The sequence below is a fragment of the Streptomyces sp. NPDC104106 genome (genome assembly GCF_055584345.1).
Genome location: NZ_JBVJMF010000002.1, coordinates 248,927 through 304,819, shown reverse-complemented (window position 1 = coordinate 304,819; position 55,893 = coordinate 248,927). Strand labels below are relative to the sequence as shown.

Annotated in this window: 53 protein-coding genes and 5 pseudogenes (1 of these 58 running past the window's edge); 30 read left to right on the top strand and 28 right to left on the bottom strand. The window is 72.9% G+C overall.

Annotated features, from left to right (window positions below; translation table 11 throughout):
* Positions 1 to 132 precede the first annotated feature (132 nt).
* Complete coding sequence (locus ACZ60X_RS05315) at positions 133 to 588, top strand: tellurite resistance TerB family protein (RefSeq protein ID WP_469593506.1); 456 nt, start codon at positions 133 to 135, stop codon at positions 586 to 588.
* 93 nt (positions 589 to 681) lie between these two features.
* On the opposite strand, the gene ACZ60X_RS05310 is transcribed toward ACZ60X_RS05315, so the two are convergent.
* Entirely contained in the window at positions 682 to 1,647 is a 966-nt protein-coding gene (locus tag ACZ60X_RS05310; RefSeq protein ID WP_469593504.1) for an ABC transporter substrate-binding protein, read from the bottom strand.
* Positions 1,648 to 1,879: 232 nt separating this feature from the next.
* Here ACZ60X_RS05310 and ACZ60X_RS05305 point away from each other — a divergent pair, with 232 nt between their 5' ends.
* The 4 genes from ACZ60X_RS05305 to ACZ60X_RS05290 are packed head-to-tail and all read left to right on the top strand — an operon-like array spanning position 1,880 to position 6,122.
* Positions 1,880 to 4,609 carry a sensor histidine kinase gene (locus tag ACZ60X_RS05305; RefSeq protein ID WP_469593501.1) on the top strand — a complete coding sequence of 910 codons (2,730 nt, stop codon included), beginning with the start codon at positions 1,880 to 1,882 and terminating at the stop codon, positions 4,607 to 4,609.
* Complete coding sequence (locus ACZ60X_RS05300) at positions 4,606 to 5,085, top strand: roadblock/LC7 domain-containing protein (RefSeq protein WP_469593499.1); 480 nt, start codon at positions 4,606 to 4,608, stop codon at positions 5,083 to 5,085. Before ACZ60X_RS05305 ends, ACZ60X_RS05300 begins: the two co-directional genes overlap by 4 nt.
* Before the next feature lie 31 nt (positions 5,086 to 5,116).
* Positions 5,117 to 5,536 carry a DUF742 domain-containing protein gene (locus ACZ60X_RS05295; RefSeq protein ID WP_469593497.1) on the top strand — a complete coding sequence of 140 codons (420 nt, stop codon included), beginning with the start codon at positions 5,117 to 5,119 and terminating at the stop codon, positions 5,534 to 5,536.
* Positions 5,523 to 6,122, top strand: coding sequence for a GTP-binding protein (locus ACZ60X_RS05290; RefSeq protein WP_469593495.1), 600 nt, complete (start codon positions 5,523 to 5,525; stop codon positions 6,120 to 6,122). Before ACZ60X_RS05295 ends, ACZ60X_RS05290 begins: the two co-directional genes overlap by 14 nt.
* Before the next feature lie 3 nt (positions 6,123 to 6,125).
* Here ACZ60X_RS05290 and ACZ60X_RS05285 read toward each other — a convergent pair whose 3' ends face one another.
* From ACZ60X_RS05285 to ACZ60X_RS05260, 6 genes are all read right to left on the bottom strand, one after another.
* The gene (locus tag ACZ60X_RS05285; protein ID WP_469593493.1) at positions 6,126 to 6,794 is read right to left on the bottom strand and encodes an ABC transporter permease; all 669 of its coding nucleotides are present in this window, start codon (positions 6,792 to 6,794) and stop codon (positions 6,126 to 6,128) included.
* The gene (locus ACZ60X_RS05280; RefSeq protein ID WP_469593491.1) at positions 6,791 to 7,444 is read right to left on the bottom strand and encodes an ABC transporter permease; all 654 of its coding nucleotides are present in this window, start codon (positions 7,442 to 7,444) and stop codon (positions 6,791 to 6,793) included. Before ACZ60X_RS05280 ends, ACZ60X_RS05285 begins: the two co-directional genes overlap by 4 nt.
* Positions 7,441 to 8,592, bottom strand: a complete 1,152-nt coding sequence (locus ACZ60X_RS05275) for an ABC transporter ATP-binding protein (RefSeq protein WP_469593489.1) — start codon at positions 8,590 to 8,592, stop codon at positions 7,441 to 7,443. The genes ACZ60X_RS05280 and ACZ60X_RS05275 overlap by 4 nt, the downstream gene beginning before the upstream one ends.
* 83 nt (positions 8,593 to 8,675) lie before the next feature.
* Positions 8,676 to 9,434 carry an FAD:protein FMN transferase gene (locus ACZ60X_RS05270; RefSeq protein ID WP_469593487.1) on the bottom strand — a complete coding sequence of 253 codons (759 nt, stop codon included), beginning with the start codon at positions 9,432 to 9,434 and terminating at the stop codon, positions 8,676 to 8,678.
* A gap of 1 nt (position 9,435) precedes the next feature.
* Positions 9,436 to 9,672, bottom strand: a complete 237-nt coding sequence (locus tag ACZ60X_RS05265) for an FMN-binding protein (RefSeq protein ID WP_469593485.1) — start codon at positions 9,670 to 9,672, stop codon at positions 9,436 to 9,438.
* A 204-nt stretch (positions 9,673 to 9,876) separates the two neighbouring features.
* The gene (locus ACZ60X_RS05260; RefSeq protein ID WP_469593483.1) at positions 9,877 to 11,214 is read right to left on the bottom strand and encodes a ferredoxin reductase family protein; all 1,338 of its coding nucleotides are present in this window, start codon (positions 11,212 to 11,214) and stop codon (positions 9,877 to 9,879) included.
* Between the two features lie 142 nt (positions 11,215 to 11,356).
* On the opposite strand from ACZ60X_RS05260, the gene ACZ60X_RS05255 reads away from it, so the two are divergent.
* Positions 11,357 to 12,229, top strand: coding sequence for a sensor histidine kinase (locus tag ACZ60X_RS05255; RefSeq protein WP_469593481.1), 873 nt, complete (start codon positions 11,357 to 11,359; stop codon positions 12,227 to 12,229).
* A gap of 46 nt (positions 12,230 to 12,275) precedes the next feature.
* On the opposite strand, the gene ACZ60X_RS05250 is transcribed toward ACZ60X_RS05255, so the two are convergent.
* The 5 genes from ACZ60X_RS05250 to ACZ60X_RS05230 form a co-directional block, all read right to left on the bottom strand.
* Positions 12,276 to 13,610: a PP2C family protein-serine/threonine phosphatase gene (locus ACZ60X_RS05250; protein WP_469593479.1), complete on the bottom strand. Its 1,335-nt coding sequence runs from the start codon at positions 13,608 to 13,610 to the stop codon at positions 12,276 to 12,278.
* Between the two features lie 248 nt (positions 13,611 to 13,858).
* Positions 13,859 to 14,266 (bottom strand): peptide-methionine (R)-S-oxide reductase MsrB, encoded by a 408-nt coding sequence (msrB, locus tag ACZ60X_RS05245; RefSeq protein WP_469593476.1) that lies wholly within the window; start codon positions 14,264 to 14,266, stop codon positions 13,859 to 13,861.
* A 14-nt stretch (positions 14,267 to 14,280) separates the two neighbouring features.
* Entirely contained in the window at positions 14,281 to 15,672 is a 1,392-nt protein-coding gene (gene murC, locus ACZ60X_RS05240; protein ID WP_469593474.1) for a UDP-N-acetylmuramate--L-alanine ligase, read from the bottom strand.
* A gap of 96 nt (positions 15,673 to 15,768) precedes the next feature.
* Positions 15,769 to 16,245 (bottom strand): indole-3-glycerol phosphate synthase, encoded by a 477-nt coding sequence (locus ACZ60X_RS05235; protein ID WP_469593472.1) that lies wholly within the window; start codon positions 16,243 to 16,245, stop codon positions 15,769 to 15,771.
* A gap of 132 nt (positions 16,246 to 16,377) precedes the next feature.
* Positions 16,378 to 17,229, bottom strand: a complete 852-nt coding sequence (locus ACZ60X_RS05230; RefSeq protein ID WP_469593470.1) for a pyrimidine reductase family protein — start codon at positions 17,227 to 17,229, stop codon at positions 16,378 to 16,380.
* 37 nt (positions 17,230 to 17,266) lie between these two features.
* Between ACZ60X_RS05230 and zapE the strand changes: the two genes are divergently transcribed.
* The 7 genes from zapE (at position 17,267) to ACZ60X_RS05195 (ending at position 23,480) form a co-directional block, all read left to right on the top strand.
* The gene (gene zapE, locus ACZ60X_RS05225; RefSeq protein ID WP_469593468.1) at positions 17,267 to 18,370 is read left to right on the top strand and encodes a cell division protein ZapE; all 1,104 of its coding nucleotides are present in this window, start codon (positions 17,267 to 17,269) and stop codon (positions 18,368 to 18,370) included.
* Positions 18,371 to 18,568: 198 nt separating this feature from the next.
* On the top strand, positions 18,569 to 18,967 hold the full coding sequence (locus tag ACZ60X_RS05220; protein WP_469593466.1) for a hypothetical protein: 399 nt from the start codon (positions 18,569 to 18,571) through the stop codon (positions 18,965 to 18,967).
* Between the two features lie 105 nt (positions 18,968 to 19,072).
* A complete protein-coding gene (locus ACZ60X_RS05215) occupies positions 19,073 to 19,651 on the top strand; it encodes a carbonic anhydrase (protein WP_469593464.1) in 579 nt (192 codons plus the stop codon).
* A gap of 8 nt (positions 19,652 to 19,659) precedes the next feature.
* Positions 19,660 to 21,144: a SulP family inorganic anion transporter gene (locus tag ACZ60X_RS05210; RefSeq protein ID WP_469593462.1), complete on the top strand. Its 1,485-nt coding sequence runs from the start codon at positions 19,660 to 19,662 to the stop codon at positions 21,142 to 21,144.
* Between the two features lie 200 nt (positions 21,145 to 21,344).
* Positions 21,345 to 22,454, top strand: coding sequence for a slipin family protein (locus ACZ60X_RS05205; protein ID WP_469593460.1), 1,110 nt, complete (start codon positions 21,345 to 21,347; stop codon positions 22,452 to 22,454).
* A 10-nt stretch (positions 22,455 to 22,464) separates the two neighbouring features.
* Positions 22,465 to 23,037 carry a YbhB/YbcL family Raf kinase inhibitor-like protein gene (locus ACZ60X_RS05200; RefSeq protein ID WP_469593458.1) on the top strand — a complete coding sequence of 191 codons (573 nt, stop codon included), beginning with the start codon at positions 22,465 to 22,467 and terminating at the stop codon, positions 23,035 to 23,037.
* A gap of 251 nt (positions 23,038 to 23,288) precedes the next feature.
* Positions 23,289 to 23,480 carry a hypothetical protein gene (locus ACZ60X_RS05195; protein ID WP_469593456.1) on the top strand — a complete coding sequence of 64 codons (192 nt, stop codon included), beginning with the start codon at positions 23,289 to 23,291 and terminating at the stop codon, positions 23,478 to 23,480.
* Between the two features lie 9 nt (positions 23,481 to 23,489).
* On the opposite strand, the gene ACZ60X_RS05190 is transcribed toward ACZ60X_RS05195, so the two are convergent.
* Positions 23,490 to 24,161 carry an ABC transporter gene (locus ACZ60X_RS05190; protein WP_469593454.1) on the bottom strand — a complete coding sequence of 224 codons (672 nt, stop codon included), beginning with the start codon at positions 24,159 to 24,161 and terminating at the stop codon, positions 23,490 to 23,492.
* A complete protein-coding gene (locus tag ACZ60X_RS05185; protein ID WP_469593452.1) occupies positions 24,158 to 25,063 on the bottom strand; it encodes an ATP-binding cassette domain-containing protein in 906 nt (301 codons plus the stop codon). The genes ACZ60X_RS05190 and ACZ60X_RS05185 overlap by 4 nt, the downstream gene beginning before the upstream one ends.
* Positions 25,064 to 25,106: 43 nt before the next feature.
* On the opposite strand from ACZ60X_RS05185, the gene ACZ60X_RS05180 reads away from it, so the two are divergent.
* From ACZ60X_RS05180 to ACZ60X_RS05150, 7 genes are all read left to right on the top strand, one after another.
* Positions 25,107 to 25,823, top strand: a complete 717-nt coding sequence (locus tag ACZ60X_RS05180) for a peptidyl-tRNA hydrolase (RefSeq protein WP_469593450.1) — start codon at positions 25,107 to 25,109, stop codon at positions 25,821 to 25,823.
* Between the two features lie 9 nt (positions 25,824 to 25,832).
* Positions 25,833 to 26,471, top strand: coding sequence for a TetR/AcrR family transcriptional regulator (locus ACZ60X_RS05175; RefSeq protein WP_469593448.1), 639 nt, complete (start codon positions 25,833 to 25,835; stop codon positions 26,469 to 26,471).
* A gap of 88 nt (positions 26,472 to 26,559) precedes the next feature.
* Entirely contained in the window at positions 26,560 to 27,168 is a 609-nt protein-coding gene (locus ACZ60X_RS05170; protein WP_469593446.1) for a TIGR03086 family metal-binding protein, read from the top strand.
* A 120-nt stretch (positions 27,169 to 27,288) separates the two neighbouring features.
* A complete protein-coding gene (locus ACZ60X_RS05165) occupies positions 27,289 to 28,626 on the top strand; it encodes an MbnB/TglH/ChrH family RiPP precursor modification enzyme (protein WP_469593443.1) in 1,338 nt (445 codons plus the stop codon).
* A gap of 228 nt (positions 28,627 to 28,854) precedes the next feature.
* Positions 28,855 to 29,565: a DUF4142 domain-containing protein gene (locus tag ACZ60X_RS05160; protein WP_469593441.1), complete on the top strand. Its 711-nt coding sequence runs from the start codon at positions 28,855 to 28,857 to the stop codon at positions 29,563 to 29,565.
* Positions 29,566 to 29,670: 105 nt separating this feature from the next.
* The gene (locus ACZ60X_RS05155) at positions 29,671 to 30,456 is read left to right on the top strand and encodes a TIGR04222 domain-containing membrane protein (protein ID WP_469593439.1); all 786 of its coding nucleotides are present in this window, start codon (positions 29,671 to 29,673) and stop codon (positions 30,454 to 30,456) included.
* Positions 30,457 to 30,615: 159 nt separating this feature from the next.
* Positions 30,616 to 32,259, top strand: coding sequence for an alpha/beta hydrolase (locus ACZ60X_RS05150; protein WP_469593436.1), 1,644 nt, complete (start codon positions 30,616 to 30,618; stop codon positions 32,257 to 32,259).
* 65 nt (positions 32,260 to 32,324) lie between these two features.
* Here the strand turns inward: ACZ60X_RS05150 and hemQ are convergent, their stop codons facing one another.
* Together hemQ and hemG are read right to left on the bottom strand one after the other, a co-directional pair.
* Positions 32,325 to 33,056, bottom strand: a complete 732-nt coding sequence (hemQ, locus tag ACZ60X_RS05145; protein ID WP_469593434.1) for a hydrogen peroxide-dependent heme synthase — start codon at positions 33,054 to 33,056, stop codon at positions 32,325 to 32,327.
* Positions 33,057 to 33,060: 4 nt separating this feature from the next.
* Positions 33,061 to 34,575: a protoporphyrinogen oxidase gene (gene hemG / locus ACZ60X_RS05140; protein WP_469593432.1), complete on the bottom strand. Its 1,515-nt coding sequence runs from the start codon at positions 34,573 to 34,575 to the stop codon at positions 33,061 to 33,063.
* 168 nt (positions 34,576 to 34,743) lie between these two features.
* Here hemG and ACZ60X_RS05135 point away from each other — a divergent pair, with 168 nt between their 5' ends.
* Positions 34,744 to 35,742: a DUF4349 domain-containing protein gene (locus ACZ60X_RS05135; protein WP_469593430.1), complete on the top strand. Its 999-nt coding sequence runs from the start codon at positions 34,744 to 34,746 to the stop codon at positions 35,740 to 35,742.
* A 15-nt stretch (positions 35,743 to 35,757) separates the two neighbouring features.
* Positions 35,758 to 36,524: pseudogene (locus ACZ60X_RS05130) on the top strand (NAD(P)/FAD-dependent oxidoreductase); the annotation flags it as partial.
* Positions 36,525 to 36,554: 30 nt separating this feature from the next.
* Here ACZ60X_RS05130 and ACZ60X_RS05125 read toward each other — a convergent pair.
* A pseudogene (locus ACZ60X_RS05125) lies at positions 36,555 to 36,682 on the bottom strand (IS481 family transposase); the annotation flags it as partial.
* Between the two features lie 110 nt (positions 36,683 to 36,792).
* Entirely contained in the window at positions 36,793 to 37,080 is a 288-nt protein-coding gene (locus ACZ60X_RS05120) for a hypothetical protein (protein ID WP_469593428.1), read from the bottom strand.
* 92 nt (positions 37,081 to 37,172) lie between these two features.
* Between ACZ60X_RS05120 and ACZ60X_RS05115 the strand changes: the two genes are divergently transcribed.
* Positions 37,173 to 37,997: a rhomboid family intramembrane serine protease gene (locus ACZ60X_RS05115; protein ID WP_469593426.1), complete on the top strand. Its 825-nt coding sequence runs from the start codon at positions 37,173 to 37,175 to the stop codon at positions 37,995 to 37,997.
* Between the two features lies 1 nt (position 37,998).
* Here ACZ60X_RS05115 and hemE read toward each other — a convergent pair whose 3' ends face one another.
* The gene (hemE, locus tag ACZ60X_RS05110) at positions 37,999 to 39,066 is read right to left on the bottom strand and encodes a uroporphyrinogen decarboxylase (RefSeq protein WP_469593424.1); all 1,068 of its coding nucleotides are present in this window, start codon (positions 39,064 to 39,066) and stop codon (positions 37,999 to 38,001) included.
* A 98-nt stretch (positions 39,067 to 39,164) separates the two neighbouring features.
* Between hemE and ACZ60X_RS05105 the strand changes: the two genes are divergently transcribed.
* From ACZ60X_RS05105 to ACZ60X_RS05095, 3 genes are all read left to right on the top strand, one after another.
* A complete protein-coding gene (locus ACZ60X_RS05105) occupies positions 39,165 to 39,842 on the top strand; it encodes a DUF3000 domain-containing protein (RefSeq protein ID WP_469593422.1) in 678 nt (225 codons plus the stop codon).
* A gap of 292 nt (positions 39,843 to 40,134) precedes the next feature.
* Positions 40,135 to 40,791, top strand: a complete 657-nt coding sequence (locus ACZ60X_RS05100; protein WP_069778144.1) for a response regulator transcription factor — start codon at positions 40,135 to 40,137, stop codon at positions 40,789 to 40,791.
* A gap of 134 nt (positions 40,792 to 40,925) precedes the next feature.
* Positions 40,926 to 42,212 carry an HRDC domain-containing protein gene (locus tag ACZ60X_RS05095; RefSeq protein ID WP_469593420.1) on the top strand — a complete coding sequence of 429 codons (1,287 nt, stop codon included), beginning with the start codon at positions 40,926 to 40,928 and terminating at the stop codon, positions 42,210 to 42,212.
* 2 nt (positions 42,213 to 42,214) lie between these two features.
* On the opposite strand, the pseudogene ACZ60X_RS05090 reads toward ACZ60X_RS05095, so the two are convergent.
* Positions 42,215 to 42,912, bottom strand: a pseudogene (locus ACZ60X_RS05090) (carbohydrate ABC transporter permease); the annotation flags it as partial.
* Position 42,913: 1 nt separating this feature from the next.
* Here ACZ60X_RS05090 and ACZ60X_RS05085 point away from each other — a divergent pair.
* From ACZ60X_RS05085 to ACZ60X_RS05075, 3 genes and pseudogenes are all read left to right on the top strand, one after another.
* Positions 42,914 to 43,069: pseudogene (locus tag ACZ60X_RS05085) on the top strand (LacI family transcriptional regulator); the annotation flags it as partial.
* A 101-nt stretch (positions 43,070 to 43,170) separates the two neighbouring features.
* Positions 43,171 to 44,388, top strand: a complete 1,218-nt coding sequence (locus ACZ60X_RS05080) for a thiolase family protein (protein ID WP_469593418.1) — start codon at positions 43,171 to 43,173, stop codon at positions 44,386 to 44,388.
* Positions 44,385 to 46,514, top strand: coding sequence for a 3-hydroxyacyl-CoA dehydrogenase NAD-binding domain-containing protein (locus ACZ60X_RS05075; protein WP_469593415.1), 2,130 nt, complete (start codon positions 44,385 to 44,387; stop codon positions 46,512 to 46,514). The genes ACZ60X_RS05080 and ACZ60X_RS05075 overlap by 4 nt, the downstream gene beginning before the upstream one ends.
* Positions 46,515 to 46,591: 77 nt before the next feature.
* Here ACZ60X_RS05075 and ACZ60X_RS05070 read toward each other — a convergent pair.
* Positions 46,592 to 46,819: pseudogene (locus ACZ60X_RS05070) on the bottom strand (hypothetical protein); the annotation flags it as partial.
* A gap of 35 nt (positions 46,820 to 46,854) precedes the next feature.
* A complete protein-coding gene (locus ACZ60X_RS05065) occupies positions 46,855 to 47,871 on the bottom strand; it encodes a DUF8189 domain-containing protein (protein WP_469593414.1) in 1,017 nt (338 codons plus the stop codon).
* 98 nt (positions 47,872 to 47,969) lie between these two features.
* On the opposite strand from ACZ60X_RS05065, the gene ACZ60X_RS05060 reads away from it, so the two are divergent.
* Positions 47,970 to 48,386, top strand: a complete 417-nt coding sequence (locus ACZ60X_RS05060) for an NTP pyrophosphohydrolase (protein ID WP_469593412.1) — start codon at positions 47,970 to 47,972, stop codon at positions 48,384 to 48,386.
* A gap of 27 nt (positions 48,387 to 48,413) precedes the next feature.
* Here ACZ60X_RS05060 and ACZ60X_RS05055 read toward each other — a convergent pair whose 3' ends face one another.
* From ACZ60X_RS05055 to ACZ60X_RS05030, 6 genes are all read right to left on the bottom strand, one after another.
* Positions 48,414 to 49,913 (bottom strand): amino acid permease, encoded by a 1,500-nt coding sequence (locus tag ACZ60X_RS05055; protein ID WP_469593409.1) that lies wholly within the window; start codon positions 49,911 to 49,913, stop codon positions 48,414 to 48,416.
* A 124-nt stretch (positions 49,914 to 50,037) separates the two neighbouring features.
* The gene (gene dxs / locus ACZ60X_RS05050; protein WP_469593407.1) at positions 50,038 to 51,966 is read right to left on the bottom strand and encodes a 1-deoxy-D-xylulose-5-phosphate synthase; all 1,929 of its coding nucleotides are present in this window, start codon (positions 51,964 to 51,966) and stop codon (positions 50,038 to 50,040) included.
* A gap of 162 nt (positions 51,967 to 52,128) precedes the next feature.
* Positions 52,129 to 53,439 (bottom strand): sugar ABC transporter permease, encoded by a 1,311-nt coding sequence (locus ACZ60X_RS05045; protein ID WP_469593405.1) that lies wholly within the window; start codon positions 53,437 to 53,439, stop codon positions 52,129 to 52,131.
* Positions 53,436 to 54,227 carry an ATP-binding cassette domain-containing protein gene (locus tag ACZ60X_RS05040; RefSeq protein ID WP_071374103.1) on the bottom strand — a complete coding sequence of 264 codons (792 nt, stop codon included), beginning with the start codon at positions 54,225 to 54,227 and terminating at the stop codon, positions 53,436 to 53,438. The genes ACZ60X_RS05045 and ACZ60X_RS05040 overlap by 4 nt, the downstream gene beginning before the upstream one ends.
* A gap of 213 nt (positions 54,228 to 54,440) precedes the next feature.
* Positions 54,441 to 55,556, bottom strand: coding sequence for a substrate-binding domain-containing protein (locus tag ACZ60X_RS05035; RefSeq protein ID WP_469593403.1), 1,116 nt, complete (start codon positions 55,554 to 55,556; stop codon positions 54,441 to 54,443).
* 121 nt (positions 55,557 to 55,677) lie between these two features.
* A protein-coding gene (locus tag ACZ60X_RS05030; RefSeq protein WP_469593401.1) for an ROK family transcriptional regulator crosses the window boundary here: on the bottom strand, positions 55,678 to 55,893 show its final stretch. It continues 996 nt past the right edge of the window; 216 of the gene's 1,212 nt are visible here — the last part of the coding sequence; the start codon falls outside the window, past its right edge; the stop codon is at positions 55,678 to 55,680.

The window sequence follows — 55,893 nt, the reverse complement described above, 5'->3', positions numbered from 1 at the left end:
CTGCCGTGCTTGTACGGGGATTCAGTCTAGGCGGGCAGGAACTTCCCGGCCGCCCCATGAGTTTCTACCGTGTTGTAGAAGTTGCCGCCGGGGGCCCGTGGGAGCGCCCGGCTGTTGACCTGAGGAGTGCGCATGGCCCTGTGGGACCGCGTCAAGGAGTCGGCGTCGCAGATGCAGACCCAGCTGGTGGCGAAGAAGAACGACCTGAAGAGCGGGGCGTTCCGGGACGCGAGCATGGCGATGTGCGCGCTCGTGGCCGCCGCCGACGGGACCGTCGACCCGTCGGAGCGGCAGCGGGTGGCCCAGCTCATCGCGACGAACGAGGTGTTGCAGAACTTCCCGGCGGACGACCTGCGCCGCCGTTTCGAGGAGAACCTGGCCAGGCTGACGACCGACTTCGCCTTCGGCAAGGTGAGCGTCCTGCAGGAGATCGCCAAGGCGAGGAAGAAGCCGGCCGAGGCGCGGGCCGTCATCCAGATCGGCATCGTGATCGGCGGCGCTGACGGCGACTTCGACAAGAGCGAGCAGGCCGTGGTGCGCGAGGCGTGCTTCACGCTCGACCTGCCGCCGCACGAGTTCGACCTCTGATCCGGCGGCGGCCGGCGCGGTGCGGGTGTCCCCGGCGCCCGGGCGCACCCGCACCGCGCCGTCACGGCCGCGGGCGTACGGCTCGGCCTGACGTCAGACGAGGCCCGCGGACTTCAGCCAGGCCTGGGCCACGTCCAGCGGGTCCTTGTTCCCGGCCTGCACCTGGGTGTCCAGGTCCAGCAGGGTCGCGGTGTCGAGCTTGGCCGAGACCGCGTCGAGCGCGTCCACGCCCTTCTGGGGCAGGGCGCTCTTGTGGACGAGCGGCTGGACGTTCTCGAAGCCGAAGAGGTTCTTCGGGTCCTGGAGGACGACGAACTTCTCCTTGGAGATGGTCGGGTCCGTGGTGAAGATGTCCGCGGCCTGCACGGCGTTCTTCTTCAGCGCCGCCTGGGTGAGCGGGCCGCCCGCGTCCAGCGCCCGGAAGGACTTGAACTCCAGGCCGTAGACGGACTTCAGGCCCACGAGGCCCTGCTGGCGGGTCTGGAACTCCGGGGAGGCGCCGAGGACCAGGTCCTTGGCGATGGCCTTCAGGTCGGCGATGGAGGACTTCCCGGTCAGGTTGTACTGCTTCGCGGTGGCCGCGTTGAGCGTCACGGAGTCCTTGGACTGCGCCGCCGCGGGCCTCAGCAGGGTCAGCTTGGAGTCCAGCTTGGCCTCGATGGCCGACGTGGTGGCGTCGGCCGTCGTCGGCTTCGCCTTCGGGTCCAGGTAGGCCAGCAGTGCGCCGTTGTACTCGGGCAGCACCGAGATGGAGCCGTTCTTGATCAGTCCGTAGGTGGTCTCGCGGCTGCCGATGTTCGGCTTGTACGTGACCTTGATGCCCTTGGCCTTGAGCGCCTCGCCGTAGATGTCGGCGATCAGGGTGCTCTCCGGGAAGTTGTTGGAGCCGACGACCACGGTGCCGCCGCTCGCCTTGCTGTCGTCCGTCAGGGGGTTGCCGCCCGACGAGTCGCTCTTGGAGGAACAGCCCGTCAGCAGAGCCGCCGCCGCCATGAGGGCGACGGCCGCCGCTCCTCGGTTCCCCCGGATGGACCTGCTGATGCGCTGGGTGGAAGTCACCCACTGATCCAATCCAGCCCGTTCTCGGTCAGTCAAGGGCAACAGATCACCGATTGGCCTCGATCTGCGGTCGGTTGTGCACGGAGAGCGCTGTCTTCGTCATGGATTCGTGATGCGGCCTGCGCTGATTGATCGTTCAAGAAGACGGTGATCTCTGCGGCGGTTGAGATCCGGCCACGGCAGCGCACGGTGCCCGTTTCGGTGTCGGAGACCACCCGAGAAGGAGGCCCGTGTGTCCACGGACGAGGTGGACGCGCCCGCCCCGCACGCCCCGGCGCGCGGCGGGCTTCGGGGCACCACCGACCGCTGGCCCTTCCGCCGCAAGCTCAACCTGCTGGTCGGCGTCCCGCTCGGCGTCATCGCCGTCCTGCTGTCGTACGTCTTCACGGACCTGGTGCAGGAGTGGAGCCGCGCGTCCTCGGCGGCCCGGCTGGTGCGGGACAGCGCCCAGGTGGCGCGGCTCGTCGACCGCGTGGAGGCCGAGCACCAGCAGGCCATCCTGCTCTCGGCGCGCTACGAGTCCGGATACTCCCGGCCCTCGGCCAACGCCTACCGCGCCGCGCAGGAAGCGGTCGACGCCCAGGTGGCCGCGGTCCGCGCGGCCTTCGGTGACGGGCTGCCCGACGGCGAGGCGCAGGCGCTGCGCGAGATCGAGGGCCTGTCCAGCCTGCGCACCTCGGTCGAGCAGTCGTACCTGCCCGCCGACAACATCGACCCGGCCTACGCCCATGCCGCCCAGGGCCTGATCGACGGCCTCGGCCTCGACCGCGACGCGGACCTCGCCGACACCTTCACCGGCAACCTGCTGGACTCGCTGCTGCGCGCGGACGCCGCCCACGGGGCCTTCGAGACCAACGTGTTCGCGGCGACGACCGGCGACACCAACGCGCTGATCGAGTTCACCAACGCGGTCGGCGCCTACGACCTCTACACCCACCAGGGCGACCGCTTCGGCCGGTTCGCCACCGACGCCCAGGCCGAGCGGCTCGCCGGCGTCGAACACACCCCGGCGCAGCGCAGCATCGCCCAGTCCTTCGCCGAGTTGCAGGTGGACGTGGGCCGGCTCCAGGCGGGCGGCCAGGAACAGATCCGGCAGGCCGTGCAGAGCGCGCTGGCCGACTACCCGCACTATCCCGAACAGGCCGCCGCCCGGCTGACGATCACCACCGCGCTGATCGGCGAGATCGCGGGCCGCGCCGAGGACGCAGCCGGTGCCGCGCGGTGGCGGGCGGGGCTGCTGCTGAGCGGGGCGCTGGTCGCGTTCGCGCTGTGGATCGCCTTCGCGGTGCTGGTGCGCCGCTCGGTGATCGGGCCCGTGCAGGCGCTCACCGGTGCCGCGCGGGAGGTCGCCGAGGTGGCCGGGCGCGAGCTGGCGCGGGTCGCCGACGACGACGCCGAGGACGACGGGCCGCCCCGGCTGCGGGACGTGCCGGTCACCGCACGCGACGAGATCGGCGAGCTGGCCGAGGCGTTCAACCGGGTGCAGACCACCGCCGGCGCGCTGCTGGAGCGGCAGGTGCTCAGCCGGCGCAACACCGCCGAGATGTTCGGCAACGTGGGCCGCCGCGTCAGCAACCTGACGATCCGTCAACTCGCGCTGATCGACGCGGTGGAGCGCGGCGAGACCGACCCGGCGCTGCTGGAGCGGCTGTACTCCATCGACCACATCGCCGTACGCCTGCGCCGCAACGCCGACAGCCTGATGCTGCTCGCCGGCATCCGCGAGAGCGGGCTGGACGGCGAGCCGACGGCGCTGTCCAACGTCGTACGGGCCGCGCTCGGGCAGATCGAGGGCTATCAGCGGGTACGGCTGTACGCCGCGTCGGACGCCCTGGTCGAGCCGGACGTCATCGGCGACCTCACGCTGATGCTGGCCGAACTCCTGGAGAACGCGGTGTCGTTCTCGCCCGAGGGCAGCCCCGTGGAGGTGACCGTCCGCACCGGCGCCGAGGGCACACACGTGGTGGTCACCGACCACGGGCTCGGTATGAGCGCCGAGCGGCTGGCCGAGGAGAACGCCCGGCTGATCCGCCGTGAGCGCCTGGACCTGGTGCCGACGAAGGTGCTCGGCCTGTTCGTGGTGGGCGCGCTGGCCCGCCGCCGGCGGATCGCGGTCGAGCTGACCCGGACGCCGGGCGGTGGTGTGACGGCGGAGGTGACGCTGCCGGCCGCGCTGCTGCTGCCGGCGAGCCGGGCGGCCGGTGCGGTGACGGTCCGGCCGACGCCCGCCGGCGCGGTATCGGGGCCGAAGCGGTCGCGGAGCACCGGCCCGGACACCGCTCGACCTGGCACCGGGTCCCCGGCGGACTCCGCCTCCGCCCGGCCCCGGCCTCGGGGCGGGGCCGACCGCGCCGGGGCCGACGCGCCGCTGCCCCGCCGGGTCCCGCGCCGCGAGCCGGAGTCCGCCCCGGCAGCCGGCGGCCACACCCCGGCGCCGGGCTCCGCAGGGTCGGCCGCCACCGGCGCGCGTCCGCTGCGCCGCCGGGTCCGCGGGGCCACGCTGCACACCACCGCGGCCGCCACTCCCCCGCCGGGGCAGGCCGCGCGGCTCCGGGACGCGGAGGCCGAGCGCAGCGCGCTGGAGGAGTTCGAGGCCGCCGTCGCCCGCGCCCACCGCGACAGCGACACCGGCGACCACCGCCGCCCCGACCCCCAGCACCCCACCACCGCCGTGCCGGAACCCGCCACCGCGACGACGACCGAGACCGACGAGCGGGCCCCCGCCGGCGACGCCCCCACCGGCGGCCCGGCACACTCCCTCGACGCCCCGTCCCCCTCCCCGACGCACCCGCACGACACCGCGGCCGGCGTCCGCGCCCGGACCGGTGACACCGCAGGCGGCACCCCCGCCAGTACGCACCCCGACTCCCCTCCCCACCGCGCCCCCGCCGACGGTGCCGTGCCCGCTCGGGGCGCGGTGCCGGACGACCCGTTCCGCCTTTCCGAAGGAGCCGACAGTTGAGCACGTCGACAGGTGACACCCCGACGGGCGGCGGTGCCGCGCCGGTGGATCTCCAGGCGGCCGCCGCCGACTTCACCTGGCTGCTGAACCGCTTCGCGACCGAGACCGCGGGCGTCGTGGACGCGATCGCCGTGTCGTCCGACGGCCTGCTCATCGCGGTGTCGGAGCTGCGCGGGCACGCCGACTCCGAGCGGCTCGCGGCGATCGTGTCCGGTATCACCAGCCTGGCCGCCGGCGCGTCCGGGAACTACGGCCTGGGCGGTCTGAACAAGGTCATCATCGATCTGGAGGGCGGCCATGTGATCGTCTCCGCGATCGGCTCCGGCGCCGTGCTCGGTGTCGTCACCGACAAGGAGGCCAAGCTCGGCAACATCGCCTACGAGATGACGCTGTTCGCCAACCGCGCCGGTGCCGCGCTCAGCCCGCAGCTGGTGCTGGAGCTGAAGAACAGCGTCGGCGCCTCGTCGGCCCGCTGAGCGCCGGCCCGCGGAGAAAGAGCACCTGTTCATGGCGGACGGCACCGCGGGCCCCGATCCGGTCGGCCCCGCCCCCGCCGTACGGCCGTTCCTGGTGACCGCCGGCCGGGTCGCGGACGACGGCTCCGGCCGGGCGCTGCCCCTGGAGACCCAGGTGGTGGCCACCGCGGAGGGGCTTCAGGCGCTCGCCGGGCTCTCCTTCGAGCGGTACGACATCGTCGCCGCCTGCCGGCTGCCGCAGTCCCTCGCCGAGCTGGCGTCCCGGCTGCGGCTGCACCTGAACGTGGTGCGCGTCCTGGCCGACGACCTGCGCGAGGCGGGGCAGTTGGCGGTGTACGTGCCCGACGCCGGCGCCACCCGCGACGCGTCCGTCCTGCGCAGGCTCATCGATGGCCTCAGGGCCGTCCCCGACTCCCGAGGGGTACCGAGTGACCCAAGTGACGCCGACTGAACCGCTCGTGTCCGGCGCGGCCGCCCCCGCCGCCGTACGGCCGCCGCTGCCGGTGAAGATGGTGATCGCGGGCGGTTTCGGCGTGGGCAAGACCACCGCCGTCGGCTCGATATCGGAGATCGAGCCACTGACCACCGAGGCGTCGATCACCGAGGTCGCGGCGGGCATGGACGACCTCACGCACACCCCGCGCAAGACCACGACCACCGTGGCGATGGACTTCGGCTGCCTCACCATCGACCCGACGCTGAAGCTGTACCTGTTCGGCACGCCCGGCCAGGAGCGGTTCGGGTTCATGTGGGACGACATCGTCGAGGGCGCGATCGGCGGCCTCGTGATCGTCGACACCCGCCGGCTGGACGACTGCTACGCGGCCGTCGACTACTTCGAGCACAGGGACATCCCGTTCGCCGTCGCGGTCAACGCCTTCGACGGCAGGGTGGAGCACGCTCTGGAGGACGTCCGCTGGGCGCTGGACGTCTCCGACGGCGTGCCGGTCGTGGTGTTCGACGCGCGGGAGCGGGGCTCGGTGCGGGACGCGCTGCTCGTCGTCCTGGAACTGGCGCTGGCCCGCACCGGGCAGTAGCCGTCAGGCGCCCCGGCGCACCCCCGGCGACACCGTGATCCGGGAGACCGCCCAGAACACCACCAGGGTGGCGAGGGCCAGTCCGGCGACCAGGGTGGCGCCGCCGACGACCTTCTCGTAGTCGCGCTGGTAGAGGCCGTCGATGATGTAGCGGCCGAGGCCGCCGAGGCTGACGTAGGCCGCGATGGTGGCCGTGGAGACGATCTGGATGGCCGCCGTGCGCAGGCCGCTCAGGATCAGCGGGAGCGCCACCGGCACCTCCACCTGGAACAGCACCCGCGCCTCGGGCATGCCCATGCCCCGCGCGGCGTCCACGGGCGAGGGGTCCACGGAGCGGATCGCCTCGTAGGTGGTGACCAGGATCGGCGGTACGGCGAGCACCACCAGCGGGATCATCACCGGCAGCAGTCCGAAGCCGATCCAGATGAACATCAGGACCAGCAGACCGAAGCTCGGCAGGGCCCGGCCCGCCGTGGCGATCAGTGCGAGCGCGTTGCCGCCGCGGCCGTAGTGGCCGGTGACCAGGCCGACGGGCAGGCCGATCGCGGCGGCGAGCAGCAGCGCCTGGAGCGAGTAGGTGACGTGTTCGACGAGCCGGGTGGGGATGCCGTCGTAGCCGTGCCAGTGGGCGCTGTCGCTGAAGAAGGCGTGCGCGAAGTTCAGGACGTTCACCGGGCGGCACCCTTCGACGGCATCCAGGGGGTGAGCAGACGGCGCAGGAGGACGAGCGCCGCGTCGGCGAGGATGCCCAGCACGGCCGTGGTCAGGACCGAGTTCACGGCCAGGGCGGGCCGGTGGTACGTGGTGGCGGCGTAGAGCATGTTGCCGAGGGCGCCCTGGTTGCCGATGAGCATGCCGACGCTGACCAGGGAGAGGCTGGAGACGGTCGCGACCCGCAGGCCCGCGATGATCGCCGGTACGGCGATGGGCAGTTGGACCTGCAGATAGCGGCGCACCGGTCCGAAGCCCATGGCCTGGGCGGCGGCGAGGGTCTCCGGCGGCACCGAGCGCACCCCGTCGACGATCGCCGGCACGAGCACCACCAGGCTGTAGATCGCGAGCGGGATCATCACCGTGGTCTCGCTCTGCCCGAAGTAGTCGATGAGGACGACGAAGAAGGCCAGCGAGGGGATGGAGTAGAGCACGGTGGTGACGCCGAGGACGGGCGGGTAGACCCAGCGGAAGCGGACGCACAGCTGGGCCACGGGCAGCGCGAGGAGCAGCCCGGCCAGCACCGGCAGCAGCCCTTCGCGCAGGTGCAGCCCGACGAGGCCCAGGTAGCTGTGCTCCAGGTCGCTCGGCAGGTCGAAGAAGCCGTTCATCGGGCGGCCCTGGCGTCGGCGGCACCGGCCGCGTCCGCGCCGCCGGCGGCGGCCCGGCCGTGGGCGGTGCGGATGGCCTCGCCGATGACCTGCTGGGACACGACGCCGACGGCGCGGCCCTCGCCGTCCACCGCGACGGCCCAGCCGGTCGGCGAGAGCACGGCCCCGTCGAGCGCGGTGCGCAGCGAGTCCCGGCCGGGCACGAACGGGCGCCCGTGGTCGAGGAGTCGGTCCCGGTCGACGGCTCCGGCGGTGAGCCGGTCCGGCTCGCTCCAGCCGAGCGGCCTGCCGTCGGCGTTGGTCAGGAGGAGGTACGGCGCCGAGGCGCGCGCGGCGAACTCGGCCGCGTCCGCGTCGGCGCCCACGATGGGCTCGGTCTGAAGCGCCAGTTCGCCGGACGGGAAGAAGGACAGCCGGCGGATGCCGCGGTCGGCGCCGAGGAAGTCCTCCACGAAGGCGTCGGCGGGCGCGCTGAGCAGCTCGGCGGGCGGGGCGAACTGGGCGAGCCGGCCGCCGGTGCGCAGCACGGCGACCATCGTGCCGAGCTTGATCGCCTCGTCGATGTCATGCGTGACGAAGACGATGGTCTTGCCCAACTCGTCCTGGATGCGCAGCAGTTCGTCCTGCAGCCCCTTGCGTACGACGGGGTCGACGGCGGAGAACGGCTCGTCCATCAGCAGCACCGGCGGATCGGCGGCGAGTGCCCGGGCCACGCCGACGCGCTGCTGCTGGCCGCCGGAGAGCTGGTAGGGGTACCGCTTCGCCAGGGAGGTGTCGAGGCCGACCCGTTCCATCAGGTCGGCGGCGCGGGCGCGGGCGCGCTGCTTCGGTGTGCCGAGCAGGCGGGGCACGGTGGCGATGTTGTCGAGGATGGTGCGGTGCTGGAAGAGTCCGGCGTTCTGGATGACGTAACCCATGGAACGGCGCAGGGAGTTGACCGGCTGCTGCCGGATGTCCGTGCCGTCGAGGAGGATGCTGCCCTCGGTGGGCTCCACCATCCGGTTGATCATGCGCAGGGTCGTCGTCTTGCCGCAGCCCGAGGGCCCGACGAGGACGGTGATCGCGCGGTCCGGTATCTCCAGCGACAGCCGGTCGACCGCGACCGTGCCGTCCGGGTATCGCTTCGTGACTGAATCTATCCGTATCAAAACGCCGAATACCCTTCGGGGTTGGCAGATGTCCGCCCGCTCTCGGCCAAGGTCGTCGTGCGCAGGCCGCCTGCGGGGAGAGTCTAGACCGCGAGTGTTTCGGCGTTCTGGCAGGCTGATGGCCGGGCCATGGGGATTCCCGGGGTACGGACGACGCTCCGGCCGGCGTCGACGGCGAACACCTCACAGCCGGGACGGGCGGCGGCCCAGGCCGGGCCCTCGGCCCCGAGGGCGAAGGCGGCGGTGGCCGTCGCGTCCGCCTCGGTCAGCGTCGGGGCCAGCACGGTGAGGCTGAGCAGATCGGTCACGGGCCGTCCGGTGCGGCCGTCGAGGAGGTGGTCGCCGCGCTCGTACCGCCCGGAGGTCGCCACCGCCGCGTCGGTGACCTCCAGCACGGCGCACACCTGGCCGGCCCGGTCCGGATGCCGTATCCCCACCCGCCAGGGCCCGCCGGAGACGACCACGTCACCGCCTGCGTTGAGGCAGAACCGGCGCGCCCCGGCCGCCGCCGCCAGACCGGCCGCCCGCTGCACCGACCAGCCCTTGACCACCGCACAGGGGTCGAACCCGCGGCCGGGCAGCCGCGCGTCGAAGGCCCCGCCGGTGGCGGCCCGGTACTCCTCGCACAGGCCGAGCACCTCCGTCAGGTCCGCGCTCAGCTCCCCCTCCGGCAACTCCCCTCGCCCGTACCGGGACACCTCGCTGTCCGCGATGAACGGGCTGAACCGGGCGTCCACTTCCCGCAGCCACGCGAAGACCGCGTCCGCGGCCCCGGTGAACTCGCCCTCGTCGTCGATCCGCAGCGACACCGGGAAGCCCATGACGTGCTCGACGCGTCGCACGTCACGCCCTCTCGGCGTCGAGCGCGGCCTGGAGGGACTGCTTGTATCCCTGGCTCGTGATCGTGGCCCCGGACACCGCGTCGATGCGGGCGCTCTGCGCCTTGAGCGTCTCCGTGATCAGCTCCGGTACGGCCCACCGGGTCTGCGGATGGTGGGGCGCCTGGAGCATCCGTACGGAGGCGATCCTGTCACCCCGGAAGGTCACCTCCACCTGGAAGACACCCTTCGAGGTACTCACCGCGGTGCCTGGGACGACTCTCGGGGCCGACGAGGACGACGAGGCCGACGACGAGGCCGAGGAAGTGGGCTCGGGCGTCGGCGTCGACGCGGGCCGTGCGGTGTCGACGGTCCCGGTCGACGGCTGGTACCGCCACACCGGGATCAGGCCGAGGGCGGACAGGACGAGAACGGGAACGGCTCGCTTCACGGTGGGGTGCCTCTCTCAGCCCGCGAGGCTGAAACGCTCGAAGTGGATCTGCTTGCCGGGCACGCCCAGGTCGCCGAGGCTGCGCAGCACGGCGGTCATCATCCCGGGCGGTCCGCACAGGAAGACGTCGCGCTCGGCGATGTCCGGGACCAGCCGGGCCAGTTCGCGCGGGGCGAGCCGGTCGGGGACGACGGGTCCGGTCACCAGGTGCAGTGCGGCGCCCTTGGCGAGGGCGAGGTCGCGCAGCTCGTGGTGGAGGACGGCGTCCCGGTCGGCGGCCACCCGGTAGAGGACCACGGCGTGGCCGTCCAGGTCCTCCAGCAGCGCCCGGATGGGGGTGACGCCGACGCCCCCGGCGATCAGGACGGCGTCCGGGCGGGTGCGGTGCAAGGTGGTGAAGGCACCGTAGGGGCCCTCGGCGAAGACGCGCGTGCCGGGCCTGAGGTGCCGCAGGGCGGCGCTGCCGGCCCCGGCCGCCTTGGCGGTCAGGCGCAGGGTGCGGCCGTCGGGGGCGGCCGACAGGGAGAACGGGTTGGCCTGCCACCAGCGGTCCTTGGTGAGGAACCGCCACAGGAAGAACTGCCCGGCGCGCGCGGGCAGCCGGTCCAGGTCGCGGCCGGTGACGTAGACGGAGACCACGTCGTCGGACTCGGGGACGACCGCCTCGACCCGCAGGCGGTGCCGCAGGTTCCGCCACAGCGGCAGGACCAGCCGGCCGAGCGCCACGGCGCCGAGGGCCGCGCCCCACAGGGTGTACCAGTACGTCCGCGCGGCGGGAGAGGAGGCGAACGTCGTACCGGCCGCGATCTGGTGGGTGAAGGCGAGGACCACGGCGACGTAGGTGTACAGGTGGATGAAGTGCCAGGTCTCGTAGGCGAGCCGGCGCCGGGCCCAGCGGGCGGAGACCGCGCCGACCACGGCGATCAGGCCCAGCGCGACGACGGCGCGCAGCACGCCCTCGGTGGTCTCGGCGAGGTTCACGAGCTGGTTCACCGGGTCCGTCGAGGACGCCTGGCCATAGCCGAAGGTGATGAAGACGACGTGCGCGAGCAGGGTCCACAGCACGCCGAAGCCGGTCCGGCGGTGCCAGGAGGTCAGCCGGTCCATGCCGATGCGGCGGTCCAGCCAGGGCAGCCGGGCCACCAGCAGCAGCTGGAAGGCCATGAGGAGGGCGCCGTACAGACCGCAGAGGCGGCCGAGCACGATCAGCGTGTTCGAGGCGAAGCCCGCCTGGACGAAGAACCAGGCGACCACCGCCGCGTTGGCGGCCAGCAGGGCGTACAGCCCGGTCCGGGCCACGGCCCGGGGGCGTATCGCAGTGGGGGGTGCGGGACGGGTCTGGAGGGTCGTCACGGACGGCAGCTCCTTGATCGGGTCCTGGGTGACGAGCTTCGCCCGCCGATGCTGTCGTTCTCCTGTCGGACGACTTTCACTTGAGTATCGAGGTGCCCGGCGGGGGCGGGCACCTCGGGCGACGCCGAACGGGTGCCGCAGGATGAGCGGGTGGATGCCGCGCCGGGGGCTGGAGCCGCTGAGCGACATGGCGCACACCGCACACGGGATCGCCTCGCACGACCTGACCGACCCGGCGGCCCGGCTGCCGCTGCGCGCCGACCGCAAGGGCGGCGGCCCGGAGGTGGAGGAGCTGCGCACGGCCTTCAACACGATGCTGGAGCACATCGACGGCTCCCTCGCGGTGCGCGCGCAGGCCGAGCAGCGGCTGCGCCGGTTCGTCGCCGACGCCTCGCACGAGCTGCGCACCCCGCTGATGTCGGTGCGCGGCTACGCCGACCTGTTCCAGTACGCGGCCGCCAACGAACCCGCCGAACGCGACCGCCACCTGGCGCGTCTGCGCGCCGAGGCCGCCCGCATGGGCGTCCTCCCGGACGACCTGCTGCTGCTCGCCCGGCTGGACGCGGCCGAGGTCGAGACCCCGCTGCGCTGCGCGGACACCGACCTGACGGAGCTGGTGCGCGAGGCCGCGGACGCCTTTCGCGCGGGGCACCCCGGCCACCCGCTGACCGTCGGCACCGGCGACCGGCCGGTGCGGCTGCGCCTGGACCCGGTACGGATCCGCCAGGTGCTGGACAACCTGCTCACCAACGCTGCCGCGCACACCCCGCCCGGGACGGAGGTGGCCGTGACGGTGGCCTCGGGCGCCGACGGGACTTCCGTCCGGATCGCCGACGCGGGCCCCGGCGTCCCGGACGCCGACCGGGACCGCGTCCTCGACCGCTTCCACCGCGTCGACAAGGCCCGCAGCAGGGACCGGGGCGGCAGCGGCCTGGGCCTGTCCGGTGGCACGGGCGCTGGTGGAGGCGCACGGCGGGACGCTGTCGCTGGAGCGGGCAGCGGGCGGCGGGCATGACGGTGTTCACGGTGCGGCTGCCGGACTGAACGGGCGCGCGGCCGCGTCACCCCTTCGGCGAGTCCCCCTGCCGACTGTACGGCCGTGCCGCCAGCGCCGCGACGTCGTCCTCCGCGTGCCGCGCGTCCAGTCGCCGGAGGATCGTGTCCAGCACCTCCTCCGGCCCGTCCCCCGCCGGGAACCGTACGGCGGACAGCCGCGCCAGCGAGGCGTCGATGTCCTCGCCGCGGCGCTCCACCAGCCCGTCGGTGAACAGCACGAGCGTCTGGCCGGGCGCCAGCGGATGCGTGGCCGACTCGTACCCGCCGAGCCCCGTGCCGAGCGGCGGTCCCACCGGCAGCGGCAGCAGCGTGGCCTCGCCGTCCCGGCCGATGAGCACCGGCGGCAGATGCCCGGCGCTGGCCAGCGTGACCTGGCGCCGGCCGGGGTCGACGCCGGCCAGCAGGCAGGTCGCCGGCCGGCGCTCGGCCTCCCGGGAGGCGATCTCGTCCATCTGCCGCAGCACCCGGTGCGGGGGCAGGTCGGCGGAGGCGATGTAGCGCAGCGAGGAGCGGTAGGCGTTCATGTCGACGGCGGCCTCCAGGCCGTGCCCCATGACGTCGCCGACGACCAGCAGGGTCCGCCCGAAGTGCAGCCGTACCGTCTCGCACCAGTCGCCGCCGACCACGGTGTGCCGGCCGGCCGGGAGGTAGCGGATGGCGACGTCGAGGTTGGGGTGCGGGCGGCCGGGCTCTTCGAGCAGGGCGCGCTGCAGATCACCGGCGGTGCGGTTGACGTCTTCGTAGGCGCGGGCGTGCCGGATGTGGGAGGCGGCGCGCTCCGCGAGCAGGCTGAGCAGCTCGGCTTCCCCGGCGCGCAACGGCCGGCCGGAACGCGCCCACACCAGGGCGCCGCACACGTCATCCCCGCTGGTCAGCGGGGCGCACAGGGCGGCCCGGGTGCGGGGCGGGCCGGCGTACTCCAGCCAGGGCTCGTCCGGGCCGCCGAGTGCCGGTGCCTGCGTCTCGCGGGCCACGGCGGTGGCCCAGCGGACGTCGGGCAGCACGTCGGCGTCCCCGGTGATCTCCTCGTAGCCGGAGACCGTCTGCCCGGTGCGGCGCAGTACGGCGGCGGTGCCGCCGACCAGCCGTACGGCGGCCCGGGTCAACTCGGCGCAGGTCGTGGCCTCGTCGAGGGTGGTGCCGATGCCGGCCAGCGCCTCGCGCAGCGCGGCGAGCCGGGCGCCGGCCGTGGCCGCGTCGGCGGCCGGCGCGGGGTGCGCGGCGGCCGCGGCTTCCTGGGCTCGCGGGGACGCCGGCGGCGCCTGGTCGCCGGCGTCGGCGCGGTGGTGGCCGCCGTCGGCAGGCAGGGGCCTGCGACGGGACTGGATCCAGCGCGCCACACCCAACACCCTCACAGAATCTCAAACCGGAGCGAGTGGGGCGTCGGCCCCATTCGTCACATCCATGCCGTCGGTCCCGTCAGCCTCATCGGGGACCGGTCACCGCATGGTTCGCCCCTCCCGCTGCCGTGTTCGGCGTTGCCCATCTTCGACCGGACGAAGCGTTTCGGACACGCCTTTTGCCAGATTCGGCGCGTCCGTTGATCCGCTTCATGCCGTCGTTTCACAGGACGGCCGGGGCGGCGGGCTCAGCCCTCGGCGGGGGCCAGGCGCAGCGAGATGGAGTTGATGCAGTACCGCTGGTCGGTCGGGGTCGGGTAGCCCTCGCCCTCGAAGACGTGCCCGAGGTGCGAGCCGCAGCGGGCGCACCGCACTTCGGTGCGCACCATGCCGTGGGAACGGTCCTCCACCAGTTCGACGGCGTCCGTGTCCTTCGGGTCGTAGAAGGACGGCCAGCCGCAGTGCGACTCGAACTTGGTGTCGGAGGTGAACAGTTCGGCACCGCAGGCCCGGCAGGAGTAGACGCCCTTGGTCTTCGTGTCGGTGTACTCACCGGTGAAGGCCGGCTCGGTGGCGGCCCGGCGCAGCACCGCGTACTCGGCTTCGGTCAGCTCCGCGCGCCACTGCTCGTCCGGCTTCTCGACGTCGTACGACATGAGGCTCAGCCCCTTCACTGCTGCGACAGACGGTCCAGGATCAGCGGGCCCAGGTCGGTCACGTCGCCCGCGCCCATGGTGAGAACCAGATCGCCCGGCTTCGCCATTCCCGCGATCAGGGCGGGGATCTGCGCCTTGTCGTGCACGGCGGTCACGTCGGCGCCGGCGGCGCGCGCGGCCTCGGTGATCAGCTCGCTGGTCACGCCCGGGATCGGGTCCTCGCGGGCCGGGTAGATGTCGAGAACCACCGAGGCGTCGGCGAGAGCGAGCGCCTGGCCCATCTCCTTGCCCAGCTCCTGGGTGCGGGAGAACAGGTGCGGCTGGAAGACGACGAGGATGCGGGCGTCACCGGCGGCGGACCGCATGGCCTCCAGGTCGGCGGTCATCTCGGTCGGGTGGTGGGCGTAGGAGTCGATCACCTGCGCCCCGGCGGCCTCGCCCTTGAGCTGCAGGCGCCGCTTGACGCCGGTGTAGGCGGCGAGCGCGGGGGCCAGTTCGGCGGCGGGGATGCCGAGGGCGGCTCCGGCGGTGAGCGCGGCGACGGCGTTCAGGGCGTAGTGACGGCCCGGCACGGAGACGGCGAAGGTCAGCTCCTGCCCGTCGAGCACCACCGTGACCCGGCTCCTGAGTCCCTGCGGGACGATCGACAGCACCCGCACGTCGGCGTCCTCGGCCTCGCCGTACGTCACGGTCCGCACGGAGCCGGCCAGCCGCCGCGTCAGCTCCCGCGCGCCCTCGTGGTCGGCGGAGATCACCAGCGTGCCGCCGGGCACGATCTTCCCGGCGAACGTCTCGAAGGACTCGTGGATCTCGTCCATCGAGGCGTAGTTGGCGTGGTGGTCCAGCTCCACGTTGAGGACGATGGCGACCTCGGGGGTGTACTTGTGGAAGCTGCGGTCCGATTCGTCGGCCTCGGCGACGAAGATGTCGCCCGCGCCGTGCAGCGCGTTGGAGCCGGGCGCGTCCAGGTCGCCGCCGATGGCGTACGACGGCTCCAGGCCCAGCTCGGTGAGCGAGACGGCCAGCATCGAGGTGGTCGTGGTCTTGCCGTGCGTGCCCGCCACGGCGATCGGGCGCAGCCCCTCCATCAGCGCGGCGAGCGCGTCGGAGCGGTGCACCACCGGGATGCCCAGTTCGGCGGCGCGGGCCAGCTCGGGGTTGTCCTCGCGGATCGCCGAGGAGACGACGACACAGCTCGCGTCGTCGGCGAGGTGCCCGGCCGCGTGCCCGATGTGCACGGTGGCACCGGCCGTCCGCAGCGCCTCGACGGTCGCCGACTCCTTGGCGTCGCTGCCGGCCACCTTCGCGCCGCGCTGGGCGAGGATCTTCGCGATCCCCGACATCCCGGCGCCGCCGATGCCGATGAAGTGCGGTCGGTCCATGGCGGTAGGAAGGCCGGGTGCCATGTGGTTCTCCCCAGAGTGCGGTACGACGGTGAGCGGGCCCCCGACGGGGCGCCGCCCAAGCCTATGCCGATCTCGTACCTTCTTTGACAGCCGACGTCACTGGGCCTTGCTGTGCGAGAACAGCTTCAGCACCGGCACCCCCACCTTGTGCCGCGCCCGTGACGCCCAGTCCCGGTGGAAGAACTCCTCGACGTAGTGCGGATCGGTCAGCACGATCACCTCGTCGGCGGACACCTCCGCGACGAGGGACTTCAGCGCGTCCAGCGGATGGTCCTCGACCAGCCGCCCCTCGGCCCGGCTCCCCGAGGCGCGCAGCGCCTGCACGGAGACGTCGAGGGCCTGCTGCCCGACGCTCCTGGCGTCGTCCCCCTCAGGGGTCTCGTGCTCCCGCACCGCCTCGTCCAGTTCACCGAGCGCGATGTCGTCGATGGCCCGCAGCAGGCGGTCCGCCTGGTCGCCGCGCGGCTGGAGGAGTACGTGGAAGGTGACCGGCTCGTCTCCGTGCAAGGTGGTGACGAACTCCACGTCGGCGGACGTCAAGGCCTTCTCGATCATCAGAACGCTTGTGAACACCAAACGCCTCTTCTCCTCCGTGGGCCCCGACAGGGCCGCTGCGGAAACCATCCTGCCCCGTGCCGCCACGGTTTCTGCCGGTACTTAAGTCTGCCCTCCGGAAGGTAAACGGAACGACAGATTCCGCTGCTTTCAGGACCGACGGTAACGGCCGAACAGGAATCCGGCTTCCTCCAGGAGGGACACGAGGGAGAAGTGCCGCGGCACGGCGACCGGCGGGCCCCCGGCGATGCGCTGCGCGGCGCCCGCCGTGAGCATGGGCGACAGGGTCAGGCACATCTCGTCCAGCACCTCCGCGGCGATCAGCTGGCCGAGCAGCCGGGGCCCGCCCTCGGTGAGCAGCCGGGTGTGGCCGAGTTCCGCGAGGGCGTGCACCGCGCGGGCCGGGTCGACGCCCATGCCGTCGCCCGCGACCACCACCCGGGCGCCGGCCTTCTCGGCGGCGGCGACCCGGTCCGGGGCGGCCGCGGCCCCGGTGAGGATCAGCGTGGGCACCAGGGGCGAGGTGAACAGCGGCAGCGAGAAGTCCAGGGCCAGGCCGGCGGTGACGACCGCGATCGCCGGTGCCGGGCCCTGTCCGGCGGCCTTGCGGGCCCCTGCGAACTCGGCACGCGCGCGTGCCGGGCGGTAACCCTCCTGGCGTACCGTTTCCGCGCCCACCACGACGACGTCCGCGAGCGCCCGAAGGGTGCCGAAGATGCGCATGTCGGCGGCGCAGGAGATGGGCTGCGAACGCCCGTCGTGCTGCGCGGCGCCGTCCAGGGTGGAGACCATGTTGGCCCGCAGCCAGGGCTGCGGGCCGCCCGGCCCGGGCTCCGGGTAGGCGTAGGCGGCGGCGAGCTCGGCCAGGCTCCACTCCCGGTCCGCCGGCGCACCGGCCCCGACGCCGGCGGCTCCCCCACCGCCCTCTCCCCCCGTCCCCTCACCTGGGGCCAGGGAGTCGCGGGCTGCTGTCTGGTCGGTCACAGGGAACAGGCGTCGCATGTCGTGCAGTGTGACACGGCGCTTAGCATGGGTAATCGTGTCGTCCTCCACCACCGCCCCCGGATCCGGCCCCCTGACCGACGCGGGCCCCCTGTCCCTGTGCGCCCGCGAGCCGCACGTCCCCGCGGACCGGCTGGTCGCCGAGATGGTGCCGCCGCCGCGCTTCGACTCGGTCCGCTTCTCGACGTACCTCCCGGACCCGAACCAGCCGAGCCAGACCGAGGCCGTAGGGGTCCTGGAGGGCTTCGCGGCCGGGCTCGGCGGGGCGCACGCCTCCGGCGCCGGCAAGCGCGGATTCTTCGGCTTCGGCAGGGCCAAGGCGGCCAAGGCCCCGGCCGGGCCGCGCGGGGTCTACCTGGACGGTGGTTACGGCGTCGGCAAGACCCATCTGCTCGCCTCCCTCTGGCACGCCACCCCCGCCGAGCCCTCCCGGAAGGCGTTCGGCACGTTCGTGGAGCTGACGAACCTGGTCGGCGCCCTCGGCTTCCAGCAGACGGTGCAGACCCTGTCCGGGCACAGCCTGCTGTGCATCGACGAGTTCGAGCTGGACGACCCGGGCGACACCGTCCTGGTCTCCACGCTGCTCGGCAAGCTGGTCGACGCGGGCGTCGCGCTCGCCGCCACCTCCAACACGCTGCCCGGCAAGCTGGGCGAGGGCCGGTTCGCCGCCGCCGACTTCCTGCGCGAGATACAGGGGCTGTCGGCGCACTTCCGCACCCTGCGCATCGACGGCGAGGACTACCGCCACCGCGGCCTGCCCGAGGCCCCGAAGCCCTTCTCCGACGAGGAGGTGGCGAAGACGGCGTACGCCACCGAAGGCGCCTCGCTGGACGACTTCCCGCATCTGCTGGAGCACCTCGCGCGGGTCCACCCGAGCCGGTACGGCGCGCTGACCGACGGGGTCAGGGCCGTGTGCCTGACCGGCGTGGAGCCGGTGCCCGACCAGTCGACGGCGCTGCGGCTCGTGGTGCTCGCGGACCGGCTCTACGACCGTGAGGTCCCGGTGCTGGCCTCGGGGCTGCCGTTCGACCGCCTCTTCAGCGAGGAGATGCTGAACGGCGGCTACCGCAAGAAGTACTTCCGCGCGATATCCCGGCTCACCGCGCTGGCCCGGGACGCCAAGGGGCTCGTCGGCGCCTGACACCGCCCTCCAGTCGATCAAGCTGCCGCGGGTCAAGGGCGAGTTCACGCCACGCGACCCGCACTTTCCACGCTCTCTTGTGCGCGTAACGCGCAGTTAACCCTGCAAAGGCCTTCGCCGGGTTACCGTGTCTCTTGACCATTCATTGACCAATGCTTGGTCTGGACAAGAGGCATGGATCCACGGCGGGAGGTGCGCATGTTCCGAGGTGCGACGGCCCGGACCCTGCTCGCCCTGCTCGCCGCCACACTGCTCGCGTTCCCGCTCTTCGCTCCCGCGGGATCCTTCGCATCCGCGCACACGCTCAGCCAGGCTCAGGCCAAGGCCGAGCCCGGAATCGCCTCTCCCGTCAAGCCGGCGCGCGACGGTGGCGCCTCAGTGCGCGTTCCAGGCTGCCCGGGCGACCCCGTGGGCGTTCCGCACCTGCGCGACAGACAGCGCTGCTCGACCGCCTGCTGCGCGCAGGAACACCCGCTCATAGCCGGCCGGGCCGTCGGCGACACCGACGCCCCGGGCACCCCCGGTGCCGTCGAGCCGCACGGCCCGAGACCCCCAAGAGCTCACACCCCGGCGGCACTTCAGGTCTTCCGCTGCTGACAGCCGGTCAGCTCGGGTCCGGCCACCGGGCCTTTTCTCGCCCCCCACAATCCGTCGTTCAAGTCCGACGCGCCCGTGCAGGCGCGCCAGGAGGAACCCACACCCATGCAGCCCCTCATCGACAACGCCCGTAGCTTCGGACAACGCCCTGAGGAGTTCGCCGGGCTCGCCGAAGGCCAGTCCCCGCAGGTGCTCTTCATCACCTGCTCCGATTCCCGGGTCGTCCCGGCCCTGATCACGGGCGCCCGCCCCGGCGAGCTGTTCGAGCTGCGCACCGCGGGCAACATCGTCCCGCCGCACACCTCCGAGCACCCCACCAGTGAGGCCGCCACCATCGAGTACGCCGTGCAGGTGCTCGGCGTCCGCGACATCGTCGTCTGCGGCCACTCGCACTGCGGCGCGGTCGGCGCGCTGGTGCGCGGCGACGACCTGACCGCCGTACCGGCCGTGCGCGACTGGCTGGCGCACGCCACCCCGCGCCCGGCCGGCGCGGCCGAGGACCCGGAGGTCGCCGAGGGCGTGCAGGCCCATGTCCTGACCCAGCTGCTGCGGCTGCGCTCCTACCCCTGTGTCGAGCGCCGGATCGCGGAGGGCCGACTGGGCCTGCACGCCTGGTACTACGAGGTGCACACCGGCGCCGTACGGGCGCACCGCCCGCAGACCGACACCTTCGAGTCCCTGTGAGCGCGCCGATGACCACCAGGAATCCCTTCATATCCCGTTTCCCCCACGCGCGGCAGGACTTCGCCGCGTCCCTCGTCGTCTTCCTGGTCGCGCTGCCGCTGTGCGTCGGCGTGGCCGTCGCCTCCGGAGTCCCGGCCGAACTGGGCCTGGTCACCGGCATCGTGGGCGGCCTCGTCACCGGGCTGATGCGCGGCAGCAGCCTGCAGGTGTCGGGGCCGGCCGCCGGCATGACCGTCCTCGTCTTCGAGGCGGTCAAGGAGTACGGCCTGCCGGTGCTCGGCGTGATCGTGCTCGCCGCCGGAGCGATCCAGGTGGCCATGGGCCTGCTGAGGCTCGGCCGCTACTTCCGCGCCATCTCGGTCTCCGTCGTCGAGGGCATGCTGGCCGGAATCGGTCTGGTCCTCATCGCCGGACAGCTGTATCCGGCGCTGGCGGCGAAAGCGCCCGATTCCGGTCTGGGCAAGATCGCCGGGCTGCCCGGGGCGTTCTGGGACGCCCTCGGCGCAGGCGCGGCCCTCGCCTCGCTCGCCGTGGCGGCGGGCACGATCGCGGTCCTGCTGCTGTGGAAGCACGCCCCGGCGAAGGTGCGCGCCCTCCCCGGCCCGCTGGCCGCGGTCGGCCTCGCCACGCTGGCCGCGTTCGCGCTGGACCTGCCGGTCGCCACCGTGGAGGTGCGGGGCCTGCTGGGATCGATCCAGCCGCCGCCGCTCAGCGCCTTCGGCGAACTGGCGAGCGTCGGTGTGCTCGGCACGGTCGTCGCGTTCACGCTGATCGCGTCCGCCGAGTCGCTGTTCAGCGCGGCGGCCGTGGACCGGCTGCACTCCGGACCGCGCACCGAGTACGACAAGGAGCTGGTCGCCCAGGGAGCCGGCAACGCGGTGTGCGGTCTGCTGGGCGCGCTGCCGATGACGGCGGTGATCGTGCGCAGCGCGGCCAACGTCCAGGCGGGCGCCCGGACGAAGGCCTCCCGGGTCATGCACGGTGTGTGGCTGCTGCTGTTCGCCGCGCTGCTGCCGGACGTGCTGGCGTACATCCCGATCCCGGCGCTCGCCGGCATCCTGATCTACTCGGGCGCCAAGCTGGTGCCGGTCCGGGCGCTCGCGGGACTGTGGCGCGAGAACCGGGGCGAGGCCCTGATCCTGGCCGTGACCGCGGTCGCGATCGTGGCGGTCAGCATGTTCGAGGGCGTGCTGGTCGGCCTGGCGCTCGCGGTGGTCAAGACCGCCTGGGAGGCCTCGCACATCAAGCTGGAGGTCATCGACAAGGGGGCGGGTCCGGTCGACGCCCGCCTGTCGGGCAACGCGACGTTCCTGCGGCTGCCGAAGATCCTCGACAGCCTGGAGTCCCTCCCCCAGGACCGCCCGGTCCGCCTGGACCTGTCCGGCCTGCACCACCTGGACCATGCCTGCCGCACGGCCCTGGAGAACTGGGCCGAACGCCACAGCGCGGCCGGTACGGAACCGGTGAAGGTCACGCTGGCCCAGGCCGCCTGACGGCCACCGCCCAAGCCGTCCGGCAGCCGATGACCCGGCCGCCGGACGGCCCCTGTCCCCGGGCCGGGATGCCGACGCCCCTCGGCATCCCGGCCCGGCCCTTGTGGGCCCGGCCTTCCACGACCTCTCGGCAGACCGGCCCAATCGGCTTATGGTTGCAGGAGCGGACAAAAGCGGACCTCTGGCGTGAGGAGGTCACCATGCTCTCTGAGTTGCTGGGCGCGATCGCGGCGGCGGGCTCCGCCGGTGTGGTCTATCTGGCGATGGCTGCCCGGGTCGTCAAGCAGTACGAACGCGGCGTGCTCTTCCGGCTCGGCCGGGTCACCGGGGACGTACGTACACCCGGCCTCGCCCTGGTGATCCCGTTCGTGGACCGGCTGTACAAGGTCAACATGCAGATCGTCACCATGCCGATCCCGGCCCAGGAGGGCATCACCCGCGACAACGTCACCGTCCGGGTGGACGCGGTCGTCTACTTCCGCGTGATCGACCCGGCGAGTGCCCTGGTGAAGGTCGAGGACTACAAGTTCGCGGTGTCGCAGATGGCCCAGACGTCGCTGCGCTCGATCATCGGCAAGAGCGACCTGGACGATCTGCTGTCCAACCGCGAGAAACTCAACCAGGGCCTGGAGCTGATGATCGACAGCCCGGCCGTCGGCTGGGGCATCCAGGTGGACCGGGTGGAGATCAAGGACGTCTCCCTGCCGGACACGATGAAGCGGTCCATGGCCCGCCAGGCCGAGGCGGACCGCGAGCGCCGGGCCCGGATCATCAACGCCGACGCCGAACTGCAGGCCTCCAAGAAGCTCGCCGAGGCCGCCCAGCAGATGGCCGACACCCCCGCCGCACTCCAACTTCGGCTGCTGCAGACGGTGATGGCGGTGTCGGCCGAGAAGAACTCCACGCTGGTGCTGCCCATCCCGGTGGAGTTGCTGCACTTCCTGGAGCGGGGCAACCAGCCCCCGCCGAACGGCACCGGCACCCAGCACACGCCCGCCGTCGGTGAGGAGCGGCGGGCACCGCGGGCCGAGGAGGCACCGCGCGCGCTGGGCGGGGACGGTGCGGGGCCCGCGGCGGCCCGCGGCGGCGTACCACCGGCGCTGGACGGCGACGAGGTGCGGACTGCGCCGGCTGGTGACGGGCTGCACGATGCGCCGGGCAGCGAGGACGCGCGGCCGACGCCGGGTGGTGACCAGGTGCGCGGCGCGCTCGGTGGCGACGTGCCGCGCGCGCCGGGCGCCGAGGGCGCCGGGCCCGCGCCGCAGGGCGACGGCGCGCCGGACGGTGACGGAGGGGCGCGGTCCGGCTAGCGTGCCGGGCATGCGGAAGAGCGTGGCGGCCCTGGTGGCCGTGCTGGCCGGTGCCGCCGTCGCCGGGTGCGGGGGCGGCGGCGCGGGCGGTACGAGCCAGGAGAGCGCGAGCGCGCCACCTGCGACGGCGGCCGGGCGCATGACGGTGACGAGCACCGCGTACGCCGAGGGCGGCACGTTTCCGCGCCGCTTCACCTGCGACGGCGAGAACGTCTCGCCCCCGCTCGCCTTCGCCGGCGTACCCGCCCGGACGGCTTCCCTGGCGCTGCTCCTCCAGGATTCCGACGCCCCGCACGGCACGTTCACGCACTGGCTGGCGTGGGACATCGGCGCGCGCACCACGCGCCTGCCGGCAGGCGCGCGTCCGCCGGGCGCGAGCGAGGGCCGCAACGACTACGGGAAGACCGGCTACGGCGGCCCCTGCCCGCCCCGTGGCGACCGCCCGCACCGCTACGTCCTGACCGTGTACGCCACCGACCGTCGCCCGTCCCTCGCCGCGAACGCCACCCCGGCCGACCTTGTGCGCGCGCTGTCCGGGCACACCCTCGCCGAGGGCACGCTGACCGGCCGGTACGGCCGCTAGTGCCCCGGCAGGCAACGTTCGCCCATCACGGAGCTGCGTCCGGTGCGTGCTGTCGGCATGCCGGCCGGAAGTCCTCGTACTGGGCGTACGTGGGCTTTCGGCCGGTGCGGCGTGTGGGGGGCACCTCCCGCGCAGCGGGGGAGCGTGCCGGGCGTCGCGACGGGGCGAACGCCGCCTGCCCGGGCACGAGCCCCGGCCCCCGGCGGACCGCGCGGCCCCGCCCGCGTCGCCGGGCGTCCTACGCTGGACGTATGGGCGACGAGGACGACACGGCGTACTGCACGATCGTCGATACGGCGAAACCGCCGGAGACCGACGGCCCGCCGTACGCCGAGTGCGTGCTGTGCCGGGAGCCGACGCAGTACCCGGAGTCGTACAAGGGCATCACGCTGTGCCCCCGGTGCGAGTGGCAGGAGGCGCAGCGCACCGCCTGTTCCGGGTGATCTCCCCGCTCAGGGCGACCGGCGGTCGCTGAGCCAGGCGGCCGCGGCGAAGGCGGCGGCGGTGAGCACCAGGGCTCCCGCCAGCGGCAGCAGCGGCACCGGCGCCCGGCCGGTCTGCGAGCCGTTGACCAGGCCGCTGACCGCCGCCCGTGCCGGGGAGCCGGTGAGGACCACCGACAGCAGCGCGCCCAGCAGCATCGCGGGCACGGCGCGGCCGGTGGAGCGCAGTACCGGCCGGTTGGTGAGCGCGCCGACGGCCGCTCCGATCAGCCCGCAGGCGAGCGTGGCCGGCAGCCCCGCCGCGCCGGCCGCCACCCGGGGCACGTGGACCTGGTGGCCGTTGTCCGCGGGGGCGCTGATCAGCGTCACCACCGCGGTCGCCGCCACCCCGAGCACCGCCGCCGCGAGCAGCGCGGTCACCAGGGCGGCGAGATGCGCGCGTACGGGACCGCGGGCGGCGGCGACGCAGGCGCGGGCCGCGTCCGGCTCGCCGGTGACGCAGATGCGCACCAGCCAGGCCGCCACCGGCAGCAGGCCCGCGGCCGTGTAGCCGAGCGAGTCGAGGACGGGCTGACCGCTCTGCACGCCGATCCCCAGGTACGCGGCGTACAGGATCACCGGCGGCAGCCAGCGCTGGGAGCGCACCAGCAGTTCCGTCTGGTAGCGCAGGAGTGCGGTCATGAGCGGCTTTCCGGGTCGGGGGGCGGTGGTACCGGGCCGTCGGGGTCCGGTGCGGGGTCGGGGGGCGGGGTCACGCGCACGACGTGCCAGGGCGGGCGGGCCGCGAGCAGGGCGCGCAGCAGGACGTCCGAGTGGGAGACGGGGACGGTGAGGCGGTAGCTGCCGGGTGCCGTCTCCTCGGCGGTGGCGAGGGTCCGTGCCGCGTCGGGCGGCAGCGCCGCGCCGGCCGGCCCCCGCGCGACGACCTCGGTGCGCGGCCCGGCCAGCGGACTCCCGCTCCGGGTACGCCGGTCGAGCCCACCGTCGCGCACGGTGTAGACCGCGTCGGGCGCTCCGGCCAGCCGACGGGGGTCGTGGTCGACGAACACCACGGCGCCCCCGGTGGCGGTCCGTTCGGCGACCGCCCGCTCCAGCTCGGCCCGCGCGGCCGTGTCCAGACCGGTCCAGGCCTCGTCCAGCACCAGCAGTTCCGGCTCGCCGAGCAGGGCCTGGGCGACGGCGACCTTCTGGCTGCTGCCCTTGGACAGCCGCGCCATCGGGGTGTCGGCGTGGGCGCCGGCGCCGAACCGCTCCAGCCAGGCGCCCGCGGCCCGCCGCGCCGTGCGGCGGCTCAGGCCGTGCACCGTGCCGAGGTGGGTGAGGTAGCCGAGCGGGGTGAAGGGGAGCGCCGAGGGGAAGCGCTCGGGGACGTACGCCGTCCGCGGGCGCCCGGTGACACGGCCCTCCGTCGGGGCGTCCAGGCGGGCGAGGAGGCGCAGCAGGGTGGATTTTCCGGTGCCGTTGGCTCCTTCTATGCGAGTGAGAGTGCCGGGCGCGATGGCGAGGTCGACGCCTCGTAACACCCAGGGGCCGCGGATGCCGTAGCGGCGGCCCACGGCGGACAGGCGTAGGTCACGTTGCATGGACCGATTGTCATCGGTGCGGGCCCCCTTAAGGTTGACCGGTGTGAGCCCTGATTCCACACCGCCGAGCGATCGTCCCGTCCAGGCCGAGCCGAACCCCCGTGACGAGGCGCCGCAGTTCGTCCTGCCCCTCGTCGTCCGGATCGAGCGCGCCGCACCGCCCGCCCGTACCGACGCGCTGGAGACGGCCGCCCGGGCCGTGCTGACGCTGCTCGCGGACGAGCGGGCCGGCGGGGACGGCGAGTGGGCCGAGGCGGTGCGCAGCTGGGAGGACGCGCGGATCCGGAAGGTGGTCCGGCGGGCCCGGGGCGCCGAGTGGCGGCGGGCCGAGGCGCTGCCCGGGATCACGGTGACCGGCAAGTCGGCGCAGGTGCGGGTGTTCCCGCCGATCCCGCTCGACGGCTGGCCGGCGGACCTGGCGAAGCTCCAGGTGTCCGGCACCGAGCTGGACGACCCGGAGCCGCCGCTCGCGGCCGACCCGGCCCAGCCCGTGCTGTGGCTGAACCCGGAGCTGGAGATGTCGGCGGGCAAGGCGATGGCCCAGGCGGGGCACGGCGCCCAGCTGGCCTGGTGGGCGCTGTCCGGGGCGGAGCGTGCGGCCTGGCGGGACGCGGGCTTCGCGCTCGGCGTGCGCGCGGCCGCCCCCGCCGACTGGGCGCGGCTCACCGGAGGCGGGCTGCCGGTGGTGCGGGACGCCGGCTTCACCGAGATCGCGCCGGGTTCCTGCACGGTCGTCGCCGATCACCCGGCGCTGCGCTAGGAGAGGCCGATGACGCGGGTCGACGGGCGGGTCGAGCGGGGCAACCGCACCCGGCGGCTGGTGCTGCGCCGTGCGGTGGACATCGCCTCGGTCGAGGGCCTGGAGGCGCTCAGCGTCGGCCGGCTCGCCGCCGAGCTGGAGCTGAGCAAGAGCGGGGTGTTCGCGCTGTTCGGCTCCAAACAGGAGCTTCAGCTGGCCACCATGCGGGCGGCGGCGCGCATCTTCACGGACCGGGTGCTCGGGCCCGCCGCCGAGACCCCGCCCGGCATCGGCCGGGTGTGGCGGCTGTGCGAGCTGTGGCTGGAGTACTCGCGCGACCGGGTCTTCCCGGGCGGCTGCTTCTTCTACGGCGCCATGGCCGAGTACGACGCCCGTACCGGCCCGCTGCACGACGCCGCGGTCCGCGCCCAGCGCGACTGGTCGGCGCGCGTGGAGGGCGTGCTCGAGGAGGCCCGTACGGCGGGCCAGCTGCGGGCCGGCACGGATGTCGGCCAACTCGCCTTCGAGGTGGTGGCGTTGCTGGAGACGGCGAACGCCCTGTCGGTGCTGCACGGCGAGGACACCGCCTACCGCAGGGCGCGGGTGGCCATCGCGGCCCGGCTGCGCGACGCGGCCGCGGCCAGCGCGCCGTTCCCCCAAGTCCCCTGATTCGGCGACCCGTTGACCCGGTCCGGACGACTGCAAGAAGCGCCCGAAAAAATAAGCACGATCGTTCGCTTTGTTTTATGCTCGCGCCATGACTGGGACCGGAACGGATTTCGTGGAGCTCGACCGGGTCGCCGTCCAGGAGGCCGTGCGCCTGGTGGACCTGGCCACGGCCGCGGACTGGACGCGGCCGACCCCCTGCGCGGGCTGGGACCTGCGCCGGCTCGTCGCCCACATGACCGCGCAGCACGTCGGGTTCGCCGCCGCGGCGCGGGGCGCAGGGCGGGAGCCGGAGCACTGGCGGGAACCCGAGGACATGCGCGAGCCCGCCCGCGAGCACCGGTCGGCCGCGGACTCGGCGCTCAGGGCCTTCGCCGAACCGGGCGTGACCGGGCGGGAGTTCACGCTGCCGAACCTGGGCGGCATTCCGGGTGACCGGGCCGTGAGCTTCCACTTCGTCGACTACGTGGTGCACGCCTGGGACGTCGCCGCCGCCCTCGGCACCAGGGTCGAACTGCCCGAACACGTCCTCGCCGGCGCGCTCGCCGTGGCCCGTGCCGTACCCGCCGACCCGGACCGGCGCGGCCCCGGCTCCTCCTTCGGCCCGGCGCTGGAGGTGCCCGAGGGCACCGGCCCGCTGGCGGCGGCGCTGCGGCTGCTGGGCCGCAGCCCCGAGCGGTGGCCGGCCGGGGCGGCCTGACCCCGGGCGGACTCCCGGATTCCGAGCCGAACCTCAAATGTTGCTCTGAACGCGACAAGAAGGGGATTCGTGCCCGCCCGCCGGGGCGATACCTCCGCCATGCGCACGAGGGGAGGGGCCATGCGCCGACTGGGCACGGGGATCGGCTGGCGGCCGGAGATCGCGGACGCGGTGGAGCGGATGCCGGGGGTGGACTGGGTGGAGGTCGTGGCGGAGAACGTCTGCCCCGGCCACCTCCCGGAGTCGCTGCTGCGGCTGCGCGAGCGCGGCGTGACCGTGATCCCGCACGGCGTCTCCCTGGGCCTCGGCGGTGCCGACCGGCCCGACGCGGGGCGGCTGGCGGCGCTCGCGGAGCGCGCGGAGGCGTTCGGATCGCCGCTGGTCACCGAGCACATCGCGTTCGTCCGCGCGGGCGGGGCGCTCACCGCCTCGGCCCCGCTGGAGGCCGGGCACCTGCTGCCGGTGCCGCGCACCCGGGACGCCCTGGACGTGCTGTGCGAGAACGTCCGCATCGCCCAGGAGTCCCTGCCGGTTCCGCTGGCGCTGGAGAACATCGCCGCGCTGTTCTCCTGGCCGGGCGAGGAGCTGACCGAGGAGCGGTTCCTGTCGGAGCTGGTCGAGCGCACCGGCGTACGGTTGCTGATCGACGTGGCCAACCTGCACACCAACCACGTCAACCGGGGTGAGGACCCGGCCCGGGCCCTGGCCGGGCTGCCGCTGGAGGCGCTCGCCTACGTCCATGTCGCGGGCGGCTTCGAGCGCGACGGGGTGTGGCACGACAGCCACGCCCACTCGGTGCCGCGCCCGGTCCTCGACATCCTGACCGACCTCGCCTCCCGGACCGCCCCGCCCGGGGTGCTGCTGGAGCGGGACGAGAACTTCCCCGCACCCGCCGAGCTGGAACGGGAGCTGGCCCTGATCCGGGACGCGGTGACGGCCGGGCGGGAGAAGACCGGCACCGGTGGCGGTACGGGGGCCGCCACCGGTGCCCGTACGGCGGCGGGCGGGGCCGGCGGCGTCGCCGTGCTCACGCGGCCGACGGTCGCCGCGCGCGAGCGGGTCGGCGTCGCCCAGGCCGCGGTCCTGTCCTCGCTGGTGGCCGGTACGCCGCTGCCCGAGGGCTTCGACCGGGCCCGGATGCGGGTGCAGGCGCGGGCCCTCGCGGCGAAGCGCGCGGACGTGGTGGCCAGAGTGGCACCGGAGCTGCCGGTGATCCTCGGCGCCGGCTACCGGGAGCTGTTCCTGCGGTACGCACGCGAGCACCCGATGACCGGCGGCTACCGCCGCGACGCCCTGACCTTCGCCGCACACCTGCTCACCACCGGCCGCCCGCAGGACACGGCCGCCCGCCGCGAGCTGCGGCAATGGTGGCTGGACCGGGCCGGCCCCACCCCCCGGCGCCCCCGGGGACGCATGGCCCGCACGGCGCGCAGGATCCTGCCGCGACAGCGGCACTGAGCAGGTGTGGGGTCGCTCACCAGCGACGATCGGGCGGAAGCGGCCCCGAGCGGCCGCGGAGGACGGCGCGACCAGCCACAACACGCCTCACGGCCGCCGGTGCGCCGCGGCGGTCACGGCGGTGGCGCGCACCTCGCCCCGCCCCCGCGGAGAGGCGCCGCCAGTAATATGCCAAATCGCATCACACCCCTAGGCACACTCGCGTGCGGTGCGGTTACAGGAGGCGCCATGCGACCCCGACCCCCGATCAAGGGCCGAGGCATCATCAGCGGCACCGGGCTGGTCATCACGGCACTCGCGGCGACCGCCGCGGCACTGCTCTACCCGATCTGGTCCTACGCCGACCGGCAGGACACGGCCGACGCGAGCACGCTCAGCGCGCAGACCGTCGCCACGCCCTACGGCCCGCTGTCCGCCCAGGACAAAAACTTCATCACCCAGGTCCGGCTCGCCGGGCTCTGGGAGCTGCCCGCCGGCGAGCTGGCGCAGCACAAGGGCACCACGGCGGCCGTCCGCACCGCGGGGCAGCATCTGGTCGACGGGCACACCTCGCTGGACACGCACGTCCGCACGGTCGCCACCCAGCTCGGGGTGCCCCTGCCGAACGAGCCGAACGCCCAGCAGAAGCAGTGGCTCACCACCCTGGACAAGGCGCAGGGCCAGGACTTCGACCGCCAGTTCACGAGCATCCTGCGCGCCGCACAGGGCCGGACGTACACGCTGGCCGCCGAGGTACGCGCCGACACCCAGAACTCCCTGGCCCGCGACCTGTCCGACGACGCGAACGCGACCGTCCTGGACTACATCAAGGTCCTGGAGGCGACGGGCTACGTCGACTTCGCCGGGCTCGCCAAGGAGCTGGCGGCCTCCCCCAGCCCCGTGCCGAACCCGCCGGCCGTCGTCCCGAGCGCCGCCGTACCGGTGACGCCGGCGCCGTAGCCCCCGCCGGACAGCGGCGAACGGAACGTCACATACCGGCCACACTCCGTCCGGATAATGAACAGGGCATGGCGCTCACCCAGACCTCTGGCATAGAAACTTGTCATGTTCTGGGTCCTTCTCCTGCTCCTGGCCTGGGCTTTCGCCGGTACGGCGTGCACCCGGCTGTGCCTGGCGGCCGTGCACGCGGCGGCACTGGACGCGGATGCCGCGCCGGCGGACCGGCGGCACGAGCACGATCTGACGCTCTACGAGGCCGCCTTCCTCTCCGGCGGCCCCGCCCGGGTCGCCGATGTGACGCTCGTCTCGATGGCCCGCCAGCGCCGCCTGCTGCTCGCGCACACCGGCTGGGCCACCGTGGTGGACCCGCGCGGCCGCGACGAGATCGAGCAGTCCGTCATCGGGGCCATAGGGCCGGAGGGACAGTCCCGGATCCAGCCCGTACGGGCACGCGCGGCCGGCGCCGAGGCGGTACGGCGGCTCGCCGACCGGCTGGAGCGGGCCGGGCTCGCCGTCCCCGAGGGCGCGGGCGGGACCGTGGGGACGGCCGTGCGCCAGGTGCGGGCCGCCGCACTCACCGCGGCGGCGCTCGGCGTGACCGCGCTGCTGGCGCCCGTCCACACCGGGACCCCGCGGCTGCTGGTCGCCCTGTGGTTCGCCCTCCCCCTCACGCTCTGCCTGAGCTGCCTGGTGATCGCCCGCTTCGAGGTGCATCCGTACTCCCGGTGGGCCTCACCGGCCGGGCTGCGGCTGCTGGGGGCGCTCAGCCGCGGGCAGGGCGGGGACGAGCGGTCGTTCCTCACCTCGGTCGCCGTCCGCGGGACCCGCGCGATCGGCGAACCGGAGCTGCGCGCGGCCTTCACCCACCGCGACCAGCCCTGGCGGGAGTGAGCGCGCGCTCCAGAGCACGCGAGGGGGCGCATCGGGGCATTGACGCCGACACCGGCCGGGCGGTGCTTGCCTTCCCCCACGGCCGGCCGAAACATCCCTTGTGTCGTCGCGGGGCCTGGCAGCCGTGCCATCGCCGCCGCCACGCGGAAGGGATACGCGATGAGAGCTGCCGCCCTGTACTCGGCCGCCGGGTCCTTGCTCCTGACCACCCTGGCCGTCGCCCCGGCGGGACACGCGCTCGACGCCGCGCCCGGTGCTCCCGGCATCGCCGAGGTGCGCGGCACCGCGGTGGCCGCGGCCCGCGCCCGCGCGCGGGGCATCGACTTCGGCGCGTGCTCCGCCGCCGACATCCCCCGGGCGCCGAGCGGCCTGCGGTGCGGCACGGTGCGCGTCCCGCTGGACTACGCGCATCCCGACGGCACGCAGATCGAGCTGACCGTCAGCCGGAGCGCGGCGACCCAGAAGGACCCGCGCAACAGCAAGAGGCGGGTGCCCCGGCAGGGCGCCCTCGTCTACAACCCCGGCGGTCCCGGCGGCTCCGGCATGTACTTCCCGCTGATCGGCGCGGACCCGGCGTGGCAGGGCATCGCCGCCGCCTACGACCTCGTCGGCTACGCCCCGCGCGGCGTGGGCCGCTCGGCGCCGCTGTCCTGCGAGGACCCCCAGCACTTCTTCACGGGCCCCAGCGCTGCACCGGTGCACCCGTCGGAGGCGTACAAGCGGCAGCGCGTCGCGCGGGCGAAGGCCTACGCGCGCGGCTGCGCCCAGCGCTCCGGGGGCAAGCTGCGCTTCTACACCTCCCTGAACAACGCCCGCGACCTGGACGTCCTGCGGGCCGCGCTGGGCGAGGACCGGCTGACCTTCGTGGGGGCGTCGTACGGCACCTACTTCGGGGCGCTGTACGCCTCGATGTTCCCCGCGCACGTACGGCGCATGGTGCTGGACTCGGCGGTGAACCCGGCCCCGGAGAAGATCTGGTACCGCGACAACCTCGACCAGTCGGCCGCGTTCGAGGAGCGCTGGGCGGACTTCAAGAACTGGATCGCCCGCCACGACGACGTCTACCGGCTCGGGAACACGGCGCGGAAGGTGCAAGCCAGCTACGACACCGCGCGCGAGCGGCTGGCCGGGAAGGCGGCCGGCGGGAAGGTCGGCCCCGGTCAGCTCCAGAGCGCGTTCCTGACCGCCGGGTACGACGACGGCTACTGGCCGAGCCGGGCCGCGGCGCTCTCCGCCTATCTGAAGGGCGACCCGAAGCCGCTGGTCCGGCTGGCCGCGCCGACCGCGGACACCGCGGCGCAGGCGGAGAACATGAACGCGGTGTACACGGCCGTGGAGTGCAACGACGCCCCCTGGCCGACGGACTGGCGGACCTGGGACCGGGACAACACCCGGCTCGCCCGCACGGCCCCCTTCGAGACCTGGGACAACGCGTGGATGAACCTGCCGTGCGCCTACTGGCCGGCGCCCCGGCAGCAGCCGCTGGACGTGCGGACCGGACCGGGTGAGGTGCCGCCGGTGCTGATCCTGGCGGCCGAGCGGGACGCCGCGGCGCCGTACGCGGGCGCGCTGGAGATGCACCGGCGGCTGGCGGGCTCGGCGCTGGTGACCGAGCGGGACGCCGGGACGCACGGCATCGCGGGGGGCGCCAACCGTTGCGTCAACGCCCACTTCGAGGCGTACCTGCTGTGGGGGCGGGTGCCCGGCCGGCAGGCGTCGTGCGCACCGCGGGTTCCTCCGGCGGTGGGGCCGGCGAAGGCGTCACGGCGGGACTCGCCCACGAGCGCGGCCGCAACCCGCTGACGGCCTGCCGGGGTGCCGCGGTGTGCCGTCCGGCGGCCGCGGCCCCGCGTCGGCTCCGGGACGCCCTACGCCAGCCCCGCCACCAGGTCCGCGATGTCCTTGCGGCGGCCCGTGTAGAACGGGATCTCCTCACGGACGTGCCTGCGGGCCTCGGAGCCGCGCAGGTGGCGCATGAGGTCGACGATGCGGTGCAGCTCGTCGGCCTCGAAGGCGAGGACCCACTCGTAGTCGCCGAGGGAGAAGGAGGCGACCGTGTTGGCGCGCACGTCGGGGTAGCCGCGGGCCATCTTGCCGTGGTCGGCGAGCATGCGGCGGCGGTCCTCGTCCGGCAGCAGGTACCAGTCGTAGGAGCGCACGAAGGGGTAGACGCTGACGTAGTTGCGCGGCGTCTCGTCGGCGAGGAAGGCCGGGATGTGCGAGCGGTTGAACTCGGCCGGCCGGTGCAGCGCCATGTTGGACCACACGGGCTCCAGGGCGCGGCCCAGCTTCGTGCGGCGGAAGAGGTTGTACGCCTCCTGGAGCTGGTCGCTGGTCTCGGCGTGCCACCAGATCATGAGGTCGGCGTCGGCGCGCAGGCCGGAGACGTCGTAGGTGCCGCGGATCGTGACGTCCTTGGCGGCGAGCTGGTCGAACAGCTCCTGGACCTCGTCGGCGTAACCCGCGCGGTCCTCGGGCAGCACCTCCTTCAGCCTGAAGACCGACCACAGCGTGTAACGGATGACGTCGTTGAGGTCCTTGGCCAGCTTGCCCTTGTTCGGGATCCTGCCGGGCTCGGTGGTAGGGGCATCGTCGCTCATGGTTCTATTCTCCCGCTCCGCCGTGGAGACTTTGCACCGGGTTGGCCGTCAGCTCCCGGATTCCGTCCAGGTCGCCGCCGAGCTGGTCGACGGCCGCGTAGGCGCTCGCGATGCAGGCCGGGATGCCGACGCCGTCGTACTGGGCGCCGCACACGGCGAGGCCGGGCAGTTCGGCGACGCGCGCCCGGATGCGGGCCACGCGCGCGTGGTGCCCCACGGGGTACTGCGGCAGGCCGTCGGTCCACCGGGTGACCCGCGTCGCGAGGGGCTCGGCGTCCAGCCCCGTGGCCTCGCGCAGATCGTGCCGGGAGACCTCCACCAGGGCGGCGTCGTCGCGCTGCAGGATCTCCGTCTCGCCGTGGCGGCCGACGGAGGTGCGCAGCACGACCACGTCCGGGTCCTCCTTCGCGATCCAGCCCCACTTCTGGGAGGCGAAGGTCGAGGCCTTGATGGTGCGGCCGTCGACGGGCGGCACGAGGAAGCCGCTGCCCTCCGGGAGCGTCAGGTCCGCGCGCCGGTAGGCGAGCGTGACGAGGGCCATGGAGGCGTACTCGACGGCGGCGAGTTCGGCCGCCGCGGCCGGTGCCTCGGCACGCAGGAGGCCGGCCGCCGCACCGGCCGGGACCGCGACGACCACCGCGTCCGCGTGCAGCACCCGGTCACCGGCGACGACGCGCCATGCCGCGTCCTGCGGCGCGCCCGCGCGGTCGGCCTCCGCCCGCTCGTGCCCGGCCCCCGGCCGGGCCGTGCCGGTCCGGCGCAGCTCCCGCACCGGCATCCCGGTCAGGATCTCCCCGCCGCGCGTCCGTACCGCCTCGGCGACCGCGAGCGGGAGGCTTCCCACACCGCCCTCGATGCCCATGAAGACGGGGCCGGTCTGCCGGCCGGCCGCCGCCCTGGCCTGGATCTCGCGCACGCCCTCCGTGAGGGAGGCGTGGGTGCGGGCGGCCTGGAAGAGCTGGGGGACGGCCGAGCGCATCGAGATGCGGTACGCGTCGCCCGCGTAGACCCCGCCGAGCAGGGGCTCGACCAGGCGGTCGACGACCTCGCGGCCGAGCCGCGCGGCCACGTACTCCCCCACGGCCACGTCGTCGCCGACCTCGGTGCGGGGCAGGTCGGCGTCGCGCTCGATGCGGGCGAGGCCCTCGTCGGACAGCACGCCGCTGAGCGCGGCGGCGGTGCCGGGCACGCCCATCACGTGGCCCTTGGGCACGGGTCGCAGGGCGCCCCGGGTCCAGATCGAGGCGGTCGCGGTGGCCGGCGGCTGAAGACGGCCGTCGAGACCGACCTCGCGCGCGAGGGTGACCGCTTCGGGGCGGCGGGCGAGCATCGACTCGGCGCCCAGGTCGACCCGCACACCCGCGATCCCGCCGGGCAGCAGCTTGCCGCCGACGCGGTCCGCCGCCTCCAGCACGGTGACGCGCGCGCCGCGTTCGAGCAGCCGGTGGGCCGCGGCCAGCCCGGCGATACCGGCTCCGATGACGACGACGTGCTCCGTACGCGTACCCGTTGCGCTCATGTCCCCACTGTCTCAGACCCCACTGACACTCCGGCCGCGGCCCGGTGATCGCGGCGAGGCCGGACCGTGACCGCTTCGGAACCACGGCGCCCCCAACGTTCCCGCCCGCCCCTGCGTCGAAGGAGCGTCCCGGATGACCACCCTTCACCACCCTCGGGGGCACCACAGATGCGCACACGACCGTCACCACACTCACCACGTTCCGCACGCCGCCCCGTCCGGCCGCTGGCCGGGCTGCTGCTCGCGGCCTGTCTCGCGCTCACCGGGTGCGGCGGGGGCGGCTCGGGCGGTACCTCGGCCAAGTCCGCCGCGGACACCGGGGCACGGCAGCAGGGCACCGGCGGCGGCGCGGCCGGTGCTGCTCCATCGCCCCGACAGGCACCCGCGCTCCCACAGAGCGCCGTCGTGCGCACCGCCTCCCTGACCGTCGAGGTCAAGGACGCCGCCAAGGCCCTGGCCGAGGCCCGTACGACCGCCGAGCGCGCGGGCGGCTACGTCGGCGAGGAGACCACGAGCAGGGACGCCGACGGCCACGAGCGCACCCGGGTCGTCCTGCGCGTGCCGAGCGCGAGCTACGACCAGGTCCTCGCCGGTGTGCAGGGGACCGGCCGGCTGGTCGAGCGCACCGCGAAGGCGGTCGACGTCACCGACCAGGTCGTGGACGTCGACAGCCGGGTGCGCTCGCAGCGGATCGGAGTGGACCGGATCCGCGCGCTGATGGGCCGGGCGGACAAGCTCAGCGATGTCGTGTCCCTGGAGGGCGAGTTGAGCAGTCGCGAGGCCGATCTGGAGGCCCTGCTGGCGCGCCGGGCGTCCCTGAAGGACCGCACGAGCCTCGCCACCATCACCCTGTCGCTGTCCGAGCGGCCCGCGCACCGGGCCGCCGCGGACGGCGCCCCGGGCCTCGGGGACGCCCTGTCGGGCGGCTGGCACGTGTTCGTCACGATGCTGCGCTGGATCGCCCTCGCGCTCGGCGCCGCCCTGCCGTTCGCCGCCTTCGCGGCCCTGCCGGCGCTGGTGTGGCGGCGGCTCGTACGGCGCCGGCTGCCGCGCCGTGCCGAGCCCGCCCCCGTGATGACGGCGCTGGGCCCGCTGCCGTCGGCGCGCCCGGTACCGGATCCGGACGCGCCCGGTACCGGCCGGGACCGACCGGCGGGTGCCCCGTAGCGTCTTCCCCTCACCATGACCATGAGCGGTGGGCGCGGCGGGGCGGAACGGCTGGCCGTGATCGGCGGTGACGCCGCTGGTATGTCCGCGGCGTCCCGGGCACGCCGGCTGAAGCGGCCCGCCGAGCTGGAGATCGTGGCGGGATCCCCTACTGGGTGGGCGGCGACGTCCCCGAGGGGGACCACCTGATCGCCCGCACCCCGCAGGAACACCGCGCGCGGCATCGATCTGCGGCTGCGCGCGGAGGTCACCGGGATCGACGTGGCGGGACAACGGGTACGCGCGCGTCGACGTCGATTCCGGCGCCGAGACCTGGACGCCGTACGACACGCCCGTCATCGCCACCGGCGCCCGCCCGGTCCGCCCGGAGCTGCCCGGCGCGGACGCCCCCGGCGTGCATGGCGTGCGCACCCTGGACGACGGGCAGGCGCTGCTGGGGACGCCGGCACGCGCGCGTGGCCGCAGGGCCGTGGTCGTGGGCGCGGGCTACATCGGCGTCGAGATGGCCCGAGGCACTGCTCAACCGCGGCTTCGGGGTGACGGTCGTCAACCGCGGCGCCGAACCCGTGTCGACGCTCGACGCGGACATGGGCCGCCTGGTGCGCCGGGCCATGACGGGCCTGGGATCACCATGGTGAACGACGCCGCGGTCACCAAGATCCTCACCGGAGCGGACGGCCGGGCCGCGCGGTGGCCACGCGGGGACGCCGAGTACCCGGCGGACGTGGTGATCCTCGACATCGGCGCTCGCCCGCGCCGCCGGCCTCCCGCTCGGCACCCACGCCAACAGGCACGAGAAGGACGCCGGCCGGCCGGCCGGCCCAGCCTGCTGCGGTGGTGTGACTGACCTGGAAGCGTTCCGCGGCCGGCCGTCGTCCACGACACACCGGGCCAGACGCAGCCTGCCGGTCGGCGTCAGCGGGGCATTGCGGTGGGACACGAGGGCCTCCTGAGTACCGGTGGAGATGTCGCAATCCACACCGAGCCCAGAAGGCCGTCACCTGTTCAGGCACCCAGCACGCCTGTCACCAACGTCCCGGGACAGCACACCTAGGCCGTCCCGCTGATCCTCGGCAACGACGCCACCGAGGCGCTGCTGGGCACGGCCGCCGGCTGCTCCCCGGAGGGCTTCGCGTGCGACACCGCCTGCCGGGTCGAGCGCAGGCGGTAACTCACCGCCTCGTCCAGCGTCACCGGCCGCCCGGTCTGCGCGGCGAGCCGACCCGCTTCCTGGCCGAGTCGCGCGACGTCCTCCCAGGGGATCCGTACCACCAGAGCCAGTTCGGCCTCGCCGTCGGGCAGTGCCTGCATCGGCGGAACATGCTGAGCGTTCGTCATCGCCTGATCCTCACGTCGGTTGAGAACGCATACGCACGCCGGCCCGGCGATGTTCACCGATTCGCCCGCCGCATCCCGGGCAGTAGTCCTGTGTGGTCATCCCCGTCCATGACGTGAACCCGGTGCGCCGCACCCCCTGGGTGACGTACGGGCTCATCCTCGCCAATGTCCTCGTGTTCGTCTCCACGCCCGGCCTGGCCGGCTCCGTGGCCGGCGGCAGCGATCTGGCGCAGCTGTGCCATCTGCAGGCATTCATGGACCACTACGCGGCGGTGCCCAGAGAGCTGATCCACCATCAGGTGCCCCGCCTGGTCCCGACGGGCCAGGTGGGCGTCGGACCGCACGGGCCGGGCTGTCTCGTGGCGCCGCCGTCCTACGACAAGTCCCCGCCCCTGTCGGTGTTCACGGCGATGTTCCTGCACGGCAGCTGGCTGCACCTGCTGGGCAACATGCTCTTCCTGCTGATCTTCGGCAACAACGTCGAGGACCGGATGGGACACGTCCGGTACTTCTTCTTCTACGTCGTCTGCGGCTACGCGGCCGGCTACGGCTTCGCGCTGCTCAACGCCGGCTCGGGCGAGCCGCTGATCGGCGCGTCCGGGGCGATCGCCGGGGTGCTCGGCGCCTACATCGTGCTGTGGCCCAGGGCGCGGGTGTGGGTCCTCGTGCCGTTCCTGGTCTTCCTGCCGCTCAGGCTGCCGGCCTGGCTGGTGCTGGGCTTCTGGTTCGTGCTGCAGGCCGTGTACTCCTCCGGGCACGGGGTGTCCGGGGCGGGCACGGTGGCGTACGCGGCGCACGTGGTCGGTTTCCTCGCGGGCATGCTGCTCGCCTGGCCGCTGAAGCCGGGCACCCCGCCCCCGCCGGAGCCGCGCGGCCTGCTGTTCGGCAGGCGGGCGCGGCCCCGCTACACCTGGTGACTCAGCGCGCCGTGCGGGTGTGGACGTACTCCACGAGCCGGGTCAGTGCGTCCGGGTCGGTGTTCGGCATGACGCCGTGGCCGAGGTTGAAGACGTGGCCCTCCAGGCCGGCGGCCGCGTCCAGCACCTCCTGGGCCTTGGCCTCGACGGTGTTCTTGTCGGTGAACAGGACCGTCGGGTCGAGGTTGCCCTGCAGCGCCTTGCCGGGGCCGACGCGGCGGGCGGCCTCGTCGAGCGGGACGCGCCAGTCGACGCCGACGACGTCCGCGCCGGCCTCGCCGATGAGGCCCAGCAGCTCGCCGGTGCCGACGCCGAAGTGGATGCGCGGGACGCCGTAGCCCGCGACCGCGTCGAAGACCTTGGCCGAGGCGGGCAGCACCGAGCGCCGGTAGTCGGCGGGGGCGAGCGCGCCGGCCCAGGAGTCGAAGAGCTGTACGGCGTCGGCGCCGGCCTCGATCTGGACCTTGAGGAAGGCGCTCGTGATGTCGGCGAGGCGGTCGAGCAGGTCGGCCCACAGCCCGGGGTCGCCGTACATCATCGCCTTGGCGTTCTCGTACGTGCGCGACGGGCCGCCCTCGACGAGGTAGCTGGCGAGGGTGAACGGGGCGCCCGCGAAGCCGATGAGCGGGGTGGACCCCAGCTCGCGGGTGAGCATCCCGATGGCCTCGGTGACGTACGAGACGTCCTCGGGGGTGAGGTCGCGCAGCCGGGCCAGGTCGGCGCGGGTGCGGATCGGCTGCTCGACGACCGGGCCGACGCCGGGTTTGATGTCCAGGTCGAGGCCGATGGCCTTGAGCGGGACGACGATGTCGCTGAAGTAGATCGCCGCGTCCACGTGGTGCCGTCGCACGGGCTGCAGGGTGATCTCGGTGACCAGCTCGGGCCGCATGCAGGACTCCAGCATGGGGATGCCCTTGCGCACCTCGTGGTACTCGGGCAGGGAGCGGCCGGCCTGGCGCATGAACCACACGGGGGTGTGCGGCACGTCCTCGCGCCGGCACGCCCGGAGGAAGGCGCTGTCGTACGTCGCTGTCGGCTGCTGCCCCGAGGGCGTTCCGTTGGCACTCACAACGGCAAGTCTCGCACGGCCGCGGAGGGAGAAGTGCCGCAGCCCTCAGGGGGTGTCTTGCCCTGCGCCGAGCCGCGGTTCCCCTTACTCTTCCCCGCATGGCTGCGGCTCACGGACGAATGTCGGACAGCGCCGACGGAATGGACGACGTGAAGGACACCGAGGAGGCGGACCGGGGCTCCGGTACCGCGGGTCCGCCGGCTTTCCGGGCCGCGGTCGACGCCCTGCACGCCGGCCGGCTGCGGCCGGAGGTCGAGGTGGAGCCGACTCCCGCGCCGCAGCGGCTCGCCCCCTACGCGTACGCGCTGGAGGCCGTGGTGGTCGACGGTGAGCAGGAGCTGGCCGACGGGCGGCTGGTGCTGCTGCACGACCCGGCCGGGCACGACGCGTGGCGCGGCACGTTCCGGCTGGTGACGCTGGTGCGGGCGGAGCTGGAGGCGGAGATGGCGGCCGATCCGCTGCTGCCGGAGGTGTGCTGGTCCTGGCTGACCGGCGCGCTCCAGGCGCGCGGGCTGGGCTACGGCGAGCCGAGCGGGACGATCACGCGCGCGAGTTCGCACTACTTCGGCGGGCTGGCCGAGCGTCCGGCCGCCTCGCAGATCGAGATCCGGGCCTCCTGGACGCCCCGCGAGGGCCTGGGCGGGGTCCCGGACACGGCGTCCCACCTGGCCTCCTGGTGCGATCTGCTGGCCCAGGTCGCGGGGCTGCCGCCGGCCGGTCCCGGGGACGCGTCGGTGGTGACGCTGCCGCAGCGCAGGGGGCCGCAGTCGCGGTGAACTGATCACACGATCGCGCCGGTTTTCCGGGGTGTCCCCCTCATGGCCGCCCCATTGACCATCTCTTTGTCGATACGGCCACTTTCGAACCCCGAATGACACCCGCTTGAACCGACTCGATCTTCGGGTGATCGATCGCGTGTCCGAATTGCGCAGATTGTTACTCACTAGATCGTGATCATTCTCTAAAGGCAGACGAGTTTGCTGCCGAAGACGACTGTGACCTTGAAAGCACGTTTCGTCCCGGCTGAATCCCCCCAAGCCGGCCCCGTCCCCCCACCCAGGAGGCCTGGTGTCCGTTCTCCTCGAGCAGCCCGCAAGCCTGGTCGCCTACCGCCCGAACAAGCCGACCGCCATGGTGGTCGTGGCCGACCCGCGTGTCCGTTCCACCGTCACCCGCCACCTGTGGGCGCTCGGCGTGCGCGATGTCATCGAGGCCTCGTCCATCGCGGAGGCTCGTCCCCGCATCGGCAACCCCCGCGACATCTGTGTCGCCGACGTCCACCTGCCCGACGGCTCCGGCCTGACCCTGCTGTCCGAGACCCGCGCCGCGGGCTGGCCCAACGGGCTGGCGCTCTCCGCCGCCGACGACATCGGCGCGGTCCGCAACGCGCTGGCCGGCGGGGTCAAGGGCTATGTCGTCACCGGCACCCGAACCAACATCGGCCTGCCCGCCCGGCCCGGCGCCGCTCCCCTCGGCGCCGCCCGGATGCACCGCCGCCCCCCGGGTGCCCCGAGCCACCCGGGCGGCTACCGAGAACTGTCCGGCCGCGAGGTCGAGGTACTGCGCCTGGTCGCGGAGGGCCAGTCCAACAAGGCGATCGGCGTCTCGATGGGCCTGTCCGCCCTGACCGTCAAGAGCCACCTCGCCCGCATCGCCCGCAAGCTGGGCACCGGCGACCGCGCCGGCATGGTCGCCGTGGCCCTGCGCACGGGGATCATCCACTGAGCCGTTCGGCGCAGTGCGGAGTTCACCCGCGCGAGGTGCCCATGTCCCCGCGCTGACCGGTTTACGACCCTCCGGCGCCCGTCGACGGAACGTTCCGTCGACGGGCGCCGTCCATACACGGATACCCTTGACAGGTGACCGACGCCCAAGACACCGCAGCAGACAGCTCCCTGCGCACCACCGGAGGCACTCCTCCGGACGACGCCGGATCTTCTGTCATGGGGGCGCCGACACCACTGCTCGAACCCCGTGAGGGCATCCCGCCCGTCATCGCCGACGAGGCCGCCCTCACCGAGGTGGTCTCCGCCTTCGCCGCGGGCTCCGGTCCCGTCGCCGTCGACGCCGAGCGCGCCTCCGGCTACCGCTACGGCCAGCGCGCCTACCTGGTCCAACTGCGCCGCGAGGGCGCGGGGACCGCGCTGGTCGACCCGGTGGCCGTCCGCGGCGGGCTGGCCGGGCTGGGCGAGGCCCTCACCGGCACGGAGTGGGTGCTGCACGCCGCCACCCAGGACCTGCCCTGCCTGCGCGAGATAGGCATGGTCCCGACCCGGCTCTTCGACACCGAGCTGGCCGGCCGGCTCGCCGGCTTCCCCCGGGTCGGCCTCGGCGCCATGGTCGAGGGCGTCCTCGGCTACGTGCTCGAAAAGGGCCACTCCGCCGTCGACTGGTCCACCCGCCCGCTGCCCGAGCCCTGGCTGCGCTACGCCGCGCTGGACGTGGAACTGCTCGTCGACCTGCGCGACGCGCTGGAGAAGGAGCTGGACCGGCAGGGCAAGCTGGAGTGGGCCCTGCAGGAGTTCGACGCGATCGCGGCGGCCCCGCCGGCGGAGCCCAGGAAGGACCCCTGGCGTCGTACGTCGGGCATGCACAAGGTACGGCGGCGCCGGCAGCTCGGTGTCGTACGGGAGCTGTGGGAGACCCGGGACCGGATCGCGCAGCGCCGGGACGTGTCGCCGGGCAAGGTGCTCAGCGACGCGGCCATCGTCGAGGCCGCGCTCGCGCTGCCGGCCAATGCGCACGCCCTGGCCGCGCTGAACGGGTTCGGGCACCGCATGGGCCGCCGGCAGCTGGAGCAGTGGCAGGCGGCCGTCGACCGGGCCAGGGCCCTTCCGGACGCCGCGCTGCCTCAGCCGGGGCAGCCCGTGGCCGGGCCGCCGCCGCCGCGTGCCTGGGCCGACAAGGACCCGGCCGCCGCGGCCCGGCTGTCCGCCGCGCGGGCCGGGGTGACCGCGCTCGCCGAGCAGCTGAGCCTGCCGCAGGAGAACCTGATCTCGCCGGACACGGTGCGGCGCATCTGCTGGGAGCCGCCGAAGGCGGTCGACGCCGGGTCCGTGGAGTCCGCGCTGGCGGGCTACGGCGCGCGTCCGTGGCAGGTGCAGCTGGTGGCGCCGGTGCTGGTGAAGGCGCTGAAGGGAAGCTGACCTCACCTCGTCGCCCCTCGCACGAAGCCGTTGTAGACGAACCTCTGCAGGGCGAGGAAGACGATCAGGGTCGGCAGGATCACCAGGATCGTGCCCGCCGAGATGATCAGTGGGCGCCGTAGGGACCGCGGAAGCGGAACAGGGACGTCGAGATCACGCCAAGATCCTGGGAGGGCATGTAGAGGAAGGGGATGCAGAAGTCGTTGTAGACGGCGATCCCCTTCACGATCACGACCGTGGCGATCGCCGGCTTCAGCAGGGGCAGGATGATCCGCCAGTAGATGGTCAGCGCGTTCGCGCCGTCGAGGCGGGCCGCCTCGTCCAGGGAGACCGGGATCGAGCGGATGAACTGCAGGAAGATGGAGACCGAGACAATGTCGGTGCCCATGTAGAGCGCGATGGGCGCCCAGCGGGTGTCGAAGAGCCCGAAGCTGTTGACGATCTGGAAGGTGGCCACCTGGGTGGTCACCCCGGGCACCAGCGCGGCCAGCAGGAAGAGGGCCACGACCGGTTTCTTCGGCCGGAAGGTGAAGCGGTCGATGGCGTAGGCCGTCATCGAGCCGATCAGGACCGTGCCGGTGATCGCGAAGGCGCAGATGGAGAGCGTGTTGCCGAAGGCCTGGAGCATCCGGCCGTCCTGGAACGCCGTGACGTAGTTGTGCAGGTTCAGCGGGTCGTCGGGCGGGGTGAGGGCTCCGCTGCCGACGCTGTCGGCGATGAGCCATGACGTGCACGGGTTCGGGGCGGAGGTGGCCCGGACGCTGTTCGGGGTGATCTCGGGCGAGAGCGGCGGGGCGCATCCGGTGCCCACGCCGGTGCTCACGCCGAGGGGCTCGACGGCTCCGCCGAAGGTGTGACCTTCACCGCTGGAGCCGAGAGGACTGGGCAGCTACATTACTCGTTAGTAGCATGGGCTTAAGCAAGCGCTCAGCGTCCCGCACCCTGGAGGAGAGCCATCGTGCCTCGTACCGTCAGGGACGTCGTCTTCGTCGACGGCGTCCGCACCCCGTTCGGCAAGGCGGGCCCGAAGGGCATCTACCACGAGACCCGCGCCGACGACCTTGTCGTCAAGGCGATCCGGGAGCTGCTGCGCCGCAACCCCGGTCTGGACCCCAAGAAGATCGACGAGGTCGCCATCGCCGCGACCACGCAGATCGGTGACCAGGGGCTGACCCTCGGCCGTACGGCCGGCATCCTCGCGGGGCTGCCGCAGTCCGTGCCCGGCTACTCCATCGACCGGATGTGCGCCGGTGCGCTGACCGCCGTGACGACGACCGCCGGCTCGATCGCCTTCGGTGCCTACGACGCCGTCATCGCCGGCGGTGTGGAGCACATGGGCCGCCACCCCATGGGCGAGGGCGTGGACCCGAACCCGCGCTTCGTCAGCGAGAAGCTGGTCGACGAGTCCGCCCTGTTCATGGGCATGACCGCCGAGAACCTGCACGACCGCTACCCGCACATCACCAAGCTGCGGGCCGACGAGTACGCGGTGCGCTCGCAGGAGAAGGCCGCCAAGGCGTACGCCAACGGCAAGATCCAGGCCGACCTGGTGCCGATCTCGGTGCGCCGGACCAACGCGGAGGCCGGTGAGACGGGCTGGGGCCTGGTCACCGCCGACGAGCCGATGCGCCCGGGTACGACCCTGGAGAACCTCTCCGGTCTCAAGACCCCGTTCCGCGTGCACGGCCGGGTCACCGCCGGCAACGCGGCCGGTCTGAACGACGGCGCCACCGCGTCGATCATCGCCAGCGAGGACTTCGCCCGCGAGAACGGCCTGCCGGTCAAGATGCGCCTCGTCTCCTACGCCTTCGCGGGCGTCGAGCCGGAGGTCATGGGCTACGGCCCGATCCCGGCCACGGAGAAGGCCCTCGCCAAGGCGGGCCTGTCGATCTCCGACATCGGCCTGTTCGAGATCAACGAGGCCTTCGCCGTCCAGGTCCTGGCCTTCCTCGACCACTACGGCATCGCGGACGACGACGAGCGCGTCAACCAGTACGGCGGCGCCATCGCCTTCGGCCACCCGCTGGCCTCCTCCGGCGTCCGCCTGATGACGCAGCTGGCCCGCCAGTTCGAGGAGCAGCCGCAGGTCCGCTACGGCCTGACCACCATGTGCGTCGGCTTCGGCATGGGCGCGACGGTCATCTGGGAGAACCCGCACTTCGAGGGGGACAAGTGAGCACCACCGCCGAGCTTTTGAAGCAGGCCTCCGACCTGTTCCCCGACGAGGTCGTCACCAGTGCGCACGTACGCCACTTCGACCTGCCGTCCGGCGCCGGCCGCTTCGCGCTGATCACGCTGGACAACGGCCTGGACCACACCAAGCCGACCACCTTCGGACCGGCCTCGCTGGCGAACCTCAACGCGGCCGTCGACCAGGTCGAGAAGGAGGCCGCGGACGGCGAGATCGTCGGTGTCGGCATCACCGGCAAGCCGTTCATCTTCGCGGTCGGCGCCGACCTCAAGGGCGTCGAACTGCTCAAGGAGCACGAGCACGCGCTCGCCATCGGCAAGGGCGGCCACGAGGTCTTCAAGCGCCTGTCCGCGCTGGCCGTGCCGACCTTCGCCTACTACAACGGCGCCGCGATGGGCGGCGGCGTCGAGGTCGGTCTGCACTGCTCCTACCGGACCGTCTCCAAGGCGATCCCCGCGTTCTCGCTGCCCGAGGTCTTCCTCGGCCTGGTCCCCGGCTGGGGCGGCTGCGCGCTGCTGCCGAACCTGATCGGCGCCGACAAGGCCGTCTCGGTCATCATCGAGAACAGCCTCAACCAGAACAAGCAGCTGAAGGGCCAGCAGGTCTTCGACCTCGGCATCGCGGACGCGATCTTCGAGGGCGCCGACTTCCTGGAGCAGTCGCTGCTGTGGACCGCCCAAGTCCTCAAGGGCGACGTCACCGTCGAGCGTCCGGTGATCGACCGCGGTGAGGCCTGGGACCAGGCCGTCGCACGCGGCCGGTTCATCGCCGACGGCAAGGTGCACGGCGCCGCCCCGGCCGCCTACCGCGCCCTCGACATCATCGCGGCCGCCAAGGACGGCGACCTCCAGCAGGGCTTCGACGCCGAGGACCAGGCCCTCGCCGACCTGATCATGGGCGGTGAACTGCGCGCCGGCATCTACTCGTTCAACCTCGTCCAGAAGCGCGGCAAGCGTCCCGCCGGCGCCCCGGACAAGAACCTGGCCCGCCCGGTCACCAAGGTCGGCGTCGTCGGCGCCGGTCTGATGGCCAGCCAGCTGGCCCTGCTGTTCCTGCGCCGCCTGGAGGTGCCGGTCGTGCTGACCGACATCGACCAGGAGCGCGTCGACAAGGGTGTGGGCTACGTCCACGCCGAGATCGACAAGCTGCTCGGCAAGGGCCGCATCAACCAGGACAAGGCCAACCGCCTCAAGGCGCTGGTGACCGGTGTCCTGGACAAGGCCGAGGGCTTCGCGGACGCGGACTTCGTCATCGAGGCCGTGTTCGAGGAGATCGGTGTCAAGCAGCAGGTGTTCGCGGAGGTCGAGGCGGTCGCCCCGGCGCACGCGATCCTCGCGACCAACACCTCCTCGCTGTCGGTGACGGAGATGGCGTCGAAGCTGAAGCACCCCGAGCGGGTCGTCGGCTTCCACTTCTTCAACCCGGTCGCGGTACTGCCGCTGCTGGAGATCGTCCGCGGCGAGAAGACGGACGACGCCTCGCTCGCGACCGCGTTCGCCGTCGCCAAGAAGCTGAAGAAGACCGCGGTTCTGGTCAAGGACGCCCCGGCGTTCGTCGTCAACCGCATCCTGACCCGCTTCATGGGCGAGATCCAGAACGTCATCGACGAGGGCACCCCGGTCGAGGTGGCGGAGAAGGCGGTGGAGCCCCTGGGCCTGCCGATGTCCCCGCTGGTCCTGCTGGAGCTGGTCGGCCCGGCGATCGGCCTGCACGTCTCCGAGACGCTGCACGGCGCCTTCCCGGACCGCTTCAAGGTCTCCCCGAACCTCAAGGCGGTCGTGGAGGCGGGCAAGCGCGGCTTCTACGTCTACGACAGCGGCAAGCCGGAGCTGGACCCGGAGGTCGCCGCGCTGCTCAAGCAGGGCGACAGCGTCCTGACCGAGGAGCAGGTCCGCGCGCGCGTCCTGGACGCCGTCGCCCAGGAGATCGGGCTCATGCTCGACGAGGGCGTCGTCGCCGAGGCCCAGGACATCGACCTGTGCCTGATCACGGGCGCCGGCTGGCCCTTCCACCTGGGCGGCATCACGCCGTACCTGGACCGCGAGGGCGTCTCGGAGCGCGTGAACGGCAAGCGGTTCCTGGCCCCGGGCGTGGCGAGCGTCCCGGCGTGACACCGGGTGCGTGACGAAGGGCCCCCGCGGCGGCGGGGGCCCTTTCGCATGGCCGGGCGGAGAAACAGGGCCGTTCGGACCTGATGCCACGCCGTCAGCGCCAGCCCCGGCTCCTCCTTGCGACGCGCCAGCAGCAGCCCGCCCGTCGAGGGCGACGACGTCGCCGCCACCACACGGTCGTCGGCGTCCTTGGCGAGCGCGACCAAGGCATCGACCGGCAGCCTCGGACCCGACTCCGTCCACCAGGCGCCCGCCGACCCCCACTGCGTGGGACACGCGGCGACGACCGCCACCCGCCCCCTCGCCCCACACCACCGGCCCGACGGACCAAACCGATCCCTCAGACCTGCTGCCACGCCGTCAGCGCCAGCCCCGGCTCCTCCTTGCGACGCGCCAGCAGCAGCCCGCCCGTCGAGGGCGACGACGTCGCCGCCACCACACGGTCGTCGGCGTCCTTGGCGAGCGCGACCAAGGCATCGACCGGCAGCCTCGGACCCGACTCCGTCCACCAGGCGCCCGCCGACTCCCGTTCCGTGGGGTAGGCGGCGAAGGCCACCCGGCCGCTCGCCGAGCGCTGCGCGAGCAGCGTGCAGTCGTGGCCGTCGAGCTCGCAGCGGACCGCCGCGACCGGGCCGGGACCCGCCGCCGGCAGCAGCACCGCGGGCTTGCCGCCGGGCCGCCAGGCGCAAAGGTCGCCGGAGTGGTCCGTGAAGAAGACCGTCGTGCTCTCGGACGAGGTCGCGAGGGCGCGCAGCGTGCCGGGGCGGACCGGGGCCTTCAGGGGCTCCTGCATGACCGGGACGCCGCCCGGCTCCTCCTGGCGCCAGTGCAGGATGCCGTCGGGTACGGCCGCGTACACCTCGACCCGCCCGGACTCCCCGGTCACCGCCGCCAGGCCGTCCTGGACCTTGCTGCCGCGCAGGTCCCGCCAAGGCTCCCAGCCGCCCTTCTCCTTCTGGGCGACGTGGTGCACGCCGGCGCCGTTGTTGCGGACGAACACATGGGCGCGGCCCTGGGCGTCGACGGTGACGGCCGGGGTGCCCGTGCGGTCGCCCCTCTTCTTCGGGTGGCCGATGGAGTTCCAGTCCAGGGCGGCGAGCAGCGGGCGGAAATGGGTGGAGTGCACCAGGCCCGACTCGCCCTCGGCGGTGGGCCGCCAGGCCACCAGGTGGGCGTAGCCGTCGGCGCCCTGGCCGACACCGGCGCAGGGGTGCAGTCTCTGCTCGCCGCCCACGGTCCGCGGGGTCGTCCAGGAGCCGCCGGGGACGCGCTCGGCCCGCCACACCACGGCGTCACCCGACAGCTGGTAGACACTGAGCCGGCCGTCTCGGCCGCGCAGGAGCCAGTCGCCGTTCACCGGTTCACCTTAGCTCCGGCCGCAGGGCCGCCCGGCCGCCGGGGCGCCGTGCCAGACTGAGGGCGTCAGTGCCGCGACAGAGCAAGGCTGTTACCCCCATGACGGACACGGCGGACCCCACGGACCCGGCCGGTACGGCGCACGAAGCGCTCCCCCTGCTGATCATCGACGGCGCGAACGTCGTCGGCTCGGTGCCCGACGGCTGGTGGCGCGACCGCCGCGGGGCCGCCGAGCGGCTGCGCGACCGCCTGGTGCCCTTCGCCCGCTCCGGCGCCGGTGACCTGGCCGGGCCGGTGGAACTGGTCCTGGTGGTGGAGGGCGCCGCCCGGGGCGTGGCCGCCGTGCCCGGGGTGCGTGTCGAGGACGCGCCCGGCAGCGGCGACGACCGCATCGTGGAGATCGCGGCGACCGCCGGCGAGCGGCCCTGCCTCGTCGTCACGGCCGACCGCGCGCTGCGCCGCCGGGTCGAGGAACTCGGCGCCCGCGTCACCGGCCCGCGCGCCGTCCTGGACTGACGGCCCCCGCACGGATCCCGTACCCGGTCACGGAACCTTCCCGGCCGGCTCCTTCCCGCGCACGGCCAGGAGGCTGTGCGTGCGGCCGTAGAGGAAGTAGACGACGAAACCGATCACCATCCAGACGGCGAACCGCAGCCAGGTCTCGGTCGGCAGGTTCAGCATCAGCCACAGCGAGGCGCACACCGACAGGACCGGGATGACCGGGACCCACGGGGTGCGGAAGGCTCGGGGCAGGTCGGGGCGGGTGCGGCGCAGGATGATCACGCTGAGCGCGACGACCACGAACGCGAAGAGCGTGCCGATGTTCACCAGTTCGGCCAGCTCGCTCAGGCTGGTGAAGCCGGCGACGACCGCGATGACCACACCGAGCAGGATGGTCGGCCGGTGCGGGGTGCGAAAGCGCGGGTGGACGCGGGAGAAGAAGCGCGGCAGCAGCCCGTCGCGGCTCATCGCGAAGAAGACGCGGGTCTGGCCGAGGAGCAGGATCATGCAGACCGTCGTCAGGCCGATCGCCGCGCCGAAGCTGATCACGCCCGCGTACCAGGGGTGCCCGATGGACTTGAAGGCGTCGGCGAGCGGGGCGTCCACGGCCAGCGAGGAGTACTTCTGCATGCCCGTGACGACGACGGAGACCGCCACGTAGAGCACCGTGCAGATGAAGAGGGAGCCCAGGATGCCGCGCGGCATGTCCCGCTGCGGGTTCCGGGTCTCCTCGGCGGCCGTGGCGACGATGTCGAAGCCGATGAAGGCGAAGAACACCACCGAGGCGGCGGTGAAGATGCCCATCACACCGAAGTTGGCCGGCGCCCAGCCGAACATCAGCTGGATCAGCGGGGCCTTGAGGTCGCCGCCCGCCGGCACCGGCCGGGCCGGCGGGATGAACGGCTTGTAGTTGGCGCCCGTGACGAAGAACGCGCCGGCGACGATCACGATGAGCACGACGATCACCTTGACGGCGACGACGAGCGAGGTGATCCGCGCCGACAGTTTCATACCGAGGACGAGGATGCCGGTGAGCACGAGCACCAGCACGGCGGCGAGGATGTCGAAGCCGAAACCGGCGGCGTTGTCCCGGCCGGAGAGGTAGTCCGGCAGATGCCATCCGGCGTTGTCCAGCAGCGAGCGGAGGTATCCGGACCAGCCGACCGCCACCACCGCCGTACCGAGCGCGAACTCCAGGACCAGGTCCCAGCCGATGATCCAGGCGGGCAGTTCCCCCAGGGAGGCGTAGCTGAAGGTGTACGCCGAGCCCGCCACCGGGACCGTGGACGCGAACTCGGCGTAGCACAGAGCGGCGAGCGCGCACACCACACCGGCCACGACGAAGGACAGGGACACCGCCGGCCCCGCGTTGTTTCTGGCGACCTGCCCGGTGAGGACGAAGATGCCGGTGCCGATGATGACACCGACGCCGAAGACGGTCAGGTCGAGCGCGGAGAGGGACTTCTTGAGCGAGTGCTCCGGCTCCTCGGTGTCCTCGATGGACTGCTCGACGTTCTTCGTCCTGAACAGCGCGCTGCTCACGTGCCTACCTCCCACGCTTGTGGGTGTGGGGGTGCGTTTGCCCCGGTACGGGCAGGTTCACGCAAACGGGCCGGTTCCGCCACCGCAGGAGGCGGCGGAACCGGCCCGTGGGGGGCGTCGGGGGTCAGTCGCGCGCGGGCTCCACCGAGTCGACCTCGGCGGCCGTACGGTCGAAGCGGCCGTCCAGCCTGGCGACCAGACCGGTGACCTGGCGGGCGATGTCCGGGGCGGTCAGGCCGATCTCGGCGAGCACCTCCCCGCGGGAGGCGTGGTCCAGGAAGCGCGGCGGGATGCCGAAGTCGCGCAGCGGCACATCCACGCCCGCGTCCCGCAGGGCCTGCGCGACCGCGGAGCCGACGCCGCCGACGCGGCTGTTGTCCTCGACGGTGACGACGACCCGGTGCCGCTCCGCCAGCGGGGCCATGGCCTCGTCGACCGGCTTGACCCAGCGCGGGTCGACGACGGTGGTGGAGATGCCCTGCTTGTCGAGCAGGCCGGCGATCTCCAGGCACATGGGGGCGAGGGCGCCCACGGAGACCAGCAGCACGTCCGGCTTGTCGGTGCCGGGCTCGCGCAGCACGTCCATGCCGCCCACGCGCCCCACCGCGGGGACGGCGGGGCCGACGGCGCCCTTGGAGAAGCGGACCACGGTCGGCGCGTCGTCGACGGCGACGGCCTCGCGCAGCTGCGCCCGCACCTGCTCGGCGTCGCGGGGCGCGGCCAGCCGGAGGCCCGGCACGACCTGGAGGATCGACATGTCCCACATGCCGTTGTGGGAGGCCCCGTCCGTTCCGGTGACACCGGCCCGGTCGAGCACGAAGGTCACCCCGCACTTGTGCAGGGCCACGTCCATGAGGACCTGGTCGAAGGCGCGGTTGAGGAAGGTGGCGTACACCGCGAAGACGGGGTGCAGCCCGGCGTAGGCGAGACCGGCGGCGGAGACGGCGCCGTGCTGCTCGGCGATGCCGACGTCGTAGATGCGGTCGGGGAAGGTGTCCGCGAACTTCTTCAGGCCGACGGGCTGGAGCATGGCCGCCGTGATCGCCACGATGTCGTCGCGCTCCTTGCCGAGCCGGACCATCTCGTCGCCGAAGACGGAGGTCCAGTCGGCGCCCGAGGCCTTGATCGGCAGGCCGGTGTCGGGGTGGATCGGGCCGATGCCGTGGAAGCGGTCGGCCTCGTCCTGGAGGGCGGGCTGGTAGCCGCGGCCCTTCTCGGTCAGGCAGTGCACGATCACCGGGCCGCCGAACCGCTTGGCCCTGGCCAGCGCGGACTCCAGTGCCTCGACGTCGTGGCCGTCGATCGGGCCGACGTACTTCAGGCCCAGGTCCTCGAACATGCCCTGCGGGGCGATGAAGTCCTTCAGCCCCTTCTTGGCGCCGTGCAGGGTCTCGTACAGCGGCCTGCCGACGACCGGGGTGCGCTCCAGCAGGTCCTTGCCGCGGGCCAGGAACCGCTCGTACCCGTCCGTCGTGCGCAGCGTCGCCAGGTGGTTGGCGAGGCCGCCGATGGTCGGGGCGTACGACCGCTCGTTGTCGTTGACGACGATGACGAGTGGGCGGTCCTTGGCGTCGGCGATGTTGTTCAGCGCCTCCCAGGCCATGCCGCCGGTGAGCGCGCCGTCGCCGATGACGGCGACGACATGGCTGTCGCGCTTCGTGAGCTGGTTGGCCTTGGCGATGCCGTCGGCCCAGCCGAGGACCGTGGAGGCGTGGCTGTTCTCGATGACGTCGTGCTCGGACTCGGCCTGCGAGGGGTAGCCCGACAGGCCGCCCTTCATCTTCAGCTTGGAGAAGTCCTGCCGGCCGGTGAGCAGCTTGTGCACGTAGGACTGGTGGCCGGTGTCCCACAGCACCTTGTCCTTCGGCGAGTCGAAGACGCGGTGCAGGGCGATGGTCAGCTCCACCACGCCGAGGTTGGGGCCGAGGTGGCCGCCGGTCTTGGAGACGGCGTCGACGAGGAAGGTCCGGATCTCCCCCGCCAGCTGGTTCAGCTCCTCCAGGCTGAGCCGGTCCAGATCGCGCGGTCCCGTGATGCGGGTCAGCAGCGGCACCCGTGCCTCCTTGCGTTGAGCTGATCGAGCTTTGCCGGGCTCGCCAGAGTCTAATGTTCCGGCTTTGCAAGATCTGACAGTGCCCGGCACATTTCAGCACCGGGCAGCGAAAAAGGGGCGCGGGGCTGTATGGACAGACCCGCGCCCCTGAAGCGGAACCCGCTACGCGCGACCGGCGGTCTTCTGCGTCTTCCGGGTGATCGAGTCGATGACCACCGTCGTGAGCAGGACCGCGGCCGTGATCATGTACTTCACCGGCTCCGCGATGGACTCCAGCTGCAGCCCGTACTGGATCGAGACGATCACCAGCACACCGAGCAGCGCGTTCCACGTGCGGCCGCGCCCTCCGAAGAGCGACGTACCGCCGATGACGGCCGCGGCGATCGCGTTCATCAGCAGGTCACCGGTGCCGGCGCTCTGGTTCGCCGAGGCGATCTTGGAGGCCAGGAAGAGGCCGCCGATCGCGGCGAAGCCGCCGGAGATCGCGAAGACGGAGATCCGCACCGCGGTGACGTTGATGCCCGCGCGCCGGGACGCCTCCACGCTGCCGCCGAGCGCGAAGATCTTGCGGCCGTAGGTGGTGCGCCGCAGCACGAAGTCCGTGCCGACCAGGAAGGCGAGGAAGATCACCGTGGCCAGCGGCAGGCCCTTGTACTGGTTGTACATGTAGGCCGCGGCGAAGGAGATCACGGCCAGCAGCGCGGTGCGCAGGATCGTGTCGCTCAGCGGCCGGGACGGCACGCCCGCGGCCTCCCGGCGCCGGTTGCCGAGGAAGGAGGTGAGGAAGAACACGGCGACCACGACGACGGCGAGCCCGTAGGCGGCGGCCACGTCCGAGAAGTAGTAGGTGGTCAGCTTGCCGACCAGGCCATTGGGGTCGAGGTTGATCGTGCCGTCGGCGCCCAGCACCTTCAGCATGAAGCCCAGCCAGAACAGCAGGCCGGCCAGGGTGACGGCGAAAGCGGGGGCGCCGAGCACCGCGAAGAAGAAGCCGTGCAGCGCGCCGATGGCGACACCGGCGGCGATCGCGATGAGCACGGCCGTCCACTCGGGCCAGCCCTGGTTGACCGCGAGGACACCGGCGAGGGCGCTGGCCGCGCCGCTGACGGAGCCGACGGACAGGTCGATCTCGCCGAGCAGCAGCACGAAGACGATGCCGACCGAGATCATGCCCGTGCCGACCATCGTGATCGTGATGTCGTTGATGTTCTGCGCGGACAGGAAGTTCGAGTTCAGTACCTGGAAGATGACGCAGATGATCGCGAGGCCCAGGACGACCGGGATGGAGCCCAGCTCGCCGGCCTTCATCTTGCGCTTGAACTCGTACCAGTAGCCGAGCAGGCCCTCTTCCTGCACCAGCAGGCGGGGGTCGACCGCGGTGACCGCGGCGGCCGCGGCCTCGGGGTTCTCCACGGTGGGCGCGTCGTCCGCCGGGGTCTTTCCGGCACTCGCGGAGGTCTTGTCGATGCTCACTGGGAAACCTCCCCGTTCGTGCGCGCCGCACGGCGGGTCACGGCGTTGTCGGTGGCGCCGGTGATGGCGGAGATGATCTCCTCCTGCGAGGTCGTCTTGACCTCGAAGACGCCGTTGTTGCGGCCGAGGCGCAGGACGGCGACCTTGTCGGCCACCGCCTTCACGTCCGCCATGTTGTGGCTGATGAGGATGACGGCGTGGCCGCGCTCGCGCAGGCGCTCGACCAGGTCGAGGACCTGGGCCGTCTGCTCGACGCCGAGGGCGGCGGTGGGCTCGTCGAGGATCACCAGCTTGGGCTCGCCGAGCATCGAGCGGGCGATGGCCACCGTCTGGCGCTGACCGCCGGAGAGCGAGGCGATCGGGATCCGGACGCTGGGGATGCGGATCGACAGCGTGGTGAGCAGCTCGCGGGAGCGGCGCTCCATCTCGACCTCGTCCAGCACACCCCACTTCCTCAGCTCACGGCCGAGGAAGAGGTTGCCGACGACGTCGATGTTGTCGCACAGCGCGAGGTCCTGGTAGACCGTCGCGATGCCCAGGGCCTGGGCGTCGTGCGGACGGGTGATCGTGACGGGCTTGCCGTCCCACTCGATGACACCCTCGTCGATCGGGTGCACGCCGGCGATCGTCTTGACCAGCGTGGACTTTCCGGCGCCGTTGTCGCCCACCAGGGCGACCACCTCACCGGCGTGGACCTCAAGCTCTACGTCGGTGAGCGCCTGAACGGCACCGAACCGCTTGGAGACCCCGCGCAACGCCAGCACGGGCGTAGCGGACACGTGAACCATCTCCTTCGCCGCCTGACCCGGCGGGAGGTTGTGCAGAAATCTGGGGGGGGTGGGCGGGGAATCCGCCGCGGGTAGTCCGTCCGGCGCCCCGCGCCGAGCTTGCGGGGCTGTGTGTGTCACGGGGCACCGGAGGAGCCTTGGGGTACGGTCGGCCGGCTTCCCCGCGGGCATTCGAGGACGAACGCCCGCCCGGGGGAAGCGACTTGACGCCGCCTACTTGAGGCCGAGCTTGTCGCAGGCCGCCTTGTAGTCGGCGGTGCAGATGTCGGCGACGGTGTAGTAGCCCTGCTTGATGACCGTGTCCTTGATGTTGTCCTGGGTCAGCGAGACGACCGGGACGATGACCGACGGGATGTCCTTGGCGCTGCCGCTGGAGACCTTGTCCTTGGCGACGGAGCTCAGGTCCTGGCCCTTGGCGACGGCGACCGCCAGCTCGGCGGCGACGTTCGCCTCCTGCGGGTAGGACTTGAAGACGCTCATGTACTGCGTACCGGCGACGATGCGCTGCACACCGGCCAGCTCGGCGTCCTGGCCGGTGACCGGGACCTTGATGCCGGCGCCGCTGAGGGCGGTGATGATACCGCCGGCCATGCCGTCGTTGGCGGAGTAGACACCCGCGATGTTGCCCTTGCCGACCGCGGAGATCGCCGCCTCCATCTCGGAGTTGGCGTTGTCCGGCGACCACTCCTTGGTGTCGAACTCCTTGGCGACCGTGACCTTGCCGTCGAGGACCTCGTGGGCGCCCTTCTTGAACTGGGCGGCGTTCGGGTCGGTGACCGAGCCGTTGACCATGACGATCTTGGAGGACTTGTCGGCCTTGCTGCCCAGCGCCTTCAGCAGGGCCTGGCCCTGGGTCTTGCCGACCTCCTCGTTGTCGAAGGAGGTGTAGGCGCTGATCGGGCCCTCGGCGAGGCGGTCGTAGGCCACGACCTTGATGCCGGCCTCCACGGCCTTCTGCACGGAGTTCTGGATGGCCTTGGCGTCGACCGCGTCCACGATCAGGACGTCCACCTTGTTGGTGATCATGGTGTCGACCTGCTGCGCCTGGAGGTTCGCGTCCTGGCGGGCGTTGTTGTAGTCGATGGTCGCCTTGCCGTTCGTCAGCTCCTTGATCTTCTTCTCGATCAGCGGCCGGTCGAACTTCTCGTAGCGCGCGGTCTTGTTCTCCGGAAGGAGGAGACCGACCTTGATGTTGTCGCCCTTCTTGGCGGCGGACGAGGAGGAGGAGCTGTTGCTCTTCGACTCCTTGGCGCTGCCGCAGGCGGCCAGCGAGACGGCCATCGCACCAGCGGCAACGGCAACGGCGGCACGACGCATACGTGCGTTCACTTCACAAACCTCCCTGACGAGGCCGCGTCGTTGCGGCCGAGGTGGCTGGAAGTCAACTCGGCCGCAGGTTCGACGTCAAGAAGTAAATCCTTAACGAGATGGCAACGGTGCCATCCGTTATCTAAGTGAAGGCAGGGGTCGCCGCGGGCAGGGCACCGGCGACATTGCCCTCCAAAAGCGTCGAATCCCCCATCTCGCTGAGGGCGAGGGCGAGCGCCCCGAGCACCTCCGCGCGGCCGCCAAGTGCCCCTGGAAGCACGGAGAGTTGGCGTGCCGCGCTGGGGATGGCGTAGCGGCCGACGGACTCCCTGATCGGGGCGAGGACCAGCTCGCCGGC

Coding starts and splice junctions, on each gene's coding strand:
- ACZ60X_RS05315 (WP_469593506.1), top strand. CDS start 133: ATGGCCCTGTGGGACCGCGTCAAGGAGTCGGCGTCGCAGATGCAGACC.
- ACZ60X_RS05295 (WP_469593497.1), top strand. CDS start 5,117: ATGGCGGACGGCACCGCGGGCCCCGATCCGGTCGGCCCCGCCCCCGCC.
- ACZ60X_RS05280 (WP_469593491.1), bottom strand. CDS start 7,444: ATGAACGGCTTCTTCGACCTGCCGAGCGACCTGGAGCACAGCTACCTG.
- ACZ60X_RS05255 (WP_469593481.1), top strand. CDS start 11,357: ATGAGCGGGTGGATGCCGCGCCGGGGGCTGGAGCCGCTGAGCGACATG.
- msrB (WP_469593476.1), bottom strand. CDS start 14,266: ATGTCGTACGACGTCGAGAAGCCGGACGAGCAGTGGCGCGCGGAGCTG.
- murC (WP_469593474.1), bottom strand. CDS start 15,672: ATGGCACCCGGCCTTCCTACCGCCATGGACCGACCGCACTTCATCGGC.
- ACZ60X_RS05230 (WP_469593470.1), bottom strand. CDS start 17,229: ATGCGACGCCTGTTCCCTGTGACCGACCAGACAGCAGCCCGCGACTCC.
- ACZ60X_RS05220 (WP_469593466.1), top strand. CDS start 18,569: ATGTTCCGAGGTGCGACGGCCCGGACCCTGCTCGCCCTGCTCGCCGCC.
- ACZ60X_RS05215 (WP_469593464.1), top strand. CDS start 19,073: ATGCAGCCCCTCATCGACAACGCCCGTAGCTTCGGACAACGCCCTGAG.
- ACZ60X_RS05210 (WP_469593462.1), top strand. CDS start 19,660: ATGACCACCAGGAATCCCTTCATATCCCGTTTCCCCCACGCGCGGCAG.
- ACZ60X_RS05205 (WP_469593460.1), top strand. CDS start 21,345: ATGCTCTCTGAGTTGCTGGGCGCGATCGCGGCGGCGGGCTCCGCCGGT.
- ACZ60X_RS05200 (WP_469593458.1), top strand. CDS start 22,465: ATGCGGAAGAGCGTGGCGGCCCTGGTGGCCGTGCTGGCCGGTGCCGCC.
- ACZ60X_RS05195 (WP_469593456.1), top strand. CDS start 23,289: ATGGGCGACGAGGACGACACGGCGTACTGCACGATCGTCGATACGGCG.
- ACZ60X_RS05190 (WP_469593454.1), bottom strand. CDS start 24,161: ATGACCGCACTCCTGCGCTACCAGACGGAACTGCTGGTGCGCTCCCAG.
- ACZ60X_RS05185 (WP_469593452.1), bottom strand. CDS start 25,063: ATGCAACGTGACCTACGCCTGTCCGCCGTGGGCCGCCGCTACGGCATC.
- ACZ60X_RS05175 (WP_469593448.1), top strand. CDS start 25,833: ATGACGCGGGTCGACGGGCGGGTCGAGCGGGGCAACCGCACCCGGCGG.
- ACZ60X_RS05170 (WP_469593446.1), top strand. CDS start 26,560: ATGACTGGGACCGGAACGGATTTCGTGGAGCTCGACCGGGTCGCCGTC.
- ACZ60X_RS05165 (WP_469593443.1), top strand. CDS start 27,289: ATGCGCCGACTGGGCACGGGGATCGGCTGGCGGCCGGAGATCGCGGAC.
- ACZ60X_RS05160 (WP_469593441.1), top strand. CDS start 28,855: ATGCGACCCCGACCCCCGATCAAGGGCCGAGGCATCATCAGCGGCACC.
- ACZ60X_RS05155 (WP_469593439.1), top strand. CDS start 29,671: ATGTTCTGGGTCCTTCTCCTGCTCCTGGCCTGGGCTTTCGCCGGTACG.
- ACZ60X_RS05150 (WP_469593436.1), top strand. CDS start 30,616: ATGAGAGCTGCCGCCCTGTACTCGGCCGCCGGGTCCTTGCTCCTGACC.
- hemQ (WP_469593434.1), bottom strand. CDS start 33,056: ATGAGCGACGATGCCCCTACCACCGAGCCCGGCAGGATCCCGAACAAG.
- hemG (WP_469593432.1), bottom strand. CDS start 34,575: ATGAGCGCAACGGGTACGCGTACGGAGCACGTCGTCGTCATCGGAGCC.
- ACZ60X_RS05135 (WP_469593430.1), top strand. CDS start 34,744: ATGCGCACACGACCGTCACCACACTCACCACGTTCCGCACGCCGCCCC.
- ACZ60X_RS05120 (WP_469593428.1), bottom strand. CDS start 37,080: ATGACGAACGCTCAGCATGTTCCGCCGATGCAGGCACTGCCCGACGGC.
- ACZ60X_RS05105 (WP_469593422.1), top strand. CDS start 39,165: ATGGCTGCGGCTCACGGACGAATGTCGGACAGCGCCGACGGAATGGAC.
- ACZ60X_RS05060 (WP_469593412.1), top strand. CDS start 47,970: ATGACGGACACGGCGGACCCCACGGACCCGGCCGGTACGGCGCACGAA.
- ACZ60X_RS05040 (WP_071374103.1), bottom strand. CDS start 54,227: ATGGTTCACGTGTCCGCTACGCCCGTGCTGGCGTTGCGCGGGGTCTCC.